We start from the raw sequence: 52,425 nt of genomic DNA, 5'->3' as shown, positions 1-52,425 counted from the left end.
AGCCGCTCCGGGGGTCACCGACGGCCCGACGTCCACCGACCGGCCGGGCACCCGGCTGCTCGGTGGACGTCGGGCCGTCGGACCGGTCAGCCGCAACAGGGCTTGCACTCCTTCACCTGCACGTCGTCGACGACCGGCCCGTACGACCCGCCGACGGTGCTGGTGAAGCCCAGGGTGGTCGACGCGCCCTGGGCGACGAAGGTGAACTGACGGCCCACGTAGCCCATGGCGGCGAAGGTCCGGCCGGTGACGTCGAAGGAGAAGTCCTGGAAGTTCTGGCCGTCGATCAGCGCCCGGCCGGTCTTCAGGGCCGGGGCGCCCGCCGGGTTGCCGGCCAGGGAGTAGGTGACCGAGTAGGTGGCGCCCGGGACGGTGGTGAAGCTCTGGGTGACGGTGCCGGCGCTGGTTCCGTTGAGGTCCACCGACTGGTCGCCCTCGGCGGCCTGCCAGAAGCCGGCGCCGATCAGGTCGACGCTGCCGCTCGCGACGCGCCACGGGCCGATGGTCTGACCGGCGGTCAGCGGGGTGAAGGAGTTGACGGGGGCTTTGGGCGTCTCGAAGCTGCCGTCGTCGAACCGGCTGAGCGCCCGGTTGCCGCCGGCGGCCTGGGCCGGGACGGCCAGGGCGGTGGCGCCGGCGACGAGCAGGGCGACGGCGGCGATGCGGGTGCGCGAGAACGACATGGGTGCCCTCCCGGGGCTGACTGGTGCGTTGGGATCAGCCGATGATCGGCTGTGCACAGAGCGTCCGCCGTCGCGGTGATCCCTGCCAAGGCCGGGCGGATGGCGCCCGGTGTCGCGCCCGGCCCGGGACCGCGCTCCCGCACGCCGGTTTCGCCCGGTCCGGGCCGGTGGCGCCTGGCCGGACGGGCCTCGGCGGACGGCCGCGGCACCTCGGACCGGCCTCGGACGGGCCCGACCCGGGCGCCTCCCGGGGAGCGGAACGATTCGTGCACGCCCCTCCGGTGTCGCGCACTCCCGGGCCCCGCCCGTCGCCTGCCGCCGATACCGCTACCGCCGGGCGTCCAGGACCAGGTGGGTGCCCAGACCGAACACCAGCCCCCAGAAAGCCGATCCGATCCCGAACAGGCTCATCCCCGAGGCGCTCGCCAGGAACGTCACCATCGCTGCGTCCCGCCCGCGCTCCTCGGCGACCGCCGCCGCGAGGCTGCCCTGGAGCGAGGCCAGCAGCGCGACCCCGGCGATCACCGCGATCAGTTCCTTCGGCAGTCCGGTGAACAGGCTCACCAGCACCCCGCCGAAGCTGCCCACCAGCACGTACAGCGCACCCGAGGACATCCCCGCCACATACCGGCGGCGCGGGTCCGGATGCGCCTCCGGGCCCGAGCAGATCGCCGCCGTGATCGCGGCCAGATTGACCCCCGGCGAACCGAACGGCGCCATCAGCACCGATATCGCGCCGGTCGAACCGATCAGCAGCCGGTCGTCCGCCCGGTAGCCGAAGGCCCGCATCACCCCGAGACCCGGCGCGTTCTGCGAGGCCAGGGCCACGATCGTCAGCGGCAGCGCCAGACCGACCAGGGCGGACCAGGAGAACGCCGGCGCCGTCAGCACCGGCACCGTCGGCCCGCCCGAACCCAGGTGAAGCGGCAGCCCGACCGTCAGCGCCGCCAGCACCCCGCCGGCCAGCAGCGCCACCGGCACGGCGTACCGGGGCGCGAACCGCTTGGCCACCAGGAACGCCGCGAAGGCGCCGACCACCAGCGTCGGCGCGCTGTGCACGGCACCGAAGATCCCGGCGCCGAAGGAGAACAGGATGCCCGCCAGCATGGCGTTCACGATCCCCACCGGCACTGCGGCGATCAGCCGCCCGAACCACCCGGTCACTCCGAACAGCGTCACCGTCACCGCGCTCACCAGGAACGCCCCGATCGCCTCCCGGTACGGGTAGTCGCCCAGGCTGGTCACCAGCAGCGCGGCCCCGGGCGTCGACCAGGCGGTGACCACCGGCGTCCGCGTCCACCAGCTCAGCGCGAACCCGCTCACGCCGCTGCCGATCGCCACCGCCCAGATCCAGGAGGCCGTCTGCGCCGTGTCCAGCCGCCCGGCGGCCGCCGCCGCGAGCACCACCACCAGGGGCCCGGAGAACGACACCGCGACACACACCAGGCCCGCCAGCAGCGCCGGCCCCGACACATCGCGCCGCAGTGCCCGACGCTCCCCGTCCCCGGCCGCCACTGTCTCCGGCCGGGCCGTCAGTTCGTTTGTCATCCCGGCAGTATCCCGAACCGGTCCGGGCACGGATCGGCCGTCCCTCCTCTCCCTTGCACCTCCCCTGTCACTCCGGTCCCGTCCCGGATCGACAGTTTCCTTGGCCCGAAGGGTGGTTGGTACCGTTCTCCTCGCCCGGCCGAACCGTACGGCGGCTGCCGGGCGGGGGCGGGACACGGCACGTGCGGGCGGGTGGGAGCGAAATGGCGATCGATCGACCGGTTCCGCAGCTGGTCTTCGTGCACGGCATCGGAGGTCCCCGCGACCCGGAGGCGACACTCGCCGAGTGGAAGCAGGCGCTGGCCGAGGGCGCGCAGGGGGCGGGCCTCGCCCCGGAGGCCGAGGCGCTGATCGAAGGCCGCTCCGCCGACTGCTCCTTCGCCTACTACGGCGACCTGTTCGCGTCCGAGGGAGCCCAGGGCGCCGACTCCCCGGAGGCCGCCGACGAGGAACAGGCCGCGATCATGCTGGCGCTGATGACCGAGTTCCTGGACGAACTCCTCGAACTCCCGGAGCACCGGCAGAACGTCCGGCTCCGCCGCCTGCGTCGGCAGCTCGGGCCGCTCGACGACGCTCAGGGTGTCGGGCACGTGGGCCGGCTGCTCGCGACCGGCCTCGCCTCGGTCGGCGCGATCCCCGGCCTGCACCTGGGCGCGCGGGCACTCAGCCGCGGTGCCTTCCTGCGGATCCTCTCCCAGCCGGGCCGCTACCTGCGCCGCGGCTACCCGGACGCCGCCGGCCTGACCCTGGACCGGCGGATCCGCGACCGGATCCTGGCCCGTCTCGACCCGTCCCGCCCGGCGATCGTGGTCGCCCACTCGCTCGGGACCGTGGTCGCGCTGGAGGCACTGTCCGAATACCCGGGCCCCGTCCCGCTGTTCGTCACCCTCGGCTCGCCGATCACCACCCATGCGGTCGTGTGGCCGCTCCTGCGCCCCCGGCCCCCCGCGACCCCGGCGACCGTCGCCGCGTGGGCCGACTTCCGGGACAGCGACGACCTCGTGGTGCCGAAGCGCCGGCTCGCCAAGGCGGTCGTTCCCAACGCGCGGGGCGTCGGACCGGTCTCCGACCGGATGGAGTCGGCCCTGCTCTGGCCCCACGACGCCACCGTCTACCTGCGCCGACGGGAGGTGGCCGCGACCGTGCTGAGGACGCTGGCCGAGCCGGCGCCCCGCGCATGAGCGAGGCGCTACCGGCGCCGGTCCGACACCTCCTGTTGGTCGCCACCCAGTCGAACGGCGCGGACAACGGGCTGCCGACCCTCGAAACGGCGGCCGAGGAGCTCTACGCGGCGCTCACCGATCCGGCGGTCGGAGGATGCGTCCCCAGCCCGGGGGCCGACGCGCTCCGGCTGCGCTCGGGAACGGTGCGGCGCCGGGAGATCGACGACGCGGTCCGCGCGGCGACCCGCGCGGCCGGCGAGGCCGGGGCGACCCTGGTGCTCGCCTTCCTCGGCCACGGCCAGACGGCGCAGGGCTCGCCGAAGCTCTGGTACATGGCCGCCGACAGCGAGGAGGGCCGGGCCCTCGACTGCGTGGACATCGGGGCGGCGGTCACCACGGCCGCCAACCATCCCGGTGTGGCCGGCGTCGTGGTGGTCGTCGACACCTGCCATGCGGCGGCCGGAATGCCGGACGTGAAGGAGCTGGCCGCGGGCTTCGGGGTCGGGGGCCTGCGGGTCTCGGTGCTCGCGGCCTGTTCGGCCCTGGAGAAGGCGTACGCCCTGGGCCTCAGCCACCGACTCGCCGCCGTGCTCGGACGCGGACTGCCGACGGGGGAGGAGTTCCTGTCCTTCGACGCCGTCCGGGAGGCGGTCGCCGGAGCGGTGGCGGAGAAGCAGACCGTCGCCGGGTTCACCTACAACGGCGACGGCCACACGCTCTGGCTCGCCCGGAACCGGCAGTGGCCGCCGCGCCAGCAGGCCGCGAGCCCGAGCGGGTTCGGCGCCGCCGACCTCGCCGCGGCGCTGGCCGAATGGCCCGACGCACCGCCGGGACCGCCGCCGCGCGACCTTCGGGCCCTGTCCGCGCTCGCGGACCGCGCCGCCGCCGCAGGAGCGTGGCGGGTGCAGGAGACCGCCGAGGCCGTCATCGCGTCCATGCAGTCCGTCGCCCTGCTCGTCGACGTGGCGGGACCGGCTCTGACCAGCCCGGTGCTGCGCCGGCTGGCGGCCGGGTTCAACCGCCGGTGGGCCGGAGTGATCCCCGAACCGGTCCGGCCGCCGAGCGCCCTGACCGGCCGGGCCCTGTTGCAGTACCTGCTCGAGCACGCGGCGCTCCGGGCCTCCGGCGCGGCCGGCGGCGCCTCGGTGTACGCGGCGGTCGCCTGGTACCTGGTCGCCGGTGCCCACGCCTGCGGCGCCGACCCGCAGGACCCCCGAATCCGGGACTGGGCCCGGCGGACCGGGGCCGAGATCGCCCTCAACGACGCGCTGGCCCAGCACGGCGACGGGCCGGCCGGGGACCGGGGCCGCCGACTGGTCATCAGCCTGGACGCCGCGCAGGTCGACTGGCCCGACTCCCTCTCGGTCTGCCTGCGCGAGGGACCGGACTGCGTCCACCACCGCCACTTCGACTGCCGGCCCGACCGGGACGGTGTCGAGCGGGCGCTGCCGGACATCCTCGACTGGGCGGACGCACTGCTGCCCGGACGCTCGCCCGTCGCCTTCGTCGACCTGGTGGCGCACGCCCCCGTCCTGGTCGACTGGCATCCGGAGGAGGTGCTCGTCGGCCGCCGCCTCCTCGGCGTCACCCGCACGGTGACCCTGCGCTGGGCCGGACGGCTCGTGGAACGCGGCCATCTGCGGGGCATCAACCGGGAGGCCCGGAGCCAGCTGGAGCAGCTGGAGCAGAAGCCGCTCGACGACGGCGTCCCGGTCGACTGGGTGGACCCCGGACGGACCGGACCGGAGCAACTCTTCGCTGACCTCACCCGGGGCCGCTACCAACGCGCAGTCGGCCTCACCGAGCCGGTACCGGTGCCCCGGCTGCTGGAACTCGTCACCGCGTTCCTGCCCTACACCCCCATCGTGCTGTGGCCGCACCGGGACACCGAGCCGACCGGGGAGGGATGGGGCTGCCTGGACCACCTGTGGGACGGCCTGCCCGACGGGTTCGGCGCGGCCTACCGCTACAAGATGCAGGCCGGCGGCGACCCGGCCCCGGTGACCGACGCCCACCTGCTCCGACTGGCCGCGCTGCGCACCGCCTGGCACGACCTCGACTGGCTCGACTTCTGCGGCCGGTACGACCGGCACCCGGCGCCGCCCATGGCACCGGTACCTCCCACCACCCCGACTTCTCCGATCGCACCACCGACCGACGCCCCGGCCCCGAGGAGCACCTGATGTCCTGGCAGAGCTACTACCGCGGCGACGGCGAGCCACGCGACGTGACCTTCGCGCCGCCGCCGCCCTGGCGCCGGTTCGACGGCGAGGAACCGCACCGGGCCTTCCAGCCGCCGGAAGGACTGACCGACGCGGTCAACGCCGCGCTGTACCTGCACCGGCCGCTGCTGATCACCGGGAACACCGGCACCGGCAAGTCGTCGGTGATCGCCCAGGTCGCCGCCGAACTCAAGCTGGGCCCCGTACTCAAGTGGCACATCACCTCGCGCAGCACCCTCCCCGAGGCCCTCTGCCGCTACGACGCCCTCGGCCACATCCACGCCGTCCGCGTCCAGGAGACCTCGGCGGACGGCCTTCCCGACATCGCGCCGTTCCTGCAACTCGGCCCGCTGGGCACCGCGCTGCTCCCGAGCGGGAACAGGCCGCGGGCACTGCTCGTCGACGAGATCGACAAGAGCGACATCGACCTGCCGACCGACCTCCTCGACGTCCTGGAGAGCGGGGCGTTCGAGATCCCCGAGCTCGTCCGCCACGCGCGGCGCGAGGTCGAGGTCCGCGAGTGGGACTCCCGGGAGACCGCCACCGTCGTGGACGGCCGGGTCCGGTGCACCACCTTCCCGTTCATCGTGCTGACCAGCAACGGCGAACGCGACTTCCCGGCGCCCTTCCTGCGGCGCTGCGTCCGCTTCGACATGCCGAAGCCGACGGCCGACACCCTGCGCCGCGCCGTGGCCGCCCACCTGAGCCTGGCCGGCCCGGACCTCGTACCCGCGGAGGGGCTCATCACCGAGTTCGCCGACCGGGTGGCCCGGGGCGACAACCTGGCGATCGACCAACTGCTCAACGCCGTCCGCCTGGTGACGGACCCCGACGCGCCGGACCGGGCACAGCTCGACCGGCTGCTCGGACTCCTGCTCCGGGACCTCTCCGGTGCCTGACCGCACGGCCGACCTTCTGACGGCGCTCAGCCGGTTCCTGCCACCGGACACCGACCCCGCCGCCCTCGCGGACGCGCTGTGGCTCGCCGCCGGCCGGGTACCGTCCGGAGCGGTCCCGGAATCACCGCTCGCCACCACCCCGCCACCGGCCCCGGCCCCGTCACGGCCGACCGACCCCGACGCTCCCGCAGCGGAGGACCTCCCCGAAGCGGACCCGCCGGAGGCCGGGCCGCCCGTCTACGACGGCCTCGCGGCCGGATCCGCACCGACCGGCGTTCGGGTCCGGGTGGCCGCCGCCCGCGCCCTGCCGCACGCGCTGGAACTCGGACGCGCCCTGCGCCCGTTCAAACGCCGCTATCCGCACGGCCCCCGGCAGGTCCTCGACTTCGGCGCGACCATGGCCGCCTACGCCCGCGACGGCGACCTCGCGCCGGTCTTCCGCCCCGCCCCCGAACCGTGGTTCGAGGCTGTCGTCCTGACCGACTCCTCACCGACGATGGCGATCTGGCAGGACAGCGCGGACGAGTTCACCACCCTCCTGGCCGGCCTCGGAGCCTTCCGCCGGATCACCTCGCTCCGGCTCGACCCCGGCCCCGAAGCGGCCGTCGAGGACCTCCACGGCCGACCGGTGGCCCACGGACGCCTGGCGGGCACCCGCCGGCTCGTCGTGGTCCTCTCCGACTGCGCGGCCCCCGCTTGGCACGACGGGGAGGTCTGGCGCCTACTGCGACACTGGGGCACCACCGGGCCGGTCGCCCTGCTCAACCCGCTGCCCGGGCGGCTCTGGAACCGCACCGCCCTCGACCTGCCGGCCGTCCGCGCCCGGCACCGCGTCCGACCGGGCCGCAACACCGAGCTCGACCACGCCGTCCCCCTGATGCTCACAGCCCTGTTCGGCGCCGACGCGGGCTGGGTGCCCCTGCCCACCTTGTCCTTCACCCCGCACTCGCTGGGCCGCTGGGCGAACGGCATGATGCGCGGCGCCCCCGCGGGCTTCGACGCGGTGCTCGTCCCCGCGAGCGGCACCCTCACCTCGCCCTTCCTCCCCGAGGGCGAACCGGAGCCCGAGGACACCCATCGACGCATCGCCGCCTTCCTGCACACCGCGTCCCCGGAGGCCCGGCGGATGGCCGCCCTGTGCAGTCCGTTCGGCCGGTTGAGCCTCCCTCTGCTGCGGCTCGTCCGGCAGGAGGTGGTGCCGGAGGCCGGCACGGAGGACCTCGCCGAGGTCCTGACCTCCGGACTGTTCGACCTCCGCAGCGACGACGGGTCCGTGGTCCTGACGATCCGCCCCGAGGCCCGCGAAGCCCTGGCCCCCAGACTCACCCGCCACGACGCCTGGACCGTCCAGTCCGCCCTGACCCGCCACATCGCCTCCCGGCACCCGGGGGCGGCGCGGGCACTGGAGGGGATTGCGGTCGCGGACGCGGAGCAATTGCCGCCGGACCTGCGGCCGTTCGCGGTGGCCTCGGCGGAGATCGGGGCGCTGTTGGAGGCGGGGCGGAGGCCGCGTCTTGGTACGGCCGTGGCTCCCGTCGAGCCCGAGGTACCGGCCACCCCGAGGTTCCCCGACCCGGCCCGGAGCGCGGCGGTGCTCATCGGGCTCCTCGCGCGTCCACGAGACCGAGCGGGACTGGACGCACTCCACGAGGTGCTGACCTCGCCGACCAGCTGGGGTCTCGGCCCCGACCGGTGCCGGGTGCTGTTCGACCCTGCGGATCCCGCGGCGATCCTGACGGCGATCGAACAGTCCTCCGCCCTGGCAGAGGACTCACTGCTCGTGTACCTGCAAGGACCGGTCGCCGTTCTGCCGTTCGGCGACCTCGCGAGGATTCTGCGGGCACGGGGCAACGCCCCGACGGTGCTGCTCCTGGACGGCGCGGGCGCGCCGCAACTGGCCCGGGCACTGGACTTGGAGACGCTGGGCGCGGGGTACGGGCTGTCCGTTCTGGTGAGCCGGTCGCTCCTCCCCGAACGTGACGGCAGTCTCGCGGTACGACTCGCGCGCCTGGCGGCGCAGGGCCTGATCGGCGGCCCCGACGTGCTGGAGCTGGACACGGTCGACCGGGTACTGGCCCAGGAGCACACCCGCAGCTCGGCGTCCGACCCGGGCCTGTGGTTCCTCGGCCCGGCAGCGCCGTTGGCGCTGCTGCGCAACCGCTTGGCGGAGGATTTCCTCGACCCGGCGGTTCGACATGCCTACGAGGCGGTCGCGGCGGAGTTGAAGGCTTGCAACGCGGGGATCCCGCGGAAGGACCGGGAACTGATGCGGGCCTTGGTGTCCTTCGCCCACGGCCGGGACCTGACGGCGGCCGGCGCGTGGAATCCCGCTCAGCTGAGCCGGTCTCTCGCGAACTCGCTCAAGGACTTCCTGGAACCGGCGTTCACCCTGGTCAGGGAGACCGGGGGAGACGAGGGCCGGTGGGACTTCTCCTGTCGACGGGCGGACGGAGGGATTCGTGCGCTGATCGATGTCCGGACGGTCACCGGTGACGGACCAGCGGTCGAGAGCCTTGCCGTTCCGGACCGGACCTCTGCCAGGCTCCGGATCGTGTTCCTGCTCGACCGCACCGGAGGGGCCCGGCTCGACCACCTGCTGAACCTGACCCCGGATGTCGGTGTGGTCCCCGCCCCGGGATCGGGCACGGCCTGTGCGGTGCTGTTCCGGATCCCGGTGGTGCTCACGGACGAGTCGGCCGGCCGAAGACGCGCCACGGCGTACACCGCCGCCGGGCGGGCGGATCCGTTGTGGGTCTGGTCGGACCGGTTTGCCCGGCTGGCGGACCTGCCGCGGTCCCGGAGCTGGGCCGAGGACGTGCGGACGCCTCTCGTCACTCGGTCGTTCCCCGGCGGACAGGTCAATCTCTGGGACAGGTCGATTCCGGTGGCTGCGTTGTTCACCGACCACCTCCCCGAGCTCCGCACCAACGTCGAGGCACTGCGCCGCACGGAGACAGCGTCCCGGGCGGACCGGACGCAACTGTGTGTCGCTGTTTTCGAGGCCGACGCGGGTAGCTGGGTTGCGGACGACCTGAGGCCGTTGCAACGAGCCGTCACGCTGCTGGGTACGAAGGAGGGCCGTGCCGTCCTGGACCAGGACCCGGACTCCCCGATCGCCATCGTGGTGTCCGACGAGTTGTACCGGGAGCTGACCGACAGCGCCGCGGCCGGGACGGTGCGGGCCTTCATGCCCTTCCTCGTGCGTGATGAGGAGCGTCGGAGCGAGCAGGCGTGGCTGGGCCTGCCCGGGCGTACGGCCCCTGAGATCATCGGGCTGCTGCGGGCAGTAGGCACGCGTAGTATTCCCCGGAACAGTGCCTCCGGCTACTCCGTTGCCGAACTCCGTACACGGCTCCGCCAACTCGGCGTCCGGCAGGGCGAACTGCTCCTGGTCGAGGTCGACGACCAGGAACTGGGACCGGAGGTCCACCCGGAGCGGCTTCTCACCGCGCTACTGGACGTGCTCGGTGAGCAAGGCACCCTGGTGATGTCGGCCGCGACCCCCGAGAACTCCCTCCGTTCACCGTTCACCCGACGCGCCCTCGAAGGACTGACACCGGAGGCCGCCGCGGCCTACCGCGACGCTATGCCGCCCTTCGACCCCGACCGTACGCCGGTCTCCGCGCGGGCGGGGCGTCTGGCCGAACTCCTGCGCCAGTTACCGGGAAGCGTCCGCAGCCGCCATCCCCAGCAGTCCTTCGTCGCCCTGGGCCGGGACGCCGATCATCTGATGGCTGAGCATGCCCTGATTGAAAGCCACATCGGATACGCGTTCGGTCCGGAGTCGCCGCTCGGGAGACTGATGGAGTCCGATGCGCGCATGCTCCTCCTGGGTGTACCACCGGAGCAGTGCGTCGTCCGACATCACCTCACGGCTTATGAGGAGCTGCTTTCCGTCACTGAGAGTTGTGTGGTGGCAGAGCCCGACGGCACCACCGGCCGTCGCTGGCTCGAGTACGAGACCTTGGATCTCCTGAGAGCGGCAGAAGAGGCGCCGCCACCCTTGATGGGTTTGCACAATGCGTGGTTCCCGGTCCTACGAGGTTCTCTGGGCCGGGCATCCGTCCTGCTCGTTCCGATCGTGGGGTTCATCGGCACGATGCGCCGTAGGGACGAATGATTCCTGACCGACGAGATCTGCCCGCCCGATCCGGCCCGCCCACCTGCGGCTCCCGGCCGGATCGGGCGGACCCGATAATGGCTTCATGATCGACAAGCGGTTGCGCGTGGTACTGGCCGAGGACTCCGTCGTCCTCCGGGACGGCATGGTCGAGCTGCTCGGCGCGCGGGGGTGCGAGGTGGTGGCGACGGCCGGGACGGCGCCCGAGCTGCTCGCCGCGGTGGCGGAGCACCGGCCGGACGTCGCCGTGGTGGACATCCGGATGCCGCCCACCCACACCGACGAGGGGATCCGGGCCGCCGTCGAGATCCGTTCGACCGACCCGGGGGTGGGCATCCTGGTGTTCTCCCAGCACGTCGAGACGACCTGGGCGGCCCGGTTGCTGGCGGGCGGCGCCGCGGGGATCGGCTACCTGTTGAAGGAACGCGTGGCCCGGACCTCGGAGTTCATGGACGCGCTGCACCGGGTCGCCGACGGTGGCACGGCACTCGACCCGGAGGTGGTCACCCGGTTGATGCGCGGCGCGCGGCGGCGCCCGGTGGACAGCCTGACGCCGCGCGAGCGCGAGGTGCTGGAGCTGATGGCGCAGGGCCACTCCAACCGTTCGATCGCCGCGCTGCTGGTGGTGTCCGAGCGGGCGGTGGAGAAGCACGTGGCCGCCGTCTTCACCAAGTTCGACCTGCCCGCCACGGACGTCGACAACCGGCGGGTGAAGGCGGTGCTCGCGTACCTGGCCGACCAGGAGGGGTGACGGCGGCTCACAGGGTCGTCGGGAGCTCGGCCGTGACCGTGGTGGGCCCGCCGGGCGGGCTGTCCACCCGCAGCACCCCGTCCACCGCCGCCAGCCGCTCGGTCAGACCGGCCAGGCCGCTGCCGCCGCCGGGCGCAGCTCCGCCGCCGGGGGCCGCCCCGCCCCGGCCGTCGTCGCGCACCAGCACCCGGACCCGGCCGTCGGCGGCGCGCACCGCGAGTTCCGCCGAGCGGGCCCCGCTGTGCTTGGCGATGTTGGTGAGCAGCTCGGCGACGCAGTAGTAGACCGCCTGTTCGATCGCCGGCTCCGGTCGTTGGCGCAGGTCCAGCCGGAGGTCGACCGGTACCGGGCAGGTCGCGGTGAGACCGGGCAGGGCCTCGCCGAGGCCGCCCTCCGGCGTCACCGGGTGGATGCCCCGGGTGAGCAGGCGGAGCTCGGCGATGGTGTCGTCCGTCTGCCCGCGGGCGCGGGTGACGAGGGCGCGCAGCCGGGCGGTGTCCGCGGGGGCGGACGGGTTCGGCGTGGGCGCTCTCTCGGGGCCGAGCGCGTCCTCGGCGAGCGCGAGCGTGATCGCCAGCGCGACCAGCCGCGCCTGTGTGCCGTCGTGCAGATCGCGCTCCAGGCCGCGGAGCCGGTCGGTGTTGGCCGCGATCAGCCCGGTGCGGGCGTTCTCCAGCTGTCGTACGCGCTGCTGCGTGCGGACCGGTCCGAGCAGGACCCGGGCCAGCCGCCGGTTCACCCCGCTGAGCGCCCGGACCGCACCAGGCGCCGAGGCCAGCAGCACCAGGCCCAGGGGCACGGCGACGAACTCGGGCCAGCCGGCCGTCCGGGGGCCGGGTTCCAGCAGCCGGATCCAGAGCGGGAAGCCGACCAGCCACCCGCCGCCGAGCGGAAGCAGCACGGCGGCCGCGAATCCGAGCACGCCCAACGGCAGGCGCAGCACCAGGTGGAGCAGCACCCGCCAGGCGACCGGATCGGTGAGCACCGCCCGGCCCCGGGCCAGTACCCCCGCCGGGCGGGGCAGCGGGGCCGGCGCCTCGATCCGTTCGCCGAGCAGCCGGTCCACCAGCCACCGCTGCGGTGCGCCGAGCCGGCGCACACCCAGCAGCGCGAGGGCGACGAACGGCAGGCCGACCACCGTCAGCGAGAGCAGGACTCCCGCGTACAGGACCGCGATGGCGCACAGCCCGCCGAGCAGCGCGACCGGCAGCCCGAGGACCGCGAAGGCCCAGTCCCCGACCCGGACGGCGAGGTGGCGCCGCCACCCGGGTGCGGCGCCCCGGCGCGCGCCCCTGCCTGTGTCGTCGGCCGTGTCGTCGGCCGGGCCCTCGGCACGCTCAGTCACGGCCGCCGCCCACCAGCTGCGCCGCCGGTCCGCCGACCGCCCAGCGGCCGGTCACCAGGATCCCCGGCAGGACCAGCGCCGCCGCGCCCGCCACGATCCACCCGCAGGTCGCCACCGGCACCGGCGGCACCGCCGAACCCGTCACCGCGGCGCTGAACGCCGAGGTCGCGGCGCCCGCGACCGCCGCGCCGAGGACGACGCCCACCGCCGTGGTCAGCACCGCCTCCGCCGAGAGCATCCGCAGCAGCTGCGGCCGGGTGGCGCCCACCAGCCGCAGCAGGGCGAACTCCCGGCGCCGGTCGGCCGTCACGGCGACCAGGGTGTTGACGACGGAGACCGCGGCGAAGCAGACCAGCATCCCCAGCTCGGCCTGCCGCAGCCAGATGTCGGTGGCGGAGGTCACGGAGGAGGCGGTGCCCCCCGCTGCCGCTGCGGCCCGCCCGGCGGTGAATGTCATGATCGACATGGTGCCCGACAGCCCCACCAGCAGGGCGACCGGCACCACCGCGGACGACAGCCGCCGCGCGTAACCGCGCAGGTTGGCGTCGGCCAGCCAGCCCGCGCCGGGCGCCAGCACCCGGAGCGGCCCGCCCAGGACGGCCGCCAGGACCCGTGCCGCGAACGGTCCGGCCAGGGCGACCGCGACCAGCAGCACCAGCGAGGCGAGCAGCGCGGCCTGCCCCGCCTTGTCCACCTGGTCGGCCGGCCGCGTCGCCGACAGCCGCAGCAGCAGGACACCGCCCGCCAGCGCGCCGGCCCCGGCGAGCAGCCGCAGCACACCGGTCCGCGCGTGCTCGGTCGAGCTCGCGGTCAGCGCCGCCGCGGGCGCGATGCGGGAGATCCGCCGGGCCGCCGCGGCGGAGGCCGCCAGTCCGACGAGCAGCACGACACCGAGGGCGACCAGCATCGGCACCGGCGTCCCCGGCACCTGCACGTCCGGCGACGCCATGCCGCGCCGCTGGAGTGCGGCGAGGAACCAGCGGGCCGCCACCGCGCCGAGTGCCCAGCCCGGCACGGTCACCAGCAGGGTGGTGACGAGGACCTCGCCGCGCACCAGCCGCCGGGTCTGCCGGGGCGTCGCCGCGACCGTGCGCAGCAGCGCCAGCTCACGGTGCTGCTGACGGAGTGCGAAACCCAGCGCGTTGACCACGACGAAAAACGCGACCAGGACGGCGATCTCGCCGAACGCCCCCGCGATGATCATCAGCCCCGGCCCGGCGGCCGCCTTCCGGACGGCCGCCGGGGTGGCGAGGTCGGCGGCGAACAGGGAGCCGAACAGGGTGACTGCGGCGATCGCGAGCAGCAGGGCGACCGCGGTTCCGGCGAAGGCGGCTGGCCGCCGACGCAGCTGTCCGAGAACGAGGGAGATCATCACGCTCACCCGCCCAGCCCGCTCAGGCGCTCGCCGACCTCGGCGGCGGTGGGGCGCTCCAACTCGTCGACCAACTGGCCGTCGGCCAGCATCAGCACCCGGTCCGCGTACCCGGCGGCCACCGGGTCGTGGGTCACCATGACGCAGGTCCGGCCGTCCCGGTCCACCCCGGACCGCAGCAGGCCCAGCACCTCGTGCCCGGTGGACCGGTCCAGGGCGCCGGTCGGCTCGTCGGCGAACAGCACCTCGGGGCCGGAGACCAGGGCACGGGCGATCGCCACCCGCTGCTGCTGACCGCCGGACAGCTGTCCCGGCCGGTGCCGCTCGCGCCCGGCCAGGCCGACCCGGGCCAGTGCGTCCAGCACCTGCCGCCGGTCGGGCCGCTGCCCGGCCAGCCGGCCGGGCAGCTCCACGTTCTGGGCGACCGTCATGGCCGGCATCAGGTTGAAGGCCTGGAACACGAACCCGACCCGGCTGCGCCGCAGCTCCGCCAACCGTCGCTCGGGCAGCCCCGACACCTCGGTGTCGCCCCACCGGACGGTGCCCCGGGTGGGCCGGTCCATCCCGGCGAGGCAGTGCAGCAGGGTGGTCTTCCCGGAGCCGGACGGCCCCATCACCGCGGTGAACGTGCCCGGCGCGAAGGCCACGGACACCCCGCGCAGTGCCTGCACCGCGGCGGTGCCGCGTCCGTACTCGCGGTACAGCTCGTCCGCCCTCGCGGCGGCCGCGGTACCGGTGGTCTGTGTCGTTCCGTTCATACCGCCATCCTGGGCGGCCGCCGCGCGCCGATCGATGGTGCGGCCCCCCGAACCGGGGGTTCGGTTTTCCGAACCCCCGGCCCGGCGGTCAGCGCACGCCGACGGGCCGGGGGAGGGCGTGACCGGCGCCGTGCTGGCCGACGGCGAAGGGGAGCGGCGCGCCGCTGCGGGCACTGAACTCCAGCCGCTCCAGCAGCTCGGACGGGGAGACGGGGACGACCGGGCAGGTCGCGTGCGCGTGGCAGTGGCCCACGACGGAACCGGGCAGCAGCCGCCCGAGGCGGCCGTGCCGGCCGGTGCCGATCACCAGTCGGTCGTCCGGTCCGGTGACGGCGGAGACCAGCGCGGGCCCGGCGCCGCCCCGGACCGTCAGCGGGTGGACGACCAGGTCGGCCGGGTAGCCGCCGAAGGCCTGCTCGAAGGCGGTGTCGATGCGGCGGCGGGCGGCGTGCTCCAGCTCGGACAGCGGGCGCGGTCCCCGCCGGTCGCCGTCCGAGGCCGACCAGGCGGCGACCGGGACGAGCACGGCCTCCCGCCGGGCGGCCTCGGCCACGGCGCGGTAGAGCGCCGCGAGGCTGCCCAGGGACCCGCTGAGTCCGACGATCACTCTGGTGGTGCCGCTGGTGGTGCCGGTCATGGCTGCTCGCCTCCGCCTCGGTCGCGTGACCCCCGGTGTTCCCCGCCTCCGGGGAACCCTTGTCCATGGAACGCTCCCACCGCGGTGCCCGGGCGGCCGCGACGGCACCATGACGGCGGGAGGCGCGTTCTTGACGGACCCATGACGCGGTCGCGGGCCGCCCGGTGGGGCGCACAACGGCTCCGAGCGGCAACCGGCGGCACGCATTCCTACAAGACCCCAGCCACCGCGCCCGGACACGATGGAGCTCCGAAGGACCACGCAAGGAGGTCGCACGATGGAACGCCTGCACGTGGGAACCATGAAGAAGCGTCTGTTGGCCGTACCCTTCGCCGTCGCGGCCGCCCTGGCGGTGTGCGTCGCCCCCGCTGCGACCGCGGCTACCGCCGCGACCGCGGCTACCGACCCGGGCGCCGCTCGCGCGGGCTTCTCGGCCCAGGCCCGCAGCCTCGGACTGGACAGCTCCCAGGCCAAGAACCTGCAGAACCGGGTCGACGGCTACCTCGCCAAGACCCCCGGGGCGAGCCAGGTGGCCGCCAACAGGATCACCCTGAGCGGCGGCGGCGAGCTGCTGCTCACCCTGCCGGGGGAGGAACGCGCCCGCGACCTGGCTGCCGCGGGCAACCCGGGGCTGTCCGCAGGCTGCCCGTACACCTACGTGTGCGCGTACAGCGGTGAGGACTTCACCGGCGACGAGCTGCGCCTGTTCACCTGCAACTACCCGGTCAACATCACTTGGGCCGGGACCGGGTCGTGGATCAACAACCAGCGGTCCACGCTGTACGCCAGGTTCTACGACCGCAACCACAACGTCGGCTGGACCTCGCCCGGCGGCTACAGCGAGGACCGGCACGCCCCCTGGGGCTGGGTCTACTGGCTCAGCCCCTGCTAGCCAGCGCCCCTCGGAGCCGCGAAGCCGAGCTGCCGGTCGTCCGCACGGACGACCGGCAGCTTGCCGAACGGGACCTTGCCGTCAGGGCCGGTCGGATGTCGGTGGGGGAGGCTAGGGTCCGCGGCATGGAACAGGACCTCCTGAAGCGCTTTCCGCCCCTGCCCGACCGGATCGGCCACGTCGGGGGCGTGGAGTCGCTGACCTTGGACGGGCGGCGGTACTACTTCGGCTTCGACTACAGCAGCGATCTGGTCGTCTCCCCGCTGATCGACGATCCGAAGGCGATGGCCGCCTTCGCGAGCGAGTACATGCGGCAGCGCACCGGCAGGCACGACGCGGCCTACTGGGCGGACCTGGTGGCGCTGGCGGTCGACGGCACGGCGCTGACCGGCGACGACGCGGACCGGGTCGTCGCCTCCGCGGACCTGCGCGGCGGCCTGCCGGAGTCCGGCGGCCATCTGCTCTACCTCCTGGGCGCGGCCACCGGCTGGGAGGACTGGTTCGAGGAGGCGCCGGAGGTGCGGCGGGCGTACGAGCGGCTCGGGTTCGACGAGGACGATCCGGAGTCCGTCGACCACTGCCTCGACGCTGTCCGGGAGCACGGGAGGCAGGCGCGGCCCGACGAGTGGACGGTCGTGCACTTCCATCTGACCGCAGCGGTACGCCATCTGCCGGGCAACTGGGGCCTGCTGTTCGCACCACTCGCGGAGGGTCTGCCGAACCACCGCTGAGCGCCCGGTAATTCCCGGGACTCCGCGGAGTCGATCGCCTAACATGCCGAGCCATGGCGATGTTTGTGCACCTCACAGCGGCGGCGAACGCGCCGCGCATCCGGCGGGCCGGGATCCGTGCGGCCAGTCACGGCCAGGGCGGCGCACGCGGGGTGTACTGCTTCCCGGTGCTGCCGTCGTACACGCTCACCCACCAGTGGATGCGCGAGCTGGGCCGCTTCGACCGGCGGGGCGGGCGGGTGGCCGTGCATGTCCGGTTGGACGACGCCCAGCCGGTGCTGGTCGGGTCCTACGGGGACCGCAGCCTGAGCGCCCAGGCCGAGGTCCCCGCGGCGGAGGCGGTGCGGCGGATCGCGGCGCTGGACGACCCGCGCGGGTGGGAGGTGTTCGTGCCCAGGGCGGTCGGGCGGGCGGAGGTGCACCGGGTCCGCGCCGCGCCGCAGGTGGTGGGCTGGCGGTACTGCCCCGACGCGCACGGCACCCGGCCCTGCACCTGCTTCGGCTGCCGGGTGCGCGGCGGCTACGGGGCGCGGCGGCTGCGCGAGCGGTTCCCGCACCCGCTGGACGGCCCGCCGCCGCCGACCGGCGTGCTGCTCGCCCGGATCGCGGCGGCCGGGGACCCGGGCGACCCGGCCGAGCTGGAGGCGGTCCTGGACCGGTTCATGCTGCTCCGGCGCCGCCGGGGCCCGATCGCCGAACTCGCCCACCTCGCCGCCCATCCCGAGCACCGCGTCCGGGAGTCCCTGGCGTGGGCGATCCGCAACTGGCGCACACCCGGGGTCGCCGAACTGCTGGCCGTCCTCGCCGAGGACCCGCACCCGGACGTGCGCGAGGCGGCGGCGGACGCACGGCGGCCGGTCCAGCAGGCGCCCGCCGTCGCGGAGCCGTCCCCGGCCCGGTGACCTCCGCGCTCGCGGGCGACCGGGGCCGGTGGTCGGAATCCCCGAACGAGTGTGCGCGGGGCCGCCCGCGCACACTACGGTGAACCGGACGGCACTCGGGGTGGGGGAGCGGATGCGGCAGGGTGCGCTGATCAACGACCGGTACCGGATCGACGGCCCGATCGGCGCCGGTGGGATGGGGGAGGTCTGGCGTGCCCAGGACACCCGGCTGCGACGGGACGTCGCCGTCAAGGTCCTGCTGCCCCAGCACGAGGGCGCGGAGGACCACGGAGCGCAGGCCCGCTTCGAGCGGGAGGCCCGGATCACCGCGCAGCTGGAGCACCCGAACATCATCGGCGTGTACGACTACGGCATTCACCGGGAGGCCGGTCGGGCGACGCCCTACCTGGTGATGAGCCTCCTCACCGGTCGGTCCGTCGCCGAAGCCCTGAGAACGGGTCAGCGGTGGTACCCCGTACAGGCCGTGGAGTGGGCCGCGCAGATCTGCAGCGCGCTGTCCGCCGCCCACGCGGTGGACGTCGTGCACCGGGACATCAAGCCCGCGAACCTCTTCCTGTCCCGGCAGGCGGACGGCACGGAAGCCGTCGTCGTCCTCGATTTCGGCATCGCCGCCTACCTGATGGCCGGCCACACCCGGCTCACCCCGACCGGCGGCGGCCTCGGAACCCCGGCGTACATGGCTCCGGAGCAGATCAAGGGGCTGCCGGCCGACGGCCGCGCCGACCTCTACTCGCTCGGCTGTGTGCTGTACGAACTCCTCACCGGCACGACGCCCTTCGGCTCCCGCGACAGCGTGTACGCCGCGATGAACGCCCATCTCAACGAGCAACCCGTGCCACCGCGGCACCACCGGCCCGACCTGCCCGCCGGGCTCGACCGCATCGTCCTGCAACTCCTGGCCAAGGACCCGGGGGACCGCCCCGCCTCGGCCCTGGCCGTGGCCGGGGCGCTGCGGGCTGCGGTCGCCCCGTCGGCCCCGGTCGCCACCGCACTGGCCACCCTGTTCGACCTCCCTCCGTCACCGGTCCCGTCACCGGCCCCGCCCCCGTACCCGCCCGCGGCCGTCCGGCCGCCCACCGCGGCCGAACTGACGACCGCCCACGAGCTGGCCAACTCCCTCAGCCGGGAGGGACGCCACAACGAGGCGACCGCCCTGCTGGCGCAGGTGGCCGACGGCCGGGCCCGGTTGCTGGGCGCGGCCCACCCGGACACGCTCACGGCACGCAACAACCAGGCGTACAACCTCGGTGAGGCCGGGCAGTACCGGGAGGCGGCCCGGCTCCTGGAACAGGTGGCGGCCGACCGGCACCGTGCCCTGGGGCCCGACCACCCGCACACCCTCACCAGTCGGCACAACCACGCCTACTACCTGGGTGAGGCCGGCTACCGCGAGGAGGCGGCCCGGCTCCTGGAACAGGTGGCGGCCGACCGCCGGCGCGTCCTCGGACCGGACCATCCGCACACGCTCACCGCCCGGCACAACCACGCCTGCAACCTGGGCGAGTCCGGGCAGCACGGCGAGGCCGCACGGCTGCTGGAACTCGTGGCGGCCGACCGCCACCGGGTGCTGGGCCAGTTCCATCCGCAGACCGTCAAGTCCCGCAAGAGCCGCGCGATCCACGCCGCGCGATCCACGCCGCCCGGACCTGATGCCCGGACCTGATGCCCGGCGCGGGTGCCCGAGCGTTCGGCCCTGTGGGCCGTCAGGGAGCCAGCGCGCGGAGCAGCAGCAGGCCCTCGGCGGACGGGCTGCCCGGCCGGGCCTGGTAGACCACGAGCTGCTGGCCCGGGGCGCTGTTGACCGTCAGCGTCTCGTAGTGCAGGTCGAGGTCGCCGATCCGCGGGTGGTGGAGCAGCTTGCTGCCGCCGGTCTTGCCGTGCACCTCGTGGCGGGCCCACAGGCGGCCGAACTCGGGACTTCGCAGGGAGAGTTCGCCGACCACCTCGATGAGGCGGCGGTCCTCGGGGTCACGGCCGGCGGCGGCGCGCAGGGCGGCGACGGCGTCGTGGGCGGCACGGTCCCAGTCGCGGTGGAAGGTGCGGGCGGCCGGGTCGAGGAAGGTCATCCGGACCAGGTTGTCCACCGGGTCGAAGGCCGTGTAGAGGGTGGCCGCGAGCCCGTTGAGGGCGAGGACGTCGAAGGCCGGCCCGACGACGACGGCGGGGGTGTCCAGACTGTCCAGGAGCTGCTGCAGCGCGGGTGACGGCCGCTCGGGGGCCCGGCGGCGCGGCCGGGGAGCGAGGCGCGGGGCGGCGAGCCGGAGCAGGTGCGCGGCCGCGTGCTCGTCGAGGCGGAGGGCGCGGGCCACCGCGTTCAACAGCTGGGGGGAGGGGCTGCGTTCGCGGCCCTGTTCCAGCCGGGTGTAGTAGTCGGTGCTCACGCCCGCCAGCACGGCGACCTCCTCGCGGCGCAGTCCGGGTACCCGCCGGTGGCCGACCCGGGGGATGCCCACCAGGTCCGGGGCGAGGTGTTCCCGGCGGGCCCGCAGGTATTCGCCGAGGAGGTTGTCGTGCCGCCCGGCCCGCCCGGCCCGCCCGGCCTGCCCGGCCCGTCCTGAACCGTGCGGGCCGTCGTCCCGCCGTCCGTCGGGGTGTTCGGGCGGGCGCGGGGGTTCGTCGGTGTGCATGCGGTCGAGGCTACGGGCCGCCCGGGGCGGTGCGAAGCCCCGAGCGGGGGTGGGCCGCACCCAGGAACAGCGCGGCCTGGAGGCGGCCGGGCCCCGGTGGCAGCGTGGAGACCCCGGACGCGGGCTGTGCCCGGCCCCCGCCGAACGCGCCTCCCGGACACCCTCGCCCGCCGCCTCTCCTCACGAACGGACCACCGTTGCACGCCTTCCACCGACCCACCGACACCGCCCGGCCCGAGCTGCTCGACCTGCTGCGCCGCACCGACGGCGACCCCGGCCGGCGCATCCTGTTCACCGGCGCCACCGTCGTCACCATGGACCCCACCCTCGGCACCCTGGCCACCGGTGACCTGCTGGTGGCCGGCAGCACCGTCGCCGCCGTCGGCACCGATCTGCGGGCCCGCGGCGACGCGGCGGGCGCGGTGGTCGTCGACGCCTCCGGCACGATCCTGGTACCCGGGTTCGTCGACACCCACCGCCACGCCTGGCAGGGCCAGTTGCGCCGGTTCATCCCCGACGTCGACGACCTGGCGGGCTACGTGGGCGCCACGCTGGCCCGGTACGCGCCCGTGTACCGCCCCGAGGACATGTACACGGGGACCAGGCTGGCCGCCCTCGGCGCCGTGGACGCGGGCATCACCACAATGCTCGACTTCTCGCACAACTCCCGGACGGCCGCCCACTCCGACGCGGCCGTGCAGGCGCTGGTGGACAGCGGGATCCGCGGGATCCACGCGGCGATGGGGCCGCACTTCGGCGACTGGGACCGGCAGTGGCCGGCCGACCTCGGCCGGCTGGTCGACCGTTTCGGCGGCGGCAGCGGGCTGGTCACGTTCCGTCTGGCGGCCCTCGCGACGGCGGAGATCGCCGGCCCCGCACTGGCGTTCGGGCCCGGGCTGGCCCGCGTCGCCGCCGAACTGGGCGTCGGCGTCAGCGTGGACGCGGTGTTCGGCCGGGCGTCCTCCGCGGCCGTGCTCGACTGGGAGCGCGAGGGACTGCTCGGCGACGGGCTGACCCTGATCCACGCCACCGGGCTGACCGGCGAGGCGTGGCGGGCGATCGGGGCGAGCGGTACCCGGGTGTCGCTCGCCCCGACCTCCGAGGCCCAGATCGGCCTGGAGGACGCCGTCCCGGCGGTGGACGAGGCGCTCGCGGCGGGCGTCCGGCCGGGCCTGGGCATCGACGTCGAAGTGGCGCTGGCGAACGACATGTTCACCCAGATGCGGGCGCTGCACGCGATCCAGCGGATGCGCGCCGTCCATGCCGTGCACGCTGCACGTGGCGTACACGCTGCCCGTGCCGGACGCGCCGCCGATGCCGTGCGCGGCGCGGACGGGCCGCCGGACCGGATCACCACCGCCGACGTGCTGGACTTCGCGACCCGCCAGGGCGCCGCCACCGTCGGTCTCGGCGCCACGATCGGCACGCTCACCCCGGGCAAGCAGGCCGACGTCCTGATGATCACCGCCGACGAGATCAACAACCTCCCGCTGAACGACCCCATCGGCACCGTCGTCCTCGGCGCGGACGCCCGCAACATCGACACCGTGCTGATCGCCGGCCGCGTCCGCAAGTGGGCCGGGCGCCTGCTGGACGTCGACCTCACTGCCCTCCGGGCGGAGGTCGCGGCCTCCCGCGACCACGTCCACCGCGCGGCGGCGGCCGCGACCGGCGACCGCGGATAGTCCGGGAACCACGGCCGCGGAGGCGCGCTCCTCGACCGCCCGCGCCCCCACCCGCGGGACACGTCCTCAGTCCGGCGGCTCGGCGGGGCTGTGCCGCCCGGGGTCCGGTCGGCCGTGGCCGGGCTCAGGGGCGGGTTCCGGGTCCGGCTCAGGCGGGACGGGCCGGCCGGGCGGGGCCGGCGGGTCGGGCGTCACGGGCGGCTTTCCCGGCTCCGGCGGTGTCGGCGGCACCGGCGGAGCCGGTGGGGCAGGCGGTACGGGCGGCGGCGGCGTCGGAGTGAGGTCGGGGTTCGGGGGGACGGGGACGGTGTCCATGGGTGCGGTCTCCTGTCTGTCGGGGGGCGTGTGCGGGTTCCTGCCCGGTCAGTCCGGAGCGCCGAGGGCGGCGTGCGAGGCGCTGAGTGTCGTGGGGTCAAGATCTTCCATGCTCCCCGGGTATCCCCGATCCGGAAAGGCAAACCGGTTGATCCCGGGGCAATATCCCCGAACCCGGAACTGCCGCCCCAGTCGCCCGCCCGTCGGCCCGCCCGTCAGGCGGGCCGACGGTGCCGCGGCGGTGTCGGCCCGGTCCCCTCGACGGGGCGGTCCGGCGCGCCGGTCGCCGGGGCGCTGTCCGGGTGGTGGGCGTCACCGGGCCGCTGCAGCGCCCGGCCGACGACGCTCCCGCCGTAGACGGTGAACCCGACCCCGATCAGCCACGCCTGCACGACCAGGACCGTGCCGACGGTGCCGTAGGAGACGGCGTTGGACACCAGCAGCGGCGCGAAGACCAGCCGGGAGAACAGCCGCAGCCCGGCCAGGGCCGCCATGGTGGCGACCGCCCCGGGCAGCAGACTGCGCCACGGCGCCCGGGGACCGAGCAGCAGGCGCGGCAGCCACCAGAACAGCAGGACGCCGCCGATCACGGTGGTGGCGATACGCAGGGCGGGCTGGGCGTCGGTGCCGTGCCCCGGCACGCCGCTCCAGGCCGCGAGCACAAGGTAGGTGGTCACGGCGGCCAGGGCTACGGCCTGCCGCCACACGCCGTGCCACGGTCCCGCCGGAAGGTCCCAGATCCGCTCGTAGGCGGACTGCATCGCGCCGGTGAGGGAGACGCCGAACACGGCGAGCGCGGCGAGGCCGAGACCGGTGGTGGTGCTGAGGACCTGTCCGCGCGAGCCGAACAGCACGCCGACGGACCGGCTGCCGCGGGCCGTGAGCCCGAGACCGTCGGTGATCCACTGGGCGATGCCGTCGCCCCGGGCGGGGGAGGCCGCCGCGATCACCATGAGCAGCGGGACCAGGGTGACGAAGAACAGGGCGGCGAAGGCCAGCGAGCGCTGCATCAGCTCGATCTCGCGGCCCTGCCGCCACACGCGCCGACACACCGCCCCCAGCCGGTGTCCGGCCGTAGGGACGGCGGTGCTCGTCACGGTGCCACCTCCGTTCGGGGTCGCCGTTGCGTCTGCCCGCCTGCGGGAAGGGCATACCTGCGGGAAGGGCATGCCTGCGTCGGCGGGCCGGGGTCGGCAGGCAGGATGAGCTCGCGGCGGGCGTCGACGTACGGACCCGCAGGCCCGGAGCCACAGGATCAGAACCGCAGCATCAGAACCGCAGTATCAGAACCGCAGGGTCGGACCCGCGGGATCAGAACCGTACGGCGACGGGCCGGGTGTCGATCTCGGCCCAGACGGTCTTGCCCCGCTCGTGCGGCACCGCGCCCCACCGGTCGGAGGCCTGCTGCACGATGTACAGGCCGTGCCCGCCGGGCAGGCCGGGGAGGTGCGGCCGGCGCGGCGCGGGCAGGACCGGGGAGGTGTCGCTGACCTCGATCCGCAGCCGCGCGGGGGAGAGGTCGAGCACGAGTTCCAGCGGGCCGTCGGTGTGGAGCACGGCGTTCGCGGTGAGCTCGGCAACCAGCAGGACGACGTCACCGGCCTCGGGCCACGCCCAGTCGGTGAGCGCGGCGAGGGTGAACTCCCTGGCCCGCGCGACGGGCTTGTGCTGCCCGGCCAGGGGCATCCGGCGGCGCTGGTGCCCGCCGGCCGGCAGTACCGACCTGACGGACTCCACGGACCGGACCTCGGTGCGCGTCTCGTCCAGGGTTTCCCGGCGAGTGTTCATGAACGGGTACCCCTTCGGTTCGGCGCTCTTCGCCGCTCTGCTTCCCGCCCGGCTCCGGTTCATGCACGGTGCCCCGGGCGTGTCACGCCGCTCGTCCGTCACCCGCGTTCACCGGGGTGCGGCGAGCGCGTCCGCGACCGACGGGTGCAGACGGAACACCGTGTCGGCCCCGGTCAGCTCCAGCAGTCGCAGCACGGTCGGGGAGGCGGCCGCGAGCCGCAGCTCGGCGCCGGCCGCGGTGGCGCTCAAGCGGGTCTTGAGCAGCAGGTTGAGGCCGGAGGAGTCGCAGAAGCCGACCTGTTCGAGGTCGACCACGAGGACCTGCGGGCGGGTCCGGAGCGCTTCGTCGAGGGCCTGCTCGGCCGGGGGGAGGGTCTCGATGTCGAGGTCGCCCACGAGCACGCACACGGCGGCACGGTCGTCGGCCGGTTGCGGCCGGGCGGTGGCGGTGGTCACGGCTGCGGCCTCCCGCGGCGCGGCTGCTGGGTCGTTCTGGATCGGCATGGTCGTCCCCTCCACAGATGTCCTCACGACCTTACGCGTACGGTGCGGTCCGGCCGAACGGAGGCCGCCGGACACGGTGGTGTCCGGCGGCCGGGTGCTGCGGCCCGCTCAGCCGCCGTCGAGGCCGCGGCGCAGCTGCTGGAGCGTGCGGCTGAGCAGACGTGACACGTGCATCTGGGACAGGCCGAGCTGTGCGCCTATCTGGGACTGGGTCATGTCCTGGGTGAACCGCATGGACAGGATGAGGCGGTCCCGTTCGGGCAGCGCGGCCACCAGCGGCTCCAGGGACACCAGGTCGTCGACCAGCTCGAGCCGCCGGTCCTGCTCGCCGAGGCGGTCCGCGAGCGGGCTCGTGCCCTCGTCGTCGCGGCCGCCGACCAGGTCGATGGAGTCGGTGCTGTGCGCGTTGGCCGCGGTGAGGCCCTCGACGACCTCCTCCGGCGACAGCGACAGGTGCTCGGCGAGTTCGGCGACGGTCGGGGCCCGGTCGAGGCGCTGGGAGAGCGCCTCCTGGGCCCTGGCGAGGGTGATGCGCAGTTCCTGCAGCCGCCGCGGCACGTGGACGGCCCAGGTGGTGTCGCGGAAGTGCCTGCGTATCTCGCCGAGGATGGTGGGGACGGCGAAGGTGGTGAACTCCACGCCGTGGTCGACGTCGAAGCGGTCGATCGCCTTGATCAGGCCGACCGAGCCGACCTGCAGCAGGTCGTCGGTGCTCTCGCGGTGCGAGCCGAAGCGGCGGATCGCGAACCGGACCAGCGACAGGTTCACTTCGACCAGGGTGGAGCGCACGTAGGAGTACTCCCGGGTGCCCTCCTCCAGGGTGGCGAGTCGTGCCAGGAGCACCCGGGTGAGCTCCCGGGCGTCGGCCGGTGCGACCTCCCGGGGGTCCTCGATGCCGTCCAGCTCCGGGAGGTGGGGCCGGGTCGGGACGGGTGCGGCGGCAGGCGACTGGTCGGTCCGGTGCGCGGGCTTGGCGAGGAGGATGTCCTCACTGGTCGTGGCCATGCCGGTCCTTTCCCTCGGTGGTGCGGTCCGTCCCCCGCTACCCGGTCCCTCGGCTTCCATGCCTGCCTCTCGTGTGAAGACTTCGTGAAGGACCGACCGCGGGGGTGCGGGCCGGTCCCGGGCGTCCGTTCCTCGGGTGCTCACTCCGCCGGCTCCTCCGACGTCCCGGCCGCCCGGTCGACCGAGATGCCGACCAGGCAGGTGTCGTCGTCGGTGTCCGCGCTGCTGTAGCGCAGCAGGTGGTCCAGATGGCTCTCCAGGGAGTCGGGTGTGCCGTCCTTGGCGAGGGAGGTCTGCTCGCTGAGCGACAGCAGGCTGTCCAGGGAGGCCTGGACGGACTCGTCGCGGCGTTCGATGAGGCCGTCGGTGAACATCACCAGCGTGTCGCCGGCCCGCAGCTCGAGGTGCGACTCCTCGTAGTCGGCGTGGTCGAGCGCGCCCAGCAGGATCCCGCCCGGCTGAGGCAGGGCGCTGGCCCGGCCCTCGCGGAGCAGGACCGGCGGCAGATGGCCGGCCCGGGCCCAGCGCAGCCGCCGGGTCCCGGGGTGGTAGAGAGCGCAGACGGCGGTGGCCGTGACGCTGTCGGTGAGGTGGTGCGTGACGCTGTTGAGCCAGGTCAGCAGCTGGGCCGGACCGGCGCCGGTGGCGGCCAGGCCGCGAAGGGCGTTGCGCAGGGCGACCATGCCGGTCGCGGCCTCGATGCCGTGCCCGGCGACGTCGCCGACGCACAGCAGGATCTCGCCGGAGGGCAGGGCGAGCGTGTCGTACCAGTCGCCGCCGACCAGGTGGTCCTTCTCCGCAGGGCGGTAGCGCACGGCGACCTGGAGGTCGTGCAGGGTGAGCGGGCCGCGGGCGGGCGGCATGATGGCGTGCTGCAGCTGGAGGGCGAGCCGGCTGCGTTCGGCGGCCTGCTGCTCGCTGTGCGCCAGCTGGTCGCGGGTGGCGGCGAGGGCGACCTCGGTCCAGTGCTGGGCGGAGATGTCCTGGTAGGCGCCGCGGACGGTGGTGAGGGCCGAGTTCTCGTCGTGCACCGGTTCGGCGACGACGCGGATGTGGCGGGCGACGCCGTCGGAGCGCTGCAGCCGGAAGGCGGTGGAGGCCGGGCGCCGGTGGTGCAGCAGGGTGCGCAGGAACCGGCCGATCGCCGGGCGGTCGTCGGGGTGGGCGTGCTCGGGCAGCTGCTCCAGGGCGATCGGCTGGGCGGTGGGGGGCAGGCCGTGCAGGTCGAACAGGGTCTCGTTCCAGGCGATCTGGCCGGTCTGGACGTTCTCCTCGAAGCCGCCGATCCGGCCCAGGCGCTGCGCGTGCTGGAGCAGCCGGGCCACCCGCGGCGTGCCGTCGTCGAGCCGCCAGATCACCACGATGTGCCGGCCGTGCCGGCTGATGCTGACCTGGGCCCGGGCGAGCAGCGGGATGCCGTCGACGGTGGCGGCCAACCGCATGTCCGTGGTGCGGAACGGCTCGCCGGTGGCGAACACGTGCTCCACCTTCTCGGCCAGGCCCCCGGCCTCGGCGGCCAGCGGGTAGGCCTCCAGCAGGCGCGCGCCGGCGACCGCGCTGTTCGGCCGGCCGGCGAAGTCGACGAACGCCGGGTTGACGTGCCGGACGGCGAACTCCAGCGGCAGTTCGGCGCGGCCGGGCGCGAGCCGGAGGATCAGGCAGGGGTCGAGGACACCGTCGGTGAGCCGCTGCAGGTCGTCGAACTCGCGGTCGGCCCGCTCCGGGCCGGTGGGTTCGGTCCAGGGCTCCAGGGTGGTGGCGCACAGCTCCGCCAGCGCCTCGAACTGGCGCTGGAGGGGCTGGGACTGCGGGGGCAGGTCGTGGGGCCAGCAGATCTCCAGCACGCCGATCAGCCGTCCGCCGGTCCCGGCCGGCACCGCGATGCGTCCGCCGGTGTACTCGTGCTGACCGATGGTCGGCAGCGCCGCCTGCACCAGGGTGGAGTGGGCGACCGTCTCCCGTTCGTCGAGCGCCCGGCGGGCCGGGGTGGACACCCCGGGCGGGACGTACCGCCAGCGGCGGGCCTCCGCCTCGCTGAAGCCGGCGCTGCCCTCGAGGGTCAGCGACTGGTCGGGGTGGGCGGCCCAGATCGCGACGGCGACGGCGCCCAGCGGGCGCAGCGCGGTCGCGAGCATCGAGCCGGCCACCGACTCGCTGTCGCCGGCGGCCAGGCTGTGCGCCTCGGCGACGCGCAGCCGTACCGCGGCCTCCTCCTGAGGGTCCACGGAGGAGGTGATGAACTCGCGGGCGATGGCGGAGATCCGGTCGGCGGCGACCTGGTTGACCAGTTCGGCGGCGAACTCCAGCACGGGCAGGCCGGCCTGCCCGGCGAGCGCGGTCAGCTGGGCGGCCGCCTCCGTCGGTCCGCAGCGCAGCCGTTCGACCAGGACGCCGGCGGCCATCTCGACCAGCGACCGGCCGGCGGCGTCGGCCTGGGCCCGGGCGAGTTCCGCGCGGAGGTTCTCCACCGTGGCGGCGAGGCGGGTGACCGCCGCGGGGGCCGGGCGGGTATTGGCGGGCCGGTCGTCCGCGGGCTCGCGCTGCGGTCCGACCGTGGCTGTTCCGGTGAGGGGGAATGTCCCCGCAGTACGGTCCGCAGTACGGTCCGCGGGTTGGTCGTCGGGTTGATGCAGGGGCTGGTCCTGGGGCTGGTGCACGGCGGTCTCCTGACGATCGGGTGCGGGTCAGCTCTGTCCGGGGTTCAGTGCCCGGGCGGTGAGCTGGTCCCTGATCCGGCCGATCAGGTCGGCGGCGTCGACCGGTTTGGTGATGTAGTCGCTGGCTCCGGCGGCGAGGCTCTTCTCCCGGTCGCCGAGCATGGCCTTGGCGGTGACGGCGATGATCGGCAGCCGCTCGTGCTCGGGCATCGCGCGGATCGCGGCGGTGGCGGTGTAGCCGTCCATCTCGGGCATCATGACGTCCATCAGGATGACGTCGATCGAGGCGTGGGTGGCCAGGGCGTCCAGTGCGGCGCGCCCGTTCTCGGCCTGCAGCACGTTCATCCCGTGCAGTTCGAGGATCCCGGTGATCGCGTAGAGGTTGCGGTCGTCGTCGTCCACGACCAGCGCGGTGCGGCCGGCGAGGCTCGGGTCGGCGTCGGGGTCCCACGCCGGTGCGGTACGGGCCGTGCGCGGGCGGATGTCCTCGGGCCGTTCGGCGCTCATGTGCAGGGCGACGCGTTCGCGCAGCTCGTCGAGGCTGGAGAGGATCTCCAGGGGCCGGGCCGCGCCGCGGGTGAGCAGGTCGTCGTCGGTGGCGACGACGCGGCTGCGGTGGGCGAGCACGGGGACGGACTGCAGGGCCGGGTCGCCGTCCATGTCCTTCAGCAGGGCGAGCGCGGCGCCGTCGGCCAGGTCGAGGTCGAGGACCAGGCAGTGGCACGGCCCGTCGGCCAGGGTGGCGGCGGCCTCGTGGACGCCGACGGCGGTGATGATCTCCACCTCGCGCCCGTCGGTGCGGGGCAGGTCGGCGAGGGCGTTCTCGGCGACGAGGCCGAGCAGCCCGTTGGCGCGGGCCTCGACGACGAGCAGGCGGCGGGCGGGCAGCGGCGCCGCGGGCCGGTCGGCGAGCGGCGGACCGCCGACGGGCTCGACGGCCGCGGCCGAGGCCGCGGCGGGCTCGGACAGGTCGGGCCGGGTGATGGGCAGGTAGAGGGTGAAGGTGCTGCCCTGGCCGAGGGTGCTCTCGACGGTGATCGCACCGCCCAGCAGGTAGGCGATCTCACGGCTGATCGACAGGCCGAGACCGGTGCCGCCGTACTTGCGGCTGGTGGTGCCGTCGGCCTGCTGGAAGGCGCCGAACACCGTCTCCAGGTGCTGCGGGGCGATGCCGATGCCGGTGTCGGTGACCCGGAAGGCGACCACCGGACCGTCCCGGCGCACGCCGTCGGGCAGCTCCGCCTCGTCGGCGGCCTCGACGCGCAGGTCCACGCCGCCCTGCGTGGTGAACTTGACGGCGTTGGAGAGCAGGTTGCGCAGCACCTGGCGCAGCCGGTAGTCGTCGGTGCGCAGCTCGCCGGGGACGCCGTCGCCGGTGCGCACGGCGAAGGCCAGGCTCTTCTGGCCGGTCATCGGGCGGAACGTCACCTCGACGTACTCGACCAGGGTGGCCAGCGGCACCGTCTCGATGTTGAGGTCCATCTTGCCGGCCTCGACCTTGGACAGGTCGAGGATGTCGTTGATGAGCTGGAGCAGGTCGGAGCCGGCGGAGTGGATGATGCCCGCGTACTCGACCTGCTTGGCGGTGAGGTTCCGGGTGGGGTTCTGGGCGAGCAGCTGGGCGAGGATGAGCAGGCTGTTGAGCGGGGTGCGCAGTTCGTGGCTCATGTTGGCCAGGAACTCCGACTTGTACTTGGAGGCGACGGACAGCTGGTGGGCGCGGTCCTCCAGTTCCTGGCGGGCCTGCTCGATCTCCAGGTTCTTCGCCTCGATGTCGCTCTTCTGCGCCTCCAGCAGCTCCGCCTTCTCCTCCAGCTCGGCGTTGGAGACCTGCAGTTCCTCCTGGCGGGCCTGCAACTCCTCGGAGCGGGCCTGGAGTTCGGCGGTGAGGCGCTGGGACTCGCCGAGCAGCTCGTCGGTGCGGGCGTTGGCGACGATGGTGTTGACGTTGACGCCGATGGTCTCCATCAGCTGGCCGAGGAAGTCGCGGTGCACCGGTGTGAACGGCTGGACGGCCGCGAGTTCGATCACACCGAGGACCTGGTCCTCGACGATGATCGGCAGCACCATCAGGGCCAGCGCGTCGGTGCGGCCCAGTCCGGAGGTGGCGGACAGGTAGCCGGGGGGCAGCTGGTCGACCGCGATGGTGCGGCGGCTGCGGGCGGACTGGCCGACGAAGGACTCGCCGAGCCGGAACAGGCCGGGCCGGGAGGAGTCGCTGGGGAAGGCGTAGGAGGCGACCAGGCGCAGCACCGTCCCGTCGTCGGTCTCCTCCGCGAGGTAGAAGGCGCCGCACTGCGCGGAGACCAGCGGGGTCAGCTCGTCCATGATGGACTCGGCGACGACGCCCAGGTCCCGCCGGCCCTGCATCAGCGCGGAGAAGCGGGCGAGGTTGGTCTTCAGCCAGTCCTGGTCCTCGTTGGCGCGGGTGGTCTCGCGCAGGGACTCCACCATGAAGTTGATGTTGTCCTTGAGGTCGGCGACCTCGCCGGAGGCGTCCACGGTGATCGAGCGGGTGAGGTCGCCGGCGGTGACGGCGTTGGTGACCTCGGCGATGGCTCGCACCTGGCGGGTGAGGTTGCCGGCGAGTTCGTTGACGTTCTCGGTGAGGCGCTTCCAGGTGCCGGAGACGCCCTCGACCTCGGCCTGGCCGCCGAGCCGTCCCTCGCTGCCCACTTCGCGGGCCACCCGGGTCACCTCGGCGGCGAACGAGCTGAGCTGGTCGACCATGGTGTTGATGGTCGTCTTGAGCTCCAGGATCTCGCCGCGCGCGTCGACGTCGATCTTGCGGGTGAGGTCGCCGTTGGCCACCGCGGTGGTGACCTGGGCGATGTTGCGGACCTGGCTGGTGAGGTTGTGCGCCATGAAGTTGACGTTGTCGGTGAGGTCCTTCCACGTCCCGGCGACGTTCGGGACCCGGGCCTGCCCGCCGAGCGCCCCCTCGGTGCCGACCTCGCGGGCGACCCGGGTGACCTCGTCGGCGAACACCGACAGGGTGTCGACCATGGTGTTGATCGCGTCGGCCAGGGCCGCGACCTCGCCCTTGGCCTCCACGGTGATCTTCCGGGAGAGGTCGCCCCGGGCCACCGCGGTCGCCACGTCCGACATCGAGCGGACCTGGCCGGTAAGGTTGGACGCCATCACATTGACGTTGTCGGTGAGGTCCTTCCACGTCCCGGACACGCCCCGGACGGTGGCCTGGCCGCCGAGGTTGCCCTCGGAGCCGACCTCCCGCGCCACCCGGGTCACCTCGCCCGCGAACGCCGACAGCTGGTCGACCATCGTGTTGACGGTGTTCTTGAGTTCGAGGAGTTCGCCGCGCGCGTCGACCTCGATCTTCTGGGTGAGGTCGCCCCGCGCCACCGCCGTGGTCACCTGGGCGATGTTGCGCAGCTGCCGGGTGAGGTCGCCGGCCATCGCGTTGACCGCGCCCGTGAGGTCGAGCCAGGTCCCGGCCGCGCCGGGGACGTGCGCCTGGCCGCCGAGCCGGCCCTCGGAACCGACCTCCCGCGCCACCCGGGTCACCTCCGAGGTCACCCGGGCGAGCTGCTCGACCATGCCGTTGAAGACGGTGGCGATCTCCCCCGGCACGCCCGGCAGGTCGGACCCGAGCCGGGTGCGGAAGTCGCCGTCCCGGACCGCCGTCAGGCCGACGAGCAGCTCCCGCAGGACCTGGTCCGGCCGGTCGGGACCGTCCGCTCGGCCTGCACGGCCTGCACGGCCCGCACGGCCCGCTGCGGTGCCGGGCGCTCGGTGTTCGTCCATCCGTCCACCGTCCGGATCGACCGCGCGGCCGGACCGCTCCACGGCGGCTCCGACCGGTGGGAGCGGCGGCGCCGCCCCGCCTCCCACTGTGCCACCGTCCCGCCGCCGGTGACAGACGGGACGGCCGGGGCGGGAGCGACACCAGGACCCCAGGCCCGTTTTGCCCTCGTTCCGCCGGGTAGGCGCCACCCGCCAAGGACGTGGCCGACGGAAGGAGCGCCGCCATGCCCCGAGGATCGAGCCCCAAGCGGGAGCGCCAGTACGAGCACATCAAGGAGAGCGTGCTGGAGCGCGGCGAGAGCGAGGGCCGCGCCGAGGAGATCGCCGCCCGTACGGTCAACAAGGAACGCGCCCGGCACGGCGAGTCCAGGACCTCCAGCCGCAGCTCCGTCCAGGACATCTCCTCCGGCCGGCGGGGCGGGCAGCGCTCGCACCGGGGCGCCGGCGGTCCCACCTACGACCAGCTGTACAACGAGGCCCGGCAGCGCAATATCGAGGGCCGGTCGAAGATGAACAAGAACGAGCTGGCCCGCGCGCTCGGCCGCTGATGCCGCCGGGGCCTTTCGGGTGAGGACGGGTGAGGACACGTGTCCGACCCGCCCACCCGCATCGACGAGGCCCCGCCACGACCCGGAAGGGAGGCACGGCCGCCATGACCGTCCCACCACCCGTCCATCCGGACACCGAACCGTTCCCGCACCCCGACCCCGCACCGCGGCCGACGCCGGACCCGGCGCCGCCGCCCGTACCGCCCTTCCCGCCGCCGGACCCCGACCCCGGCCCGCCCGCCGTACCCGAGCCGGGTCCGGCGACGGAGCCCCGGCCGCTCGGCGGCTGAGGCGGGCGGGGCCTGGACCACGGTGCCCGAACCGCCGGGAGCGGTTCGGGCACCGTGTGGTCGGGAGGTGGCGGTCCTCTGGTTCAGAGGCCGTGCTCCAGGGGGGACGGCACCTCCAGCCAGACCGACTTGCCGCCGTCCTCGGGCCGCGATCCCCAGGCGCGGGCGAGCCGTTCGACCACGCGCAGGCCGTGGCCGCCCGGCTGCCCCGGGTCGGCGAACGGGCGCAGCTCCGGCGGGACCGGGCTGGCGTCGCTGACCTCGACCCGCAGTCGCATGGTGTCCCAGCGCAACCGCAGCTCGCGCGGCCCGCCGGGGGCGTGCAGACAGGCGTTGGTGACCAGCTCCGAGACCATCAGCAGGACGTCCTCGAAAACGGCCACCTGCTCCTCGTCGGGCCAGCCGTCGCCGTCGACCGCCAGCCAGTGCCAGTCGAGCAGTGCCTGACGGCTGAAGTCCCGGCACTGCTGCACGGCACCCTCGCTGCTGCTCAGCGGCAGCCGCCGGGTCTGGTCCCGATCCGGCACGGCAGCGGCTCCGCGGCCGTTCATCACGGCCGCTCGCGTGCCGCGGGTCCGGGATCGTCCGGGTCGCCGGGGCCGCCGGAGTCGGCGCTGTCAGGGCTGTCAGGGCTGCCGGGGCTGTCGGGGCTGCCAGGGCTGCCGGGGTCGTGGGAACCGGTGGGCTCCGCCGGGTCGCTTCCCGCCGCCAGCGCGACGGCGACGTCGGGATGGATCCGCAGGACGGTGTCCGCCCCGGTGACCGCGAGCAGCCGGACCACGACGGGGCGCGGCCCGGCGAGCTCCAGCCGGACGCCGGCCGGCTCGGCCTCCTGCCGGGCCCGCAGCAGGATGTTCAGCCCGGTCGAGTCGCAGAAGCTCAGCTCGGCGAGATCCACCAGGATCCGGGCCAGGCCCTCTTCCGGAAGTCCGGCGAGCGCCGTGCGCAGCCCGTCGGCCGAGTCGCGGTCGAGCTCTCCCGCGAGGGACACGATCCGCACCGGACCGGTGCGCCGCACCTCGATCCGCAGCTCCCCCGTGCGGTACGCGCGCGGCGGGTGCGGTTCCGGCCCGCCGACAGGTCCGGCGCCCGGCCCCACACCCTGCTCCCCCGCGTCCCCTGCGGCCCCGGCGGACAGATTCATGGCTGGCTCCCGGTCCGGTCCGAACGGCCTCGTGCCGTCCGGACCATGATGCCGCGCGGCGGATCGCACCGCACGGACAGCGGGCACCGGCCGGTGCGTTGCTCGACAGCCGGGGCCCGGCGCTGTTCCGGTCCTCAGGTCCACGCCCCGCGTTTGCCCTGGCCAGACACGGCTACACGCGGGGTGAGCCCGGGGACGACCAGCGACCGACCGCGACACCCGGGGCGGAGGTGAGCCGGATGCCACCGGAGACAGCCGGGCCGGAAGGCACCGCCGCGGCCCACACAGGGCGGCAGGAGTCCGCCGACGAGCGCGCCGACCGGCGGTGGAGCGACCTGCTCCAGGAGGTGCGGGTCGCGCAGACCGGCTCGCAGATCCTGTTCGGCTTCCTGCTGAGCGTCGTCTTCATGCCGCGCTTCGCCCAGCTGGGCGGCTTCGACCGCGATCTCTACGTGATCACCGTCGTCCTCGGCGCGCTGGCCACGGGCGCGCTCACCGCACCGGTCTCGTACCACCGGCTCTTCGCCGGCCACCGGCGCAAGCCGCAGCTGGTCGACGCGGGGGCCCGGCTGGTCGCGGTCGGTCTGGTGCTGCTGGCACTCACCGTGGGCACCTCCCTGCTCCTGCTGCTGCGGGTCGCCACCGGAAGCGCGGCGGCGGCCTGGATCGCGGGGGCGGTGATGGCCTGGTTCGCGGCCTGCTGGCTGCTCCTGCCGATGCTCCAGCTGCGCCGGCGGCACGACGGACGGAGCGACCGGCGGTCCGCCGACTGAGCCGTAGCTCCCGGCTTCCGCGTGCCGGAACCCGGAACCCGGGAGTCGAGAGCCGGGAGTCGAGAGCCGGGAGCCGGGAGTTGCGGGGCTGACGCATGGAACGGCCGGGCGGGGGCAGACGCGCCTCGGGCGGGCACCGGCTCGTCCATCGAAGGGAGGCAGGACCCATGGCCACCGACGACAAGATCCGCAATATGGCCGAGAAGGCCCGTGGCAAGGCCAAGGAGGTCGCCGGAAAGGCGACGGGCGACCGGACGATGGAAGCCGAGGGGCGTGGCACCCAGGCGAAGAGCGACCTCAAGCAGGCCGCCGAGAAGGTCAAGGACGCGGGCAAGGACGTCGGCAAGCACTGACCCCGCCACCGACACCCCCGCGGTCGACGGGACGGAGCGGCCCACGCCGGACGGGCCGCCGCACCGATGACCCGTCCCAGCGCGTCGTGCGGCCCCGCTGCCAGGTCTGGCAGCGGGGCCGCACGACCGTCCGCGGTCAGCCGGTCGGGTCCTCCGGCGTCGGCCAGGTGATCACCGAGAAGGCTCCGCCCTGCGAGTCGGCCAGGACGGCCAGCCGGTTGGTGCCCATGTCGAACGCCGGAGTGAGGACGGTGCCGCCGGCGCGGACGACGGCCGTCTGGATCGCGTCGACGTCCTCCACGTTGAAGTACGGCTGCCAGTGCGGCGGGACGCCGGGCGGGAAGGTGGAGAGGTCCATCATCCCGCCGACCGCGCGGCCGTCGACCTTGAACTCGATGTACCCCTCGGCGCCGGGCGCCTCGGAGCGGCCGGTGGTGACCGGCAGCACGGCGGTGTAGAAGGCGGCTGCGGCCGTGCGGTCACGGGTGGCGAGCTCGTTCCAGATGAGCGCGCCGTGCTCGTTCACGATGCCCGCGCCGTCGAAGGTCCCGGGCTGCCAGAGGCCGACGACGGCGCCGGTCGGGTCCGCGATCACGGCCATCCGGCCGAGGTCCATGACGTCCATCGGTCCCGCCACCACCGAGCCGCCCGCGTCGGTGACGGTCTTGACGGCGGCGTCGAGGGAGTCCGTGGACAGGTAGGTCGTCCACACCGTCGGCGGCATCGGGTCGGGGACGGTGCCGTCCGGGTTCATCGCCTTCATGATCCCGGCGACCGGCTTGCCCTTGAGGGTGCAGACCGCGTAGCCGCCCTGCTCGGCGGGCCCGACCTCGCCCTGCCAGCCGAACACCTCGCTGTAGAAGTCGAGGGCCGCCTGCTGGTCGGGCACCATCAGGTCGATCCAGCACGGGGTGCCGGGCTTGTAGGGGCCGTTCATGTCGGGCACGGATGCCTCCGGGAGCGCGTTCGGGGGACGGACGGGCGGTTCCGTACCCGGCTTCGGGCACCCGGAATCGGGCCGCACGAGTGACGCCCGCACCGGGCCCCCGGCGCCGGGATGCAGGGCTCAGCCGGCCGGGTCGTCGTCGGGGGCGTCCGGGTCGCCGTACTCGGCCCGCCACTCGCGCGCCCGGGCGTTGTGCCAGTCCACGCCCTGCTGCGCCTGGTGCTCGGAGAGGCCGCTGAGCGCGGCGACCTCGCTCAGCGGCACCGGGTCGTCGCGCTCAGCCAGGACGCGGCAGACCTTGGCCGCCCACTGCTCCTCCGGGACGAACGGGCGGTCGCGGTAGACCCCGACCAGCACCGCGAGGTGCTCGGCCGAGCAGGCGGTGACGACCCGCTCGCCGTCGAGCCGCGGGTCCGAGTCGTGAACGACGGAGGAGTCCGGGACCAGCGCGCCGAGCAGTTCCTCGACGAGGACGACCCGGCCGCAGTGGTCGCAGAGGTCGTACGCCGACGCGTCGTGCGCGTCGGCGCCACCGTCCTCCGGGGGTTCGTAGCGCTCCACGCCCGACGCCTACCCGATGAACCGCCCGACAACCACGGCGGTTCGCCCGACGGAGGCGGCCGGCCCGGGTGACGTCGAGGCCGGGAGAGGGTCCGCGCGGACCGGGCACGACGGCGCCCCCGGTCCACCGACGGGTACCGGGGGCGGCGTCGCGGGTACCGCGACCGGGCTCAGCCCGGGGTGATGCGGCCTCGCCAGCCTCCCTCCGCCCGTCCCTGCTCCTCGATGAAGTCCTTGAACCGCCGCAAGTCGCCCTTGACCCTCCGGTCGACCATGCCCATGGCGGAACCGGCCTTCTCGACCAGGCCCTCGGGCTGAAAGTCCATGGCCAGGCTCACCCTGGTGTGCGTGTCGTCGATGCTCCGGAAGGTGACCACGCCCTTCTGCCGGACATCGCCGTCGACGGTCCGCCAGGCGATCCGCTCGTCCGGCAGCTGGTCGACGATCTCGGTGTCGAACTCGCGGCTGACGCCGCCGACGCTGGTCCGCCAGTGGTTGTGGCGGTCGTCCACCTGGGTCACCGCGTCGACGCCCTCCATGAAGCGGGGGAACTCCTCGAAGAGGGTCCACTGGTTGTAGGCCGCGTGCAGCGGCACGTCGACGTCGACCGACTCCTTCACCATGCTCATGCGGTGCCTCCCTGCTGGTTGCGGTGCTGGTGCTGGTACTACGGCGGGTCGGGGGCGTGAGCTCCCGGTCCCGACCGCGCGTCTGCCCCGGCGGCCGGTCGATAACCCCCGGGACCCGAAGCCCCCCGCCCCGGGGAGTCCTCGTCAGCCGCCGGAGCACCGAGCCCACCGAGGCCCACGGAGGCCCACCGAGGCCCACGGGAGCCCTGGGAAGCCCTGGGAAACCCGCCGGATCCTCAAACCTCGGAGCGCCGGAACCGTCCCAGTGGGTCCCATCCGGTGGCCGACCGGCGCGGCCCGGGATTCCATGGGGAGGGCCCGGACCCCTGCTCAGGGAGGCAGTCGTGTACGAGATGTGGGCCGAGACCGATGCGGCGGAGGAGCCGTCGGGTCTGATGTGGCACGTGGTGTCGAAGGACGACGCGTCGACGGCGCTCTGCGGGCAGTTGCTGGAGGTGTCCCGCCGGGTCGTGCCGAACGGTATCGAGACACCCGTCGGGATGCCGGACCGCTACTGCGATCCGTGCCTGGTGTCGGTGCGCGAGACCATGGCGGCCGCCGACAACTGAGCGCGGGCCGGTGGGCGGAACCACCCGTTCGACAACCCGTCCCCCTCCGGCTCCGCGGGCTGCCGGCGGTGCGCTCCGCCTGGGCCGCACCCGGAGGCCTGTGGTGTGGGAGCCGCCCGGTGGGGCAGGCGCCCGGCATGTTGGTGATCAGAGCGCCTGGGGTCTACGCACCCCAGGGAGACACGGAACTACTCGTCGCCTGCGTGCGCCGTGAGCGTCTGGACGGCGCCAGCCGGGTGCTCGACCTCGGCACCGGGACCGGGGCGGTGGCCCTCGCCGCCGCCCGGTCCGGTGCCCGGGTGACGGCGGTGGACCTCTCCGCCCGCGCCGTCCTCACCGCCTGGCTGAACACCCGGCTGCACCGGAGGCGCGTCGAACTGCGTCACGGCGACCTCACCGGCCCGGTGGCCGGGCGGCGGTTCGACCTGGTCGCGTCCAACCCGCCGTACGTGCCCGCCGAGGGACCGGCCGGAACCCCTGGGCGGGGCCCGGCGCTGGCCTGGGACGCCGGGCGGGACGGGCGGCTCGTCCTCGACCGGCTCTGCCGCGAGGCGCCGCGGTTGCTGACCGACGGCGGCGTGCTGCTGGTCGTGCAGTCCTCGCTGGCGGATGTCCCGGCGACCCTGGCCGCGCTGCGCGGCGCGGGCCTGCGCGCCGCCGTGGTCGCCCGCCGTCGGCAGGCCTTCGGGCCGGTGATGACGGCCCGGGCCGGGCTCTTCGAACGGCTGGGGCTGATCGGGGCGGGCGTGCGGGAGGAGGAACTGGTGGTGGTCCGCGGTGTCCGGACGCGCTGACGGTGACGCTGCCGGTCACGGCGCCGAGGGGTCGGCGCGGCCTCCTGTGCCGCGGTCGGTAGGACCGTCGGTGGGACCGTCGGCGCGGCCTCCGGTACGGGTGACGGTGCTGGCGGAGGGCCCGATCCTGGTGGAGGGTCCGGTGGAGGTGGTCGGCCCGGACGGCACGGTCCGGCTCTGCGAGCGCCCGGTGGTGGCGCTGTGCGCCTGCCGACGCAGTCGGCACCAGCCGTTCTGCGACACCAGCCACCGCCGTCACGGCGCCCGTCGCGACCGCGACCGTTCCGGCGGGCCTACCGGCTCCGGCGGGTCGGCCGGGTACGTCGGGCCGACCGGGTACGTCTGACCGACCGGCTCCGGCCGGTCAGACGGCTCCGCCGGGTCCGTCGGGCAGGGCTGAGCGCAGCGAACTGCGGCCCGCCCGCCAGTGGTCCAGCAGGTGCGCGGCGAACCGCCCGTCGACCGCCGCGGCCGCCGCCATCCCGAAGGCGATGTCCCGGGCCAGCTCCGGTTCGGTCGCCGTCAGCTCGTCGATCACACCGCGCCGCACGAGTTGCTCGTGCACGGCGTCGGCCTCGATGTGTTCGCGGTAGAAGAGCGTGCCGTCCGGCCCCGCCCCCAGTCGTGCGAGGGCCGTGGCGAGCCTGGCCGCACCCGGCGGGGAGGTGATCTCGATCGCCGCGAACTGGCCGACGGCCGCACCGCGAAGCGACCGGTGCAGGCCGAACAGCGTCATCAGGTTGACCACCGCCAGCGCCGACGCGGGCACCGCGTCCAGGTAGTGCCCGTACGACGGGTCCAGACCGAGGTCGGCCATCATCCGCGCGAACAGCAGCGCGTGCGCCCGTTCGGGCCGTCCGGCGCCGTACTCGTCGTAGGTGATGGTCATCAGCATCGCCTGGGCCGGACCGTGGATCCTCGGCAGCAGCCACAGCTGCGGGTCCGCCTCCTTGAGGTGGTAGACGGAGCGGTGCACCAGGTACTCCCTCGCCTGCCAACGCTCGCCCTCGGTCAGGAGGTGGCTGGACGGGCCGCCGTCGCCCGTCGCGGTCAGCAGGTCTTCCACCAGCTCCGCGAGTGGTGGCACCGGCCCGGCCTCGGCCCGGACCGCGGCGAGGAACGGGCGTTCCAGGGACTGCCGGAACCCGAGCAGCCCGGTGTCCCACTCCCAGCCGGGGTCGACCCCGGGCAGACCGCGGTCGTGCAGTTCGTAGCAGAGGTGGAGCGCGAGTTGGTGGTCCTCGCCCCAGGGGTCACCGCCCCCGGCCGGCGCCGGACGGGCGCTCCCTGGACGGCCGGCCCCGTCGGGAGGGCCGGCGGTGACCAGCTCCACCACCGCCGCGGAGAGCGGGCCCCGGGCGAGCCGCGCCAGCTGCCTCATCGTCCGTTCCTCCCTGCCGCGGATCGGCGCGCCGCCCGCGTCCGCCTTCGCACCGCGAGCCCCCGGGCCCGCGCCCCGGCCACGATCCGTCCTTGCTGCCTCATCCCGGCCACCTCGTCCCGTCGGCCTCCTGCTCCGTATGCGCGGTCCGGCCCCGCACCCACCGACCCGCACCCTCCGCACCGTCCGCCCGCACGGTCTGCGGGTGGGGCTGGTGGCGCGGGTGGCGCGGCGGTCACGGCGGCGGGCCGTCGCGGAGGGCGAACGCGTCGGTGGCACCGGTCAGTTCGAGAACGCGCCGGACGACCGGCCGGGGACGGGCGAGTTCGATCCGGCTGCCCTGCTCCCGCGCCCTGACAGCGGCGTCGAGCAGTTCGGAAAGGCCGGTGGAGTCGCAGAACGCGAGGTCGCCGCAGTCGATCAGGACGACCGTGCCGGGCGCGGCGAGGGCGTGGTCGAGGGCCTCGCGCAGCCCGGCCACGGAGTCCAGGTCGAGTTCCCCGTGCAGGACCAGGACGGTGCCGCGGGCCCACGGTCGGGCGCGGGTGGTGAGTCCCACGGCCCGGTCCGGCGCGGTCACGCTGCCGACAGGGGGTGGTCGGGGCGGGTGGCGGGTCATGACGGGTGCTCCTGTTCGTCCGCGGTACCTGTCGGGAGGTCGGGGGGCGGCAGTCGCGAGTCGGTGGGCCGGACGTCGGACTCCGACCCTTCGGTGGTAGGACGGCGGGCGGCGGACGCCGCACCGGGCACAGCCGACGGCCTCCGGATTCCGCGGCGATCCGCGTCCGTCGTGCTTCCCGCCCCTCACAGCGCGGCTAACCGGGGTGAGGGGCGGGAAACATTGGGAGAGGTGCGGGTTGTCGGGGACGGGACGAGTACTTCCCCGGGTCAGCCGGAACAGCGGTCCCGGCGGGGGTCGGGGTCGGGCGGGTCGTCGTTCCAACCGGTCGCGTCGCGGTCGTCCAGCTCTTCCCGGAGGTGTGCCAGGGTGACCGAGAGCAGCCGGGACACGTGCATCTGCGAGACGCCGATCCGGTCGGCGATCTCCGACTGCGTCCGGTCCTCCCAGAACCGCAGTTCGAGCACCTTCTGCTCGCGCCTCGGCAGCCGCCCGAGCAGGGGACGGACGGCGGTACGGAACTCGGCCAGCTCGATGCCCGGGTCGCAGGATCCGAGCCGGTCCAGCAGGGCACTGCCGGACTCGTCGGCGTCCTCCTCGCGCAGCGCGTCGAGGGAGTCCGACCGGTGGACCCGGACGGCGATCAGCCCCTCGGCGACCTCCTCCGTGCTGAGGTCGAGCGCCTCCGCGATCTCCTCGGGGCGCGGCAGCCGGCCGAGCTCCTGCTCCAGCCGGTCCGAGCCGCGCGCGACCGCGAGGTAGCACTCCTGCATCCGTCGCGGCACCCGCACCGGCCAGGAGGTGTCCCGGAAGAACCGCTTGATCTCACCGGCGATGGTGGGGATGGCGTAGGTGACGAACTCGACGCCACGGCCCGGGTCGTAGCCGTCGACCGCCTTGATCAGGCCGACGGTGCCGACCTGGAGGATGTCGTCCATGTCCTCGGGGCGGTGACGGAAGCGCCCGGCGATGAAGCGCACCAGTGGCATGTTGAGTTCGATGATGGTGCCACGCACATAGCTGTAGGCGTGCGATTCGCGGGCCAGCCCCGCGAGGCGGTCGAAGAGCGCGTCGCTCAGCTCACGCGCCTCGGTCTTGCCCATGGCCCGCAGCTGCGCCTCGGAGGGGCGCGGGGGAAGGTCCGCCGGCAGGTCGGTCGCCGCCACGGGCGGCGGCACGTCGGGGGGCGTGGGCGGTGTGGGGAGCGGAGCGGCTCTGTGGCCGGTTCTCAGGGTCGAGGTGAGCACGGTGGTTCTCCTGGGCAGCGGGACGGCCTCGGACCGCGAGAGGGGTGGGCGGGTTCGTCCGCGTGCTGCGGTCCCTCTTCCCGAAGACCTCTGCCCGGCTACTTCGGGCGACGGTCCAGGTGGCGCCCTGTCCGGGCGCGGGAACGGTCCGCGGTGCGGTTCGGCCGCTCCATTGGTCGTCCTACCCGGAACAGGGCTGTTCATTCCGTTTTCGACCGGTCCGCTGCCCCGGCGCGGGTGAATGCACGCCCGGCGTCACCCACTGCCGAACGTCGCCTGCTGTCGGGAGTCGACCGCTGTCCGGCCTCAACCGCCGTCCACCCGGTCCGGCCGCCCCGGCCGCCCCGCGCGACGGGGGCGACGGGGGCGACGGGGGCGTCGGCGGACGAGGCGGACCAGGAGCAGCAGTACCGACGGCAGCCAGATCGCCGCGAAGGGTGCCAGCGCCGCCGCCGTGTGCACGCTGGCGCCGACCATCAGCAGCCCGAGCGACAGCGACGCCATGACCACCAGCACCGTCGCCGGCACCCGCGCGACGGAGTCCAGCACCCGGATCGGCAGCACGCACCGCATGGTCCGCAGCCGCCGGTCCAGGCCGCGGTCCGCCCGCAGGTCTCCCTCGATCTCCGCCAGGATGCAGCGTTCCCGGCTCGACAGGCCCGGTCCGTCCATCACCACCACCTCCGCACCACCGTGCTCCGGCCCCTCCGACACCGGGCGGGTGCCCAGGTCGCCGCACCGTCAATCCGGCCGACGGCGCACCGGCGCCACGGCACACCGGCGGGAGGCGGGGGCGGGAGACAGGGCGCGAGGCGGGAGCCGGGATGCGAGGCGGGAGCCGGGATGCGAGGCGGGAGCCGGGATGCGAGGCGGCACAGCGGCCCCGGGTCAGAACCCCCCGTCGATCAGCAGCCGCGCGGCCACCTCCGCGCCGTCGGTGCGGATCCCGGCGGCCACGGCTGCGGCCCGCTCCCGGGTCCGCGGTGCCAGGACGGTCCGCAGCGCGGCGGCGAGGGACTCCGCGGTCGGAACGGTCGTGTCGTGCACCGCGCCGATGCCGAGCTCGGCGACCCGGGCGGCCCAGTACGGCTGGTCGACGATCTGCGGGACCACCAGCTGCGGCGCACCGGCCAGGGCGGCCGCCGTCGTGGTGCCCGCGCCGCCGTGGTGCACGACGGCGGAGACCCGGGCGAACAGCGCCTGGTGGTTCACCTCGCCGACCACGAAACAGTCGTCCGGGACGGCCGCCGCGGACCCGCTGCCCGCGCTGCCCGCTCCGGTCGCTCCGCCTTCGCCGCCTGACAGTTCCGCCCAGCCGCTGCCGACGACCACCCGGCGGCCGACCGCCCGGGCCTGCTCGACGGCCAGTCGGGCGACGTCCTCCGAACCACGCATCGGCATACTGCCGAAGCCCACGTACACCGGGGGCCCGCCCGCGTCCAGGAAGGCGGTCAGCGCGGCGGGCAGCGGGCGCGGGTCCGGCAGCAGCCAGGCTCCGGTCTGCACCACGTCGAGTTCGGCGGGCAGCCGCCACGGGCCGAGGACCGGGTCGGTGGCCAGCCACGGCCGCCCGGTGAGGACGTGGTCGCGGACGTTCGCCACCGTCGGCAGGCCGACCGACACCCGGTGCGCGTCGACGGCCCCGCCGAACAGCGCGTTCATGCTCTCGACGTCCAGCTCCCACAGCTTCGCGTTGTCGGCCCCCTCGGGCGGCGCGGGGCGGCCCGGGTACCGGAACGGAGGGTGGTGCGGCGACGGCAGGACGGTCGGCTGCAGGCCCGCGTAGACGTACCCGGCACCCGCCTTCTCCGCCGCCGCCATGGCACCGGCCGCGCTCGGGAAGAGCCCGGTCGCGACGACCGCGCCGCCCGCCGCCGCCTGCCCGAGGACCGCCTCGTAGGAGGCCGCCGTCAGCCGCGCCACCCGGGTGGGGAAGTCCGTCGGCGCCGACGACGCCGCACCGGTCACCAGGGGCCGCACCGCGTCGCCGACCGGCACCAGCGGTACGCCGAGCGCGGCCGACCTGGCCGCGAACTCCTCGTCCGGCGGCGCGCAGAGCCGTACGTCCGCGCCCAGCTCGCGCAACCGCACCGCGAGTCCCAGCAACGGCTCGACGTCCCCCCGCGACCCGTACGTCGACAGCACTACGCGCATCCCGCGCCCCCTCCACATCTGGCGTTCCGGTGCCTTTCCGGCTCCGGCGTCGGCTTCGACGGGTGATTCTCCGACGTCACCGGGGTCTTGCCGCAAGCCCCCCGGTCCGCTGTAGCTTGGCAGTGGTGATGATCATCGATCGGCTGCCACGCGCTGTGCCACGCTCGTGAGGCTCCGGCCGGGAGCGGAGGGTGTGTTGGGGCGGTATCGGATCCTGTTGCTGGACGCGGCGCCCGGGGACCTGCTCGGCGTGGAGCTGGAGCGCCTGCTCGGCCACGGCCTGGCGGTCACCCTGAACCTGCGGCGGGTCGCCGACCGGGCGGGCGCGCGGGCCACCTGGGGCGGGCGCGTGGGGTTCACCGACTTCGACCCCTTCGACGAGGCGGCCCTGATCGCCGAGACCCTCCGCGACGGCGGGCACCAGGCCGTCAAGTCCCGGGCCGGGGTGCCGTTGCGCGCCGCGTTCCTGGCCGCCACGGCCGGTGGCGCCGACGCTTCCGGGGCGGCCGGTGCTTGCGGAGCGGCCGGCGTTTCCGGGGCGGCCGCCGTTTCCGGGGCGGCCGGCACCGCGACCGGGGCGCTGCGGGTGATCGGCCGGGCCGGGGCGGGCACCGATCACGTCGACCTCGCCGCAGCCACCCGCCTCGGGGTCGCCGTCACCCACACGCCCGGGTCCAACGCCGACGCGGTCGCCGAGTTCGCCCTGGCCCAGCTGCTCGCCCTGACCCGGGACCTCGCGGGCCACAACACGGCCTCGCACCGGGGTGATTGGCGCAGTCCGGCGGCACCGGCCCGGGCGCTGTCCGAACTGACCCTCGGCATCCTCGGCCCGGGCCGGATCGGCCGAGCACTGGCCGGACGGGCCCGCGCCCTCGGCATGGCCGTCCAGGGCCTCGGCCGCACCCCGGCCGAGGGGGACGGCGTCCGGCGGGCGGACTCCCTGGCCGAACTGCTGGCGACCAGCGACGTGGTGTCCGTCCACCTGCCGCTCACCGCGCGGACCCGGGGGCTGGTCGGCCGCCGTGAGCTGGCGCTGCTGCGGCCGGGGGCGATCCTGCTGAACACCGCCCGGGGCGGGATCGTCGACGAGCGGGCCCTGGCCGACGCCCTGCGCGATCCCGGGCACCCGCTCGCGGCGGCGGCCGTCGACACCTTCGAGCACGAGCACGCCGCGTTCGACTCACCGCTGTTCGGACTCCCGAACGCCCTGCTGACGCCGCACGTCGCGGGAATGACCCGCAGCGCGATGGCCGAGGCCGCCGTCCGCTGCGCCGACCACATCGCCGCGCTGCTGTACGGGCGTCCGGACGGCGTTCCGGTGGCGAACGGCTGACGGCTGGCGGCTGGCGGCTGACGGCTGACGGCTGGCGGCTGGCGGCTGGCGGACCGTCGGTCCCGACCCTGCCGTTCGGCAGGGTGGGAGCGCCCGGGTGGGCTCGGTAATTGTGCCGATCGGCACATGTGCGGGTGGGGGTGCCGCGACCAGGATTGGGGGCATCGAGAGGGCGGCCGACCGGGCCGCCGGGGAGGGAGACCCACCGTGTTCCGCATTCGTACCAGCATTCGTACCCGTAACCGTGCCGCCGTCCGGACCGCCCGGGCGACCGCTGCCGCCGGGCTGGCCCTCGCGGCGCTCACGGGCGTCGCACCGGCCTCCGCCGACGCCCTGTCCGTCCCCGGGTCGGACAGCTCCGTACCCGACGGCCGGGACGGCCGGGCCGAGCGACCGGCCAGCGTCAGCGGCAAGGCCCGGGTCTCGTACGCCTTCTCCCCGGACGACGAGATCTGGTTCACCGTCGACGCCCGGGCGAAGCCGTACTCCCGCCCGCTCCCGGGCACCAAGGCGCCCGACGGACTGCCCACCGACGCCGTCGGCACGGTCCGCTACTCGCACCGCGTGGCCGCCACCGGCGTGGTCTACAGCGCCGAGGCCGCGGTGGACTGCCTGAGCACCGGCGGCCCGGTCGCCACCCTGACCGCCGTCGTCACCACCTCGGACACCGGGAACGCCAACGAGAGGATCGGTCTGAGCATCTACCGGGGCAGCGGCCGCGACGGCGCCCGCCTCGGCTTCTCCTGGGGCGTGGCCAATCTCGACATGGGTCCCGACCAGAAGCCCTACCAGCCGGTGGTCGGCACCTGCATGGCCCCGGCCCCGTTCGCCCCGGTGATACGGGGCGGCTTCACCGTCCACCACGTGGAACTGGAGGCCCCGAAGGCGCCCGGCCGGTAGGGCACGGTCCGCCCGGTCGCCGGGGCGTGGCCCGCCCGACGGACACCGTGCGGACGCCGGCCGATCTCCAGGCCGAGCGTCCGCACGGAGAACCCACCGGGCGGGTCCGGGGTCAGGGCGCGGTGATGCCCGGCTGGGCACCGGCACCGAAGGACCAGCCCTCGACCTCGCCCGGGGCCGGGTTGTAGGAGCCGGCGCCGAGGTTGCTGTAGGACCACGGGCCGCCGTGCGCGGCGTGCCAGTACGACCAGTAGGCGGTGCCGGTCGGGTTGGTGCAGGTCGTCGGCAGGGTGTTGATCTTGCAGACGAAGCCCGGGAAGCGCGGGTGGAAGGCGTAGGAGAAACCGGCGCCGGTCAGGGCGGCGAGGCCGCTGGCCGGGTCCCCAGGGGCGCAGCCGGTCTCGATGCCGCCACCGAGGGCGGTGAAGTCGACGACGACGGTGACCCCGGAGCTGCCGGAGCAGGCGGCGGCCCGGGCCGGCGGGGCGGTCGCGGTGGAGACGCCGAGCAGGCCGGCGGTGAGGGCCGCGGCGGCGGCGAAGGCGCCGAGGGTACGGCGGGCGGGACGGGCGGAGGTGGTCATGGGGGTGCTCCTCGGGTGCGGCGGACGGCGGTGCGGGGTCACGGGCGGGCGACCGTCAGGGGCGCGCGGCCGGGGCCGGGCAGGCCAGGGTGGGGGCGGACGGGCGGGCGCCGTGGGCGCTGAGGCCGGCGAGGCCCTGACCGGAGAGGCCGAGGACGGCCTGAGCGGTGGCCCGGGCGGCGTTGGCGGGGTTGAAGCCGCTCGCGTCGTAGGCGACGGCGCCGCGCACGGCGGGATCGGCCGAGCAGCCCTGCTGGAGCTTCACCAGGCTGCTCCAGCCCTTGAGGCCGCTGACGAACCGGCCGCCGGGGAGCAGGGCGGCGGTGGCCAGGCCGGTGCTGTTGGCGTTGGAGGCGGTGGCACCGGCCGCGGCGAAACCGCCGTCGGTGTTCTGGTGGGCCGTCAGCCAGTCCAGGCCGGCCTTGGCCTTGGCGCTGCGGCCGGTGGCGGCGAGGGCCTGGGCCGCGAGTGCGGTGGCGTCGGTGTCGGCGGTGCAGGTGGCCTGCCCGAAGGCGACCGGGAAGCCGCCGTCGGCGCACTGGGAGGCGGCCAGGAAGTCGACGGCGGAGGCCGGGGCCCCGCCGGGGGTGCGCTGGAGGGCGATCAGGGCGAGGGACTGGCCGAAGGCGTTGCTGTAGTCGCCCCACTGGGAGCGGTCGGAGAATCGGCCGCTCGGCGTCAGGAGGGAGCGCAGCCGGGCGGGCAGGTCGACGCCGCCGAAGGCCGACGGGGCGGTGCCGCGCACCTCGGCGGCCAGCAGGAGCTTGGCGGTGGCACCGGCGTAGGCCTCGGTGGTGCCGTCGCCGAGGTAGCCGCTCAGGATCTCGGGCCGGGCGAGCCAGGCGGTGGCGCGGGCGGCGGCCTCGTCGGCGCTGCCGGCGGCGGCGAAGGCGAGCACGGCGTCGATGGTGAGGCCCTGGTCGGGGTAGGCGGTGCCGTCGAAGACCGACTCGAAGTGGTCGCCGTTGACGAGCTGGCGGGCCAGCCAGCCGGCCGCGGCGGCGTCCGGGCGGTAGGTGGCGGCGTCACCGGAGGCCGAGGAGACCGAGGAGGCCGGGGCGGTGGGGGCCGGGGCCGGGGTGGCGGCCTGGGCGGCGGTGACGGCCGGGAGGGTGGCGGTCAGGGCCAGCGCGGATATCGCGAGCAGACGGAGCGGGCGGCGGCGGAGCGCGGAGGCGGACATGCGAGGCCTTTCCGGGCCTGGGCGCACGGGCGGCCACCGGCGACCGTGCGGGGCGAGCTGCCCGACGGCTCCGGGAGCCCCTGGCCGCAGACCACGACGGGAGGAGGGGACACACACCTCCGCCGACGGGTACTCGGGCTCGCCGCCGACTGCCGTCGGCGGCCTACCGTTGCGGGTCAGCGCCGGAATTCGACCGGACTTCCCCCGACGGCGGAGTCAGAACATGACGGCTCATGATGTCGGCTCGGCTGAGAGAGGGTCAAGGCCGGTTCGGGGTCGGACCGCCGGGGGTGCGGGGCGCACCGGTCCGGTCGTGCACGGCGCGCGGCACGCGGCACGCGGCGGCCCGGTGAGGACAGGGACCCGCCCGACCGCCGCAGGGATGCGGCGGCCGGGCGGGAGACCGGGGCGGACGGGGTCCGGGCTTCGGGGTCGAGAGCCCTGGTGCGGACCCCGGGGCAGCCGCCTCCGGTCAGCAGGTGCCGGCCGCGCGCTCGCGCACGACCAGATCGGTGCGCCCCGCCGTGGCGTCCAGCCAGACCACCCGGGTCCCCCGGTCGGCCACCGGGGAGTACTGGCCGCCCCGGTTGCAGGACATCCGCTCGGGGGTGCCGCCGGTGAGCGGGAGCTGCCAGAGCTTGGGCAGGTCGGTGTTCCTGGTCTCCCCCCGCGCGGCCTCGGCGAAGGTGACCGCCCGGTCGGAGGCGGTGAGGCCGGTGATCCGGCGCGGCTCGGTGCCGGTGCCGGGCCGGGGACCGGCGGGCAGGAGGTCGGTCGCTCCGGAGCCGTCCAGCGCGCCGGAGCGGATCGTGCTGCCCTTCGTCCGGTCGAAGGGCGTCTCCACCCACAGCAGTCGGCCGCCGGCCAGTCGGAGGCTGCCGACCGCGGTCTCGCCGGCGGCGTGCGCGTCGTCCACCACGTACTGGGCGACGACCTTGCCGGCGGCGAGCGAGTAGACGGTCGGCGCACTCACGGTCCGCTCACCGACCTCCCAGCTCTCGGTCCAGGCGAGCAGGCCGTCGTGGAAGGCCAGCCCGGCGGCCCGGTGGCCCTCCGGCAGCGCGATCGGCACCACCGGAGCCCCGGCGTGGGAGAGCACCGGCCCACTGCGGCCGGTCGCGTGGTCCGTCAGCAGGAAGGCGACATCACCGCCGGAGACCCGGACGTCGGCGACGAACCGGTTCGCGCCGGGGTGGACGCTGCGCACCGGCCCACCGTTGAGCGGCCGGGCCAGCACCTCCATGCCCCAGTTGCCGTCGGCCCCCGGTCCCATCGCCACCCAGGCAGCGATCGTGCCGTCGGTGGCGGGCCAGCCGTGCGAGCGGCCGTCCTCCGGGCTGAGCCGGACGGGCTCGGCGGAGCCGGTGACGGCGCCCGTGTGGACGGCCATGCTGCCCTTGGCGCCCTTGTCCGCGGTGGCCGCCACCCAGCGGCCGGCGGCGACATCCGGTGCCACGCTCTCGGTGGAGAGTTCGCGCAGCAGCGGGCGGCTGTCCACGCCGATCCGGCGCTGCCAGCCTTCCTTGATCCCGTGGGCGTCGAAGGCCGCGGCCACGGTGCGGAGTTGGGCACGGTCGAGGCCGAGCGCGCGGCCCGCGGCGAGCACCGCGTTGCGGGCGTCGACGAAGTCGTCCAGCGGGGTGAGGTACTCGGCGAGCGCGCGGTAGACCAGGCGGTCGGCGAGCAGCGGGTCGAGGCTGCGCCGGATGTCCCACAACGCGCCGGAGACGATGGTGGAGTTGATGTGGATGCCGCCGCTGTCGACCCCGGCGGGCGCCCCGACGTAGTCCGCGACGGTGGTGCGGCGGTCGTCCAGCCGGCGGCCGGCGCAGGCCTCGGGGGTGCCGGTGCGGCAGAGGTCCTCGCCGAGCAGCGCCGCCCTGGGGTCGGTCATCGGGATGCCTCGGCCGGTCACCTCGATGGCGTTGCCGAAGTAGTCGGCGACGGCCTCGTTGAGGGCACCGGACTGGCCGAGGTCGACGAAGTCCGCGGTGTACTTGACGACGCCGTGCGTCATCTCGTGGCCGGCCACGTCGCGTGCGACGGCGAACGGGCGGAACTTGGCGCTGCCGCCCCCGTAGACCATCTTCGTGCCGTCCCAGTAGGCGTTGTCCATGGGCGCGCCGTTGCTGGTGACGTTGACGACGGAGACGATCGGTCCGGCCTTGCCGTCGATCCCTTCGCGGCCCAGGCGGTCGCGGTAGAAGTCGTAGACGGCGGCGGCGTTGAGGTGGGCGTCGGTGGCGCCGCTGGTGCCGGTGGCGGCCGGGAAGTCGGTGGTCGCCGAGGCGGCCGGGAGGACGTCGGCGGGCAGTCGGCGGAAGTCCTGCTCGTCCCGGCCGGCCGCGTCGTAGGTGGTGACGGTGGCGGGGTGGGTGAGGTCGACGAGCTGGTAGGTGCCGTCCGGGAGTCGGCCGATGTTCACCCGGGCGGGGCGGCCGAGGGCGTCGGGCGCGGTGCCGGTGGCGGGTTCGAGGGCCGGGGCGGCGGCTGCCGCGTCGGTGGATGCCACGGCGGCCGGGGCGTCGAGCGGGTACGGGGCGCGCACCTGGTAGGAGAGCGCGACCTCCCCTACCGAGGCGTCCACGAACACCTCCTGCGCCTTCGTCGCCCAGGCCACCGGGTCGCTCCCGCGCACCGTGAAGTGTCGGGCGAGCCGGCCGGAGCCGCCGGGCAGCACCACCAGGCCGTGGTCCTCGGCCGTCGCGCCGGCCCGGGCCGCCCCGTCCTGGACCGCGCCGATCGCGAGCTGTCGCAGTGCCTCGTCCGGCACGGTCTGCGCGGTCGGTGCGGTGAGCCCGGTGAAGTACTTGCCGCCGGCCGACTCGACCCGCTGCCCGGCGCCCTCGCCGACCAGGTGGACCAGGTACCTGGCCCCGAATACGGGTATGCCGCCGTGCCGCTGCTCGAACCGGACGGTGCGCCGGCCGTCGGCGGCACGCTCGACACCGGCCTCGGCGAGCTGCGCGGGGTCGACCCGGTAGCGGTCCTGATGGGCGGCCAGGTGGGCGCGGGCCGCCTCGGCCGGGTTGTCGCCGGGGGCCGCCTCGGCGAGGCCGGTGACCAGCTGCGGAGCGGCGGTGTCCGACCCGGCGACCAGCCCGGGCACCGGGTCGGCCTCGGCGGACGGCCCACCGGCCGGTCCGGCGAACGCGGGCGGCACAGCCACGCCGAGGCCGAGCACGGCGGCGATCGCGACGCCGAGCAGCTTGGGTCCGGGTGTACGGGAACGGTGATGCACTGCGGTCCTCCCAGGGGAAGCGGCGGGCCTGACGGCATGCCAGGCCATGCACGGACGGCGGACGCCCGCCCCCACGGCTCGTCCGTTCTCCGGAGCCGGCGGTCCGTCCTGTGGATCAACATAGGCCATCTCTCTGCATATGTCGATCGACTGCATATACAGACCGACCGAAGCCCCGCACTCCCGACCGGAAACCCCCACCCACCACCCCGCCCCACCAGGGCAATTGACCCGCCACCCGAAACCCCGAACCCCTGGCGTCTACATCAAAGTAGACGAATTAGGGCGGCCTTAGTAAGGTTCACCTAATCTTCCCGGCCGCCGTCCGCACCTCGGCCGCAAGGCCACCGACCATGCCCCCGACCCTGACCGCTGGAGCCCGCATGTCCGCCCGTCGTTCCACCGCAGCCACTCTGCTCACCCTCGCCGTGGCGAGCGCCGCGCTGGCCGGCTGCTCGCAGAAGAAGGACGACAAGACCGCGGCCGACGCCGTCAAGGTCAACGCCACCGACACCGCCTGCGAGGTCTCCAGGACGACGTTCCCGGCCGGCCACGTCAGCATCGACATCGCCAACAAGGGATCCAAGGTCACCGAGGTCTACGTCTACGCCGCCGGCGACAAGATCGTCACCGAGCGCGAGAACATCGGCCCCGGCACCAAGGCCACCATCACCGCCGAGATCAAGGCCGGCTCCTACGAGGTCGCCTGCAAGCCCGGCATGGTCGGCGACGGCATCCGCCAGAAGATCACCGTCACCGGCGACGGCTCCGCCGCCCCCACCGACCCCCGCCTGGCCGCCGCCGTCGA

At 74.7% G+C, this 52,425-nt stretch carries 45 protein-coding genes and 1 riboswitch; of the genes, 19 read left to right on the top strand and 26 right to left on the bottom strand.

Annotated features, from left to right (window positions below):
* Nucleotides 1–86 precede the first annotated feature (86 nt).
* Both BI06_RS06005 and BI06_RS06000 read right to left on the bottom strand, forming a co-directional pair.
* Nucleotides 87–683, bottom strand: a complete 597-nt coding sequence (locus tag BI06_RS06005; RefSeq protein ID WP_030395464.1) for a choice-of-anchor C family protein — start codon at nt 681–683, stop codon at nt 87–89.
* A gap of 327 nt (nt 684–1,010) precedes the next feature.
* On the bottom strand, nt 1,011–2,231 hold the full coding sequence (locus BI06_RS06000; RefSeq protein ID WP_043465557.1) for a benzoate/H(+) symporter BenE family transporter: 1,221 nt from the start codon (nt 2,229–2,231) through the stop codon (nt 1,011–1,013).
* A 203-nt stretch (nt 2,232–2,434) separates the two neighbouring features.
* Here BI06_RS06000 and BI06_RS05995 point away from each other — a divergent pair, with 203 nt between their 5' ends.
* The 5 genes from BI06_RS05995 (at nt 2,435) to BI06_RS05975 (ending at nt 11,386) form a co-directional block, all read left to right on the top strand.
* Entirely contained in the window at nt 2,435–3,412 is a 978-nt protein-coding gene (locus tag BI06_RS05995; RefSeq protein WP_043465555.1) for an alpha/beta hydrolase, read from the top strand.
* A complete protein-coding gene (locus tag BI06_RS05990) occupies nt 3,409–5,577 on the top strand; it encodes a hypothetical protein (protein WP_043465553.1) in 2,169 nt (722 codons plus the stop codon). The genes BI06_RS05995 and BI06_RS05990 overlap by 4 nt, the downstream gene beginning before the upstream one ends.
* Entirely contained in the window at nt 5,577–6,515 is a 939-nt protein-coding gene (locus BI06_RS05985) for a MoxR family ATPase (RefSeq protein ID WP_043465551.1), read from the top strand. The genes BI06_RS05990 and BI06_RS05985 overlap by 1 nt, the downstream gene beginning before the upstream one ends.
* Nucleotides 6,508–10,635 carry an SAV_2336 N-terminal domain-related protein gene (locus tag BI06_RS55065; protein WP_051740295.1) on the top strand — a complete coding sequence of 1,376 codons (4,128 nt, stop codon included), beginning with the start codon at nt 6,508–6,510 and terminating at the stop codon, nt 10,633–10,635. Before BI06_RS05985 ends, BI06_RS55065 begins: the two co-directional genes overlap by 8 nt.
* 85 nt (nt 10,636–10,720) lie before the next feature.
* Entirely contained in the window at nt 10,721–11,386 is a 666-nt protein-coding gene (locus BI06_RS05975; protein WP_030395458.1) for a response regulator transcription factor, read from the top strand.
* A gap of 7 nt (nt 11,387–11,393) precedes the next feature.
* Here the strand turns inward: BI06_RS05975 and BI06_RS05970 are convergent, their stop codons facing one another.
* From BI06_RS05970 to BI06_RS05955, 4 genes are all read right to left on the bottom strand, one after another.
* A complete protein-coding gene (locus BI06_RS05970) occupies nt 11,394–12,731 on the bottom strand; it encodes a sensor histidine kinase (RefSeq protein ID WP_051740294.1) in 1,338 nt (445 codons plus the stop codon).
* On the bottom strand, nt 12,724–14,103 hold the full coding sequence (locus BI06_RS05965) for an ABC transporter permease (RefSeq protein WP_043466297.1): 1,380 nt from the start codon (nt 14,101–14,103) through the stop codon (nt 12,724–12,726). Before BI06_RS05965 ends, BI06_RS05970 begins: the two co-directional genes overlap by 8 nt.
* A 5-nt stretch (nt 14,104–14,108) precedes the next feature.
* The gene (locus BI06_RS05960) at nt 14,109–14,861 is read right to left on the bottom strand and encodes an ABC transporter ATP-binding protein (protein ID WP_043465549.1); all 753 of its coding nucleotides are present in this window, start codon (nt 14,859–14,861) and stop codon (nt 14,109–14,111) included.
* 88 nt (nt 14,862–14,949) lie between these two features.
* Nucleotides 14,950–15,498 (bottom strand): universal stress protein, encoded by a 549-nt coding sequence (locus BI06_RS05955; protein ID WP_063764282.1) that lies wholly within the window; start codon nt 15,496–15,498, stop codon nt 14,950–14,952.
* A 277-nt stretch (nt 15,499–15,775) separates the two neighbouring features.
* Between BI06_RS05955 and BI06_RS05950 the strand changes: the two genes are divergently transcribed.
* The 4 genes from BI06_RS05950 to BI06_RS05935 all read left to right on the top strand — a co-directional run bounded on the left by BI06_RS05950 (nt 15,776) and on the right by BI06_RS05935 (nt 19,686).
* Nucleotides 15,776–16,390, top strand: coding sequence for a peptidase inhibitor family I36 protein (locus tag BI06_RS05950; RefSeq protein ID WP_051740293.1), 615 nt, complete (start codon nt 15,776–15,778; stop codon nt 16,388–16,390).
* Between the two features lie 125 nt (nt 16,391–16,515).
* Complete coding sequence (locus tag BI06_RS05945) at nt 16,516–17,121, top strand: hypothetical protein (protein ID WP_051740292.1); 606 nt, start codon at nt 16,516–16,518, stop codon at nt 17,119–17,121.
* 53 nt (nt 17,122–17,174) lie between these two features.
* Nucleotides 17,175–18,023, top strand: a complete 849-nt coding sequence (locus BI06_RS05940) for a HEAT repeat domain-containing protein (RefSeq protein WP_199523235.1) — start codon at nt 17,175–17,177, stop codon at nt 18,021–18,023.
* 79 nt (nt 18,024–18,102) lie between these two features.
* A complete protein-coding gene (locus tag BI06_RS05935) occupies nt 18,103–19,686 on the top strand; it encodes a tetratricopeptide repeat protein (protein WP_055731112.1) in 1,584 nt (527 codons plus the stop codon).
* Nucleotides 19,687–19,726: 40 nt separating this feature from the next.
* Here the strand turns inward: BI06_RS05935 and BI06_RS05930 are convergent, their stop codons facing one another.
* Nucleotides 19,727–20,650: a helix-turn-helix domain-containing protein gene (locus BI06_RS05930; RefSeq protein WP_082558288.1), complete on the bottom strand. Its 924-nt coding sequence runs from the start codon at nt 20,648–20,650 to the stop codon at nt 19,727–19,729.
* 197 nt (nt 20,651–20,847) lie between these two features.
* On the opposite strand from BI06_RS05930, the gene BI06_RS05925 reads away from it, so the two are divergent.
* Nucleotides 20,848–22,335, top strand: coding sequence for an amidohydrolase family protein (locus BI06_RS05925; protein ID WP_233290021.1), 1,488 nt, complete (start codon nt 20,848–20,850; stop codon nt 22,333–22,335).
* Between the two features lie 530 nt (nt 22,336–22,865).
* Here BI06_RS05925 and BI06_RS05920 read toward each other — a convergent pair.
* From BI06_RS05920 to BI06_RS05895, 6 genes are all read right to left on the bottom strand, one after another.
* Nucleotides 22,866–23,747: a YhjD/YihY/BrkB family envelope integrity protein gene (locus BI06_RS05920; protein WP_233290020.1), complete on the bottom strand. Its 882-nt coding sequence runs from the start codon at nt 23,745–23,747 to the stop codon at nt 22,866–22,868.
* Nucleotides 23,748–23,961: 214 nt separating this feature from the next.
* Nucleotides 23,962–24,438, bottom strand: a complete 477-nt coding sequence (locus tag BI06_RS05915; RefSeq protein WP_106981229.1) for an ATP-binding protein — start codon at nt 24,436–24,438, stop codon at nt 23,962–23,964.
* A 108-nt stretch (nt 24,439–24,546) separates the two neighbouring features.
* Entirely contained in the window at nt 24,547–24,942 is a 396-nt protein-coding gene (locus tag BI06_RS05910; RefSeq protein WP_051740290.1) for an STAS domain-containing protein, read from the bottom strand.
* 108 nt (nt 24,943–25,050) lie between these two features.
* The gene (locus BI06_RS05905) at nt 25,051–25,947 is read right to left on the bottom strand and encodes an RNA polymerase sigma factor SigF (RefSeq protein WP_030395444.1); all 897 of its coding nucleotides are present in this window, start codon (nt 25,945–25,947) and stop codon (nt 25,051–25,053) included.
* 140 nt (nt 25,948–26,087) lie between these two features.
* Nucleotides 26,088–28,604, bottom strand: a complete 2,517-nt coding sequence (locus BI06_RS05900) for a SpoIIE family protein phosphatase (RefSeq protein ID WP_051740289.1) — start codon at nt 28,602–28,604, stop codon at nt 26,088–26,090.
* A gap of 27 nt (nt 28,605–28,631) precedes the next feature.
* Nucleotides 28,632–32,369, bottom strand: coding sequence for a HAMP domain-containing protein (locus BI06_RS05895; protein WP_082558327.1), 3,738 nt, complete (start codon nt 32,367–32,369; stop codon nt 28,632–28,634).
* A 224-nt stretch (nt 32,370–32,593) separates the two neighbouring features.
* Between BI06_RS05895 and BI06_RS05890 the strand changes: the two genes are divergently transcribed.
* A complete protein-coding gene (locus tag BI06_RS05890; protein WP_043465546.1) occupies nt 32,594–32,917 on the top strand; it encodes a hypothetical protein in 324 nt (107 codons plus the stop codon).
* A 373-nt stretch (nt 32,918–33,290) separates the two neighbouring features.
* Here the strand turns inward: BI06_RS05890 and BI06_RS05885 are convergent, their stop codons facing one another.
* Entirely contained in the window at nt 33,291–33,734 is a 444-nt protein-coding gene (locus BI06_RS05885) for an ATP-binding protein (RefSeq protein ID WP_233290019.1), read from the bottom strand.
* A 23-nt stretch (nt 33,735–33,757) separates the two neighbouring features.
* The gene (locus BI06_RS45400) at nt 33,758–34,351 is read right to left on the bottom strand and encodes an STAS domain-containing protein (RefSeq protein ID WP_082558286.1); all 594 of its coding nucleotides are present in this window, start codon (nt 34,349–34,351) and stop codon (nt 33,758–33,760) included.
* 239 nt (nt 34,352–34,590) lie between these two features.
* Between BI06_RS45400 and BI06_RS05875 the strand changes: the two genes are divergently transcribed.
* Nucleotides 34,591–35,124: a DUF6328 family protein gene (locus BI06_RS05875; RefSeq protein ID WP_051740288.1), complete on the top strand. Its 534-nt coding sequence runs from the start codon at nt 34,591–34,593 to the stop codon at nt 35,122–35,124.
* Between the two features lie 167 nt (nt 35,125–35,291).
* Nucleotides 35,292–35,477 (top strand): CsbD family protein, encoded by a 186-nt coding sequence (locus BI06_RS05870; RefSeq protein WP_030395120.1) that lies wholly within the window; start codon nt 35,292–35,294, stop codon nt 35,475–35,477.
* Between the two features lie 136 nt (nt 35,478–35,613).
* Here the strand turns inward: BI06_RS05870 and BI06_RS05865 are convergent, their stop codons facing one another.
* From BI06_RS05865 to BI06_RS05855, 3 genes are all read right to left on the bottom strand, one after another.
* On the bottom strand, nt 35,614–36,414 hold the full coding sequence (locus BI06_RS05865; RefSeq protein ID WP_043465544.1) for a VOC family protein: 801 nt from the start codon (nt 36,412–36,414) through the stop codon (nt 35,614–35,616).
* 129 nt (nt 36,415–36,543) lie between these two features.
* Nucleotides 36,544–36,984: a hypothetical protein gene (locus BI06_RS05860; RefSeq protein WP_051740287.1), complete on the bottom strand. Its 441-nt coding sequence runs from the start codon at nt 36,982–36,984 to the stop codon at nt 36,544–36,546.
* 170 nt (nt 36,985–37,154) lie between these two features.
* On the bottom strand, nt 37,155–37,613 hold the full coding sequence (locus BI06_RS05855) for an SRPBCC family protein (RefSeq protein ID WP_030395118.1): 459 nt from the start codon (nt 37,611–37,613) through the stop codon (nt 37,155–37,157).
* Between the two features lie 344 nt (nt 37,614–37,957).
* Here BI06_RS05855 and BI06_RS05850 point away from each other — a divergent pair, with 344 nt between their 5' ends.
* From BI06_RS05850 to BI06_RS05840, 3 genes are all read left to right on the top strand, one after another.
* The gene (locus BI06_RS05850) at nt 37,958–38,182 is read left to right on the top strand and encodes a hypothetical protein (RefSeq protein WP_043465542.1); all 225 of its coding nucleotides are present in this window, start codon (nt 37,958–37,960) and stop codon (nt 38,180–38,182) included.
* A gap of 137 nt (nt 38,183–38,319) precedes the next feature.
* Entirely contained in the window at nt 38,320–38,976 is a 657-nt protein-coding gene (locus tag BI06_RS05845; protein ID WP_043466272.1) for a HemK2/MTQ2 family protein methyltransferase, read from the top strand.
* Between the two features lie 70 nt (nt 38,977–39,046).
* Nucleotides 39,047–39,322: a CDGSH iron-sulfur domain-containing protein gene (locus BI06_RS05840; RefSeq protein WP_051740286.1), complete on the top strand. Its 276-nt coding sequence runs from the start codon at nt 39,047–39,049 to the stop codon at nt 39,320–39,322.
* A gap of 18 nt (nt 39,323–39,340) precedes the next feature.
* Here the strand turns inward: BI06_RS05840 and BI06_RS05835 are convergent, their stop codons facing one another.
* The 5 genes from BI06_RS05835 to BI06_RS05815 form a co-directional block, all read right to left on the bottom strand.
* Entirely contained in the window at nt 39,341–40,357 is a 1,017-nt protein-coding gene (locus BI06_RS05835; protein ID WP_043465538.1) for an iron-containing redox enzyme family protein, read from the bottom strand.
* A 235-nt stretch (nt 40,358–40,592) separates the two neighbouring features.
* Entirely contained in the window at nt 40,593–40,976 is a 384-nt protein-coding gene (locus BI06_RS05830) for an STAS domain-containing protein (protein WP_051740285.1), read from the bottom strand.
* Between the two features lie 269 nt (nt 40,977–41,245).
* Complete coding sequence (locus BI06_RS05825; protein ID WP_233290018.1) at nt 41,246–42,223, bottom strand: SigB/SigF/SigG family RNA polymerase sigma factor; 978 nt, start codon at nt 42,221–42,223, stop codon at nt 41,246–41,248.
* A gap of 306 nt (nt 42,224–42,529) precedes the next feature.
* Nucleotides 42,530–42,895, bottom strand: a complete 366-nt coding sequence (locus tag BI06_RS05820) for a hypothetical protein (RefSeq protein ID WP_043465536.1) — start codon at nt 42,893–42,895, stop codon at nt 42,530–42,532.
* A 216-nt stretch (nt 42,896–43,111) separates the two neighbouring features.
* A complete protein-coding gene (locus BI06_RS05815) occupies nt 43,112–44,377 on the bottom strand; it encodes a glycosyltransferase (RefSeq protein ID WP_043465534.1) in 1,266 nt (421 codons plus the stop codon).
* A gap of 193 nt (nt 44,378–44,570) precedes the next feature.
* On the opposite strand from BI06_RS05815, the gene BI06_RS05810 reads away from it, so the two are divergent.
* A complete protein-coding gene (locus BI06_RS05810; protein ID WP_233290017.1) occupies nt 44,571–45,710 on the top strand; it encodes a D-isomer specific 2-hydroxyacid dehydrogenase family protein in 1,140 nt (379 codons plus the stop codon).
* A gap of 207 nt (nt 45,711–45,917) precedes the next feature.
* Nucleotides 45,918–46,610 (top strand): hypothetical protein, encoded by a 693-nt coding sequence (locus tag BI06_RS05805; RefSeq protein WP_233290016.1) that lies wholly within the window; start codon nt 45,918–45,920, stop codon nt 46,608–46,610.
* A 112-nt stretch (nt 46,611–46,722) separates the two neighbouring features.
* On the opposite strand, the gene BI06_RS05800 is transcribed toward BI06_RS05805, so the two are convergent.
* From BI06_RS05800 to BI06_RS05790, 3 genes are all read right to left on the bottom strand, one after another.
* Nucleotides 46,723–47,193 carry a hypothetical protein gene (locus tag BI06_RS05800; RefSeq protein WP_043465530.1) on the bottom strand — a complete coding sequence of 157 codons (471 nt, stop codon included), beginning with the start codon at nt 47,191–47,193 and terminating at the stop codon, nt 46,723–46,725.
* A 55-nt stretch (nt 47,194–47,248) separates the two neighbouring features.
* On the bottom strand, nt 47,249–48,376 hold the full coding sequence (locus tag BI06_RS54660) for a prenyltransferase/squalene oxidase repeat-containing protein (protein ID WP_051740284.1): 1,128 nt from the start codon (nt 48,374–48,376) through the stop codon (nt 47,249–47,251).
* Between the two features lie 106 nt (nt 48,377–48,482).
* Nucleotides 48,483–48,622, bottom strand: a riboswitch (cobalamin riboswitch).
* Between the two features lie 226 nt (nt 48,623–48,848).
* On the bottom strand, nt 48,849–51,617 hold the full coding sequence (locus BI06_RS05790; RefSeq protein ID WP_051740283.1) for a M4 family metallopeptidase: 2,769 nt from the start codon (nt 51,615–51,617) through the stop codon (nt 48,849–48,851).
* Nucleotides 51,618–52,000: 383 nt separating this feature from the next.
* Here BI06_RS05790 and BI06_RS05785 point away from each other — a divergent pair.
* The coding region (locus tag BI06_RS05785; RefSeq protein ID WP_043465528.1) for a cupredoxin domain-containing protein at nt 52,001–52,425 on the top strand (425 nt) is incomplete at its 3' end.

It is taken from the genome of Kitasatospora sp. MBT66, assembly GCF_000710405.2.
GTDB classification, from domain to species: domain Bacteria; phylum Actinomycetota; class Actinomycetes; order Streptomycetales; family Streptomycetaceae; genus Kitasatospora; species Kitasatospora purpeofusca.
This window is presented reverse-complemented; position numbering and strand designations above follow the sequence as displayed.

Excerpts from the sequence above, each read along its gene's own strand:
- BI06_RS06005 (WP_030395464.1), bottom strand. The coding sequence starts at position 683 with ATGTCGTTCTCGCGCACCCGCATCGCCGCCGTCGCCCTGCTCGTCGCC.
- BI06_RS06000 (WP_043465557.1), bottom strand. The coding sequence starts at position 2,231 with ATGACAAACGAACTGACGGCCCGGCCGGAGACAGTGGCGGCCGGGGAC.
- BI06_RS05995 (WP_043465555.1), top strand. The coding sequence starts at position 2,435 with ATGGCGATCGATCGACCGGTTCCGCAGCTGGTCTTCGTGCACGGCATC.
- BI06_RS05990 (WP_043465553.1), top strand. The coding sequence starts at position 3,409 with ATGAGCGAGGCGCTACCGGCGCCGGTCCGACACCTCCTGTTGGTCGCC.
- BI06_RS05985 (WP_043465551.1), top strand. The coding sequence starts at position 5,577 with ATGTCCTGGCAGAGCTACTACCGCGGCGACGGCGAGCCACGCGACGTG.
- BI06_RS05975 (WP_030395458.1), top strand. The coding sequence starts at position 10,721 with ATGATCGACAAGCGGTTGCGCGTGGTACTGGCCGAGGACTCCGTCGTC.
- BI06_RS05965 (WP_043466297.1), bottom strand. The coding sequence starts at position 14,103 with ATGATCTCCCTCGTTCTCGGACAGCTGCGTCGGCGGCCAGCCGCCTTC.
- BI06_RS05960 (WP_043465549.1), bottom strand. The coding sequence starts at position 14,861 with ATGAACGGAACGACACAGACCACCGGTACCGCGGCCGCCGCGAGGGCG.
- BI06_RS05955 (WP_063764282.1), bottom strand. The coding sequence starts at position 15,498 with ATGACCGGCACCACCAGCGGCACCACCAGAGTGATCGTCGGACTCAGC.
- BI06_RS05950 (WP_051740293.1), top strand. The coding sequence starts at position 15,776 with ATGGAACGCCTGCACGTGGGAACCATGAAGAAGCGTCTGTTGGCCGTA.
- BI06_RS05945 (WP_051740292.1), top strand. The coding sequence starts at position 16,516 with ATGGAACAGGACCTCCTGAAGCGCTTTCCGCCCCTGCCCGACCGGATC.
- BI06_RS05940 (WP_199523235.1), top strand. The coding sequence starts at position 17,175 with ATGGCGATGTTTGTGCACCTCACAGCGGCGGCGAACGCGCCGCGCATC.
- BI06_RS05930 (WP_082558288.1), bottom strand. The coding sequence starts at position 20,650 with ATGCACACCGACGAACCCCCGCGCCCGCCCGAACACCCCGACGGACGG.
- BI06_RS05915 (WP_106981229.1), bottom strand. The coding sequence starts at position 24,438 with ATGAACACTCGCCGGGAAACCCTGGACGAGACGCGCACCGAGGTCCGG.
- BI06_RS05910 (WP_051740290.1), bottom strand. The coding sequence starts at position 24,942 with ATGCCGATCCAGAACGACCCAGCAGCCGCGCCGCGGGAGGCCGCAGCC.
- BI06_RS05905 (WP_030395444.1), bottom strand. The coding sequence starts at position 25,947 with ATGGCCACGACCAGTGAGGACATCCTCCTCGCCAAGCCCGCGCACCGG.
- BI06_RS05895 (WP_082558327.1), bottom strand. The coding sequence starts at position 32,369 with ATGGACGAACACCGAGCGCCCGGCACCGCAGCGGGCCGTGCGGGCCGT.
- BI06_RS05890 (WP_043465546.1), top strand. The coding sequence starts at position 32,594 with ATGCCCCGAGGATCGAGCCCCAAGCGGGAGCGCCAGTACGAGCACATC.
- BI06_RS45400 (WP_082558286.1), bottom strand. The coding sequence starts at position 34,351 with ATGAATCTGTCCGCCGGGGCCGCAGGGGACGCGGGGGAGCAGGGTGTG.
- BI06_RS05875 (WP_051740288.1), top strand. The coding sequence starts at position 34,591 with ATGCCACCGGAGACAGCCGGGCCGGAAGGCACCGCCGCGGCCCACACA.
- BI06_RS05870 (WP_030395120.1), top strand. The coding sequence starts at position 35,292 with ATGGCCACCGACGACAAGATCCGCAATATGGCCGAGAAGGCCCGTGGC.
- BI06_RS05865 (WP_043465544.1), bottom strand. The coding sequence starts at position 36,414 with ATGAACGGCCCCTACAAGCCCGGCACCCCGTGCTGGATCGACCTGATG.
- BI06_RS05855 (WP_030395118.1), bottom strand. The coding sequence starts at position 37,613 with ATGAGCATGGTGAAGGAGTCGGTCGACGTCGACGTGCCGCTGCACGCG.
- BI06_RS05845 (WP_043466272.1), top strand. The coding sequence starts at position 38,320 with ATGTTGGTGATCAGAGCGCCTGGGGTCTACGCACCCCAGGGAGACACG.
- BI06_RS05835 (WP_043465538.1), bottom strand. The coding sequence starts at position 40,357 with ATGAGGCAGCTGGCGCGGCTCGCCCGGGGCCCGCTCTCCGCGGCGGTG.
- BI06_RS05830 (WP_051740285.1), bottom strand. The coding sequence starts at position 40,976 with ATGACCCGCCACCCGCCCCGACCACCCCCTGTCGGCAGCGTGACCGCG.
- BI06_RS05820 (WP_043465536.1), bottom strand. The coding sequence starts at position 42,895 with ATGGACGGACCGGGCCTGTCGAGCCGGGAACGCTGCATCCTGGCGGAG.
- BI06_RS05815 (WP_043465534.1), bottom strand. The coding sequence starts at position 44,377 with ATGCGCGTAGTGCTGTCGACGTACGGGTCGCGGGGGGACGTCGAGCCG.
- BI06_RS05800 (WP_043465530.1), bottom strand. The coding sequence starts at position 47,193 with ATGACCACCTCCGCCCGTCCCGCCCGCCGTACCCTCGGCGCCTTCGCC.
- BI06_RS54660 (WP_051740284.1), bottom strand. The coding sequence starts at position 48,376 with ATGTCCGCCTCCGCGCTCCGCCGCCGCCCGCTCCGTCTGCTCGCGATA.